We start from the raw sequence: 57,671 nt of genomic DNA on the forward strand, positions 1-57,671 counted from the left end.
CCCACGGCGGTGGAGCGCACGGGGTTCATCGGTTTCGATGGTACGGAGGCGTTGTTGTTACGCCAGTCGCTGGGTGCGAAGCCGCAGGGCGTTGAGGATGACGCTGACCGACGACAGGGCCATCGCGGCGGCGGCGACCATGGGTGAGAGCAGCCACCCGAACGCGGGGTAGAGCACGCCCGCGGCGATGGGAATGCCAGCGGCGTTGTAGATGAAGGCGAGCCACAGCCCGCGCCTCGTGTTCTTCATGACGGCGTGGGAGAGCTGGCGGGCGTGGGCGATGCCGTTGAGGTCGCCACGCAACAGGGTGACGCCGGCGGACTCGATGGCAACATCCGTGCCGGTGCCCATCGCGAGGCCGACGTCGGCGGCGGCGAGGGCGGGGGCGTCGTTGACGCCGTCGCCGGCGAACGCAACTACGCGGCCCTCGGTGCGGAGCTTGTTGACGACGTCGGCCTTGTGGTCGGGCAGCACCTCGGCCTCGACCCGGTCGATGCCCAGGTCGGCGGCGACCGCGGCTGCGGTGACCTGGTTGTCGCCGGTGAGCATGATGACCTCGATGCCCTCCTTCCGCAGCGCCGCGAGGGCGGCCGGGGTGGTGTCCTTGACCTGGTCGGCGATGCCGATGACGCCGGCGGGGATGCCGTCCACGGCGACGAGGACGGCGGTCGCGCCGGTGCGACGTAGCCGGTCGGCCTTCTCGGCCAGCACGTCGGCGTTGACGTCCTGGGAGGTGAGGAACCCGGTGGTCCCGATGAGGACCCGTCTGCACTCGACGGTGCCGAGGACGCCCTTGCCGGCCGGGGCGTCGAAGTCAGCCACCTCAGGCAGCCTCTGGGCATCGGTCAGGTCGGCGTGGGCCTTGTCGACGATGGCGCGCGCCAGCGGGTGCTCGGAGCTGTTCTCCACCGCGGCCGCGAGCCGCAGCAGCTCCCCCTCGGTGAGGTCGCGGTAGTTGTCGGCGAGCTCGACGGCGACGACGGCCGGCTTGCCCTCGGTGAGGGTGCCGGTCTTGTCGACCACGACGGTGTCGACCTTCTCCATCCGCTCGAGCGCTTCGGCGTTCTTGATGAGGACACCCATCTGCGCACCACGGCCGACTCCGACCATGATCGACATCGGGGTGGCCAGGCCGAGGGCACACGGGCAGGCAATGATGAGGACACTGACGGCGACGACGAGCGCGTGCGCCAGCTTCGGGTCAGGGCCGACGAGGGCCCAGACGAGGAACGCGAGCACGGCAATGCCGATGACCGTGGGCACGAACACCGCGGAGACCCGGTCGACGGTGCGCTGAATGGGTGCTCTGGACCGTTGGGCTTCGGCGACCATGTTGACGATGCGGGCCAGCATCGTGTCGCGGCCCACCGCGCCTGCGCGCATCAGGAGCATGCCGGTGGTGTTGAGGGTGCCGCCGATGGCGTTGTCGCCGGGGTTCTTGGTGACGGGCATCGACTCCCCGGTGATGAGCGACTCGTCGACGGCGGACTTGCCGTCCTCGACGAGCCCGTCGACGGGGACCTTCTCGCCGGGGCGCACCCGGAGCAGGTCGCCGATCTGGACCTGGTCGAGGGTGACTTCCTCATCCGTACCGTCGTCGCGTACGCGCCGCGCAATCTTGGGTGAGAGGTCCAAAAGTGCCTTGATGGCACCGGAGGTCGCCTCGCGGGCACGGAGCTCGAGGACCTGGCCGAGGAGGACGAGGGTGGTGATGACGGCGGCCGCCTCGAAGTACACCTCGACGGCGCCGTCCTCACGGAACGCTTCGGGGAAGATGCCAGGGGCCAGGGTGGCGACGACGGAGAAAAGCCAGGCGACGCCGGTGCCCATCGCGATGAGCGTGAACATGTTCAGGTTCCGCGTCCGCACCGACGCCCAGCCGCGGACGAAGAACGGCCAACCGGCCCACAGCACCACGGGGGTGGCGAGCACGAGCTGGACCCACGCGGACGTCGTGGCGGGGATGTTGTCGTGCAGCCACGGGATGAGGTCGCGGCCCATGCCGAGGATGAGGACGGGCACGGACAAGGCAACGCCGAACCAGAACCGGCGGGTCATGTCGCGCAGCTCCTGGGACGGGCCGGTGTCGGCCGTGACGATGACGGGTTCGAGAGCCATGCCGCAGATGGGACATGCACCGGGTCCGTTCTGCCGGATCTCAGGGTGCATCGGGCACGTGTACTCCACCGCCTCACCCGAGTCCGGAGTCGGAGCCGTCAGCTGACCGCCGCCTGCGCCGTGATGCCCGTGATGCGCCCGCTGGGTGTCACGCCCGGCGTGGTCCTGCTCGTCGGGCTGGTGGGTGTAGGCGTCGGGGGCGGCAAGGAACCTGTCCTTGCAGCCGGCCGAGCAGAAGTAGAACTGCTCGCCGTCGTGGACGGCGGCATGTTCGGTCGTGGCTGGGTCAACCACCATCCCGCACACCGGGTCGGTGACCTGGCGAGCAGTGGTCGGAGCCGGTTCGTGCTGGTGACTGGTCATGTCTTCTACAATACCCCCAGGGGGTATCCCGTCAACCCTCAACGGTCCCCGGCAAGAGGGGGACGTTGGCCCTAGTGCCCCCGAAGCGGGAGGGCAAGCCTCAAGGGCCAGACACACACCCAGCACCCGTCAAGGAGCCCCGCCATGACCACCTCACTGCCCAAGATCCTCAGCTTCATGTTCCTCACAGTCGGGTTGTCCCTGATGACGACGCCATCAGCGTCCGCTAGCTGTTCTGTCCGGGCACGTTGGGCACGAGGTCGATAGGTGACTTGTCCTTGAGTGAGGTGTGTCCGCGATGGTGATTGTAGAAGTGGAGCCAGGCTGGGTAGCTGGCCAGTCGTTCAGCTTCGGAGCGGTACTCGACGGCGTAGGCCCATTCCTCGAGCAAGGTGCGGTTGAAGCGTTCGACCTTGCCGTTGGTCTGGGGCCGGTAAGGACGGGTCCGGCGGTGCTTGATCTGCTGCCCGGCCAACGTCTTGGCCCACAGTTTCGAGCGATAGCAGGAACCGTTGTCGGTCAGCACGGCGCGCACCTTGATGCCGTGGCGGGCGAACCAGGCGCGGGCGCGTCGCCAGAATCCCACGGCGGTTTCCTTCCGTTCATCGGTGAGGACCTACGAGTAGGCCAGGCGGGTGTGGTCGTCGACGGCGTGGTGAAGGTAGGCGTAGCCACGCGATGGCGAGGCGCCCGCGCGGGCCGCGGTGGTGCGTGCGACGTGAACCCTTCGGTCCTGCTCTGAGCCGCGGCCGTGGATGCGCCAGCCGCCGCCGTCGGGGATCTTCCCGAGCTTCTTGATGTCGATGTGGACGAGGTCGCCGGGCGCATCGTGCAGGTAGTGGTTCGCCTTGGCCCTGGCCCACTTGATCCGTGCCCCGGTGGCTGGGTCGGTCCACTTCAGCCGCGGGCACCGGTGCCGCTGGAGGACCTTGTGGACCGTCGAGGGGTTCAAGCCGAGGTGGTAGGCGATCCGGGCCGGTCCCCACCTGCGGCTGACGCGCAGCCCGAGGATCCGTCGTTCGGTCCGCTTGGTCAGCTGATGCGGACAGCGGTGCGGGCGCGATGAGCGGTCGAGCATGCCGGCGGCCCCGAGGAGCCGATAGCGGTCGGCCCAGCGGCGTGCGGTGGTGACACTGACCGAGAACCGTTCGGCAGCACGAGCCAACGTCCAGCCCTTGTCGACCACCAGCCGAGCCAGCTTCAGCCGCCCGGCTGGTGTGAGAGTCGCGTTCGGATGGGTAGCGTGCGTCATCGAAGACCTCCGAGTCTTGAGGAGTGGTTGCGTGGTAGCTCCACACCTCACTCGGAGGTCTTCGTCATCGCCAAGCAGAAACGCCGTACCTAACGTCCGTCATCAGAACAGCTAGCGCAGGCTCCGAGTTTGGTCATCACGTGCAGTCCTGTGCTCAGGCGATGGGGTTCGACGGCGCTCACAACCCCGGCATGCACACGGGCTTCACGGGGTGGGACCCCATCCACGTCTGCTGAGTCGGCTGCGATGCAGAGCGACTTCTAAACGACTCAAGAGCTGGTCCGGCCGACTCTCGTACGGCCGTCGTATGAGTAACGGCTTAACCAGAGCGGTACCAACGCGGCCGCACCGGCGGCGGGACCGGCAGCTTTGCTGGTTCCACCGCCGCGATTCGGTTGCCACTGGCCCAGTCGGCGTAGGGAGGCGCGCGCCATCCCGCAAGCCGCAAGCCGAACCTCCTGCGACGTCCAACGACATGGCGGCCGCCGCTGACTCCGATCACCGCAAGTGGATCGGCATGCGGGACGCGCCCTCACTGTTGCGCGCCTAGGTCAATCGCTGGGTCAAACGTCCACGCTGTGGCTTCGCGCCATCGCGAAGCTACCTCCAGCCCAGAGCTGCAAAGGTGTTCCGCGCAAAGTCACCGATCAGGGGGCCATCGAGCTCATCGGGTCTGAACCACCGAACCCGATCAACCTCAACCCCGTCGGGTGACAACTCCGCCCCGGGGGCAAGCCGGGCGCCATAGACGATGCTCACGTACGCGCATTGATCACCGTTGGGATAAGTGAGCCGGAACTGGGGTCCACCTATGGCACCGACTAGACCCGTCAACTCAACCTCGACGCCGATTTCTTCTCGGGCGTCGCGGCGGGCCGCGTCAACGGGAGCCTCATCTTCATCGATGGCCCCACCGACCGTGCCGTACGAGCCGAAGTCGGTCTGTCGAACAAGGAGCACCCGACCCTCGTCATCCGTGGGGAGCACGGCGACGGACGGAAGCAGCAGGAGGTCATTGCCAACTTGGGCGCGCAGACGCGCGATGTGGGGTGCTGTAGGCATGGGCCGAAACCTACTGGTCTGAAGATCGCCGCGGTGCGAGCGGGGTGCAGGCCGGTCCGGGCTTCACATGTGTGGGCGCACCGGCCGTCCGCAGTTGACCGACCAACGATCCCGTACCGGGTCCGCGAGCCCACCCCGTACCGAGCGTCCCGGCTCGAGCCATGAGTCCAGAGGCTGGTGCGCGGACCTAGCAGTTGGGCAGATCGTCGAGATTGTTCCTCTGAGTGTTGTCCCGATCTGTCCGCAGGTACTTGCCCCCGCTGACAGTGCGGTCGACGACGACCCGGACTTCAGTCCGTCCGCTGGTCCAGGGAACGTGGTACGTATGCGTACCTGTCTCAATGTCGCGGATGGCTTGTGCCTTTGACACTGGACTCCACGACGAGCCGTCGTTACACAGCGAGGTGATGTCGCCGTCGCTGTTCTTGCCAGTCTTACGAACGGGCCGGTCGGCCATATCGCACCTCCACTTTCCCGCATCAACGAGGTGCGGAGGGGAGGGTTACGCACACCAGCGCGAGTTGACACGCTTCCGCGCGATGCGCGCGCCGTGCGCCGATCGGCCTGGGGGACGGTCGTGGCGCCATGGAGCGCGAGACTCAGCGCCGCGGCGTACCGCCGCGCGGCCGCTGCTGCGGGGTGGTGTCCTGCCGTCCCCGGTCCGCACCTCTCGTCGGGTTGGTCGGGCGCGTCGGGGCGGCTGTGCTCTCGTCGGTGTCGACGGGCAGTTCGAGGCGCGCGACGAGGCGGTAGCGCAGGTCGCGAGCGGGGCTGTCGCTCAGCGGCCTCTCGGCGAGGAGCGCGCGGGTGGCAGCGCTGACGTCGTGGCCCTGGTCTTGGGCTTGCTGCAGCCTCGCCGCGGTGGCCGGCCAGTCGCTCTGCTCCAGCAGGCGCGGGTCGAGCTCGTGCGCCAACGACGCCCACCGCTCGGCCGGCGTCTGCGTCTTCGCGGTCGTGGGCGTCTCGGCAGTGGCAGGTGTCTCTGCGGAGGCAGCGGCGGCGGCTGCGGTGGCCGCCAGCCGGGCGCGGACGTCGCTGCTCTTGTGCAGCTCGGCCGCGGCCGCCTCGCGCGGGTCGGAGTCCCAGGTCTTGACCGCGTTGCGCAGCTCGCGGCGAGCCTCCGTCTCGGAGAGCTGGAGCCGGTCGGCGACTCTCGCGGCGCGCGGCGTCCACAACTTGCTCGGTCGCGCTGAGACGACCCGCATCGCAGCGGCCCGAGCCTGATCGGGGTCCAGGTTGTCGAGCCGCTCGGTGAGCAGCTGGTCGCCGAGCGACTGGAAGGCCGGCTGACCGCTGGCCAGCGCCGTGGTGAGGGCAGCAGCGCCCCGCTGGGCCAGCAGGTCTGCGGGGTCCAGCCCGTCGGGCAGCTGTGCGTACCCGGGGTCGATGCCGTGCGGAGTGAGGAGCCAGAAGTCACGTTCGGCGGCGACCTGCCCTGCGAGATCGGGGTCGGTGGCCACGATCGGGTCGCGTCCGGTGGCGCGGTGAATGGCGGCCAGCTGGGCGGCCTGCTCCTCGGTCAGCGACGTGCCGAGGGGTGCCACGCCGACGTACAAGCCGGCGGTGCTCAGCGTGACGGCGACCGCGTCCATCGGACCCTCGACGATCACCGGTGTCGCGCCCTCGTCGATCGACTCGGGCACCAGGCCGAAGAGCTGCGCGCCCTTGTGGAACAAGGCGGTGTCGGCCGTGTTCAGGTACTTCGGCCCCGCCTTGTCGTCGTCGGTGAGGTCCGGGCGCCGGCGGCCGACGAACCCCAGGATCTCGGGGTGCCCGCCGGTGTTTGGGTTGTGGTGGATCACGGGGAACATGACTCGGTCTCGGAAGCGGTCGATCAGCCGGCCAGTGCGCGCGACGGTCGCGACGCCGACTGCCACCATCTCGTCGTCGCTGACGCCGTGGCGGCGGAGTTGGTCGACCAGCTTCGTCCAGCCTGCGGGGGCCTGGCCGGGACGGAACCGCTGATCGCCGGCGAGGTCGTCGCCTAACCGGCCGGCCAGGTAGTCGCGCCCCCACGAGTCAGTGAACTGCCCCTCGAAGAACGCCAGCGCGAGCTCGTTGACCTCGAGCAAGCGCTCCCGCGAGACGGGGGAGTCGTACCACTCCTCGGCTCGGGATTGCATGAGCCGGAGATCGGCCTCGGTGGGCTCCAACGGGGTGCCGCCGAGGTCGCGGATGTGCGCCGCGATCGTGAGGTCGCCCTCGACGAACCGCTCCTCGGCGACGTCGGCCTGGTCCTCGTCGAACTGGTCGACCTGGTGCTCGTCGACCAGGTGCTCGTCGACGGGGTCGGGCTCTTCGGCCAGGGGCCAGTCGGCCCAGTAGGCTTCGGAGGGGTGGTCGACGAGCGTCGCGGGGTCGACCTCGACGCCGGACCAGAGGTCGTCCGGGGGCTCGTCGTAGTCGTACTCGTGGCCGTACGCGGTGCTCTCGTCGGGAGCCGATTCCAGCGCGATCGAGGTGCGCCAGACAAACGCCTGGCACTCGTCGACGCCGTCCCAGCCGTCGCTGGGCAGCGCGCGCCCGGCACCCAGCAGTGCCTCGAGCTGCCAGCCGCGCTGCAGTCCGTGGTCGACGTTGGAGACCAGGGCCGGCCACCAGCTGCTGGCCTGGATGCTCGCGGCCCGCTCGGGACCGAACAGGTCGGCGAGCCGGTCGGCCCACTCGGTAGTGACGCCCTCGCCATGGGAGCCGTCGCCGATCTGAGCGGCGACCGCCGGTGTCAGCTGGCGTGCCATGCGCCACCACAGCGCGGCCGCGGCGTGCTCGTCGGGCAGCGCCCCGGCCGGGTGGTCGGGGTCGGCGGCGGTACGCAGCAGCTGGTGCGCGGTGACGCCCGCACGTGACATCGCGGCCAGCCGCTCGGCCAGGAGCGGGGTGAACTCGTCGTCGCGGACCTGCGGGGCCAAGGAGTGGAGCAGGTGGCGCCACTCCTTGAGCGCGGGCGTGTGGTCTCCGGTGACAGCGCGGTTGAGGCGTCGCTGCCAGGTCGCGGAGGCCTTCTGCAGTTGCGGGGCACCGGTCGGGCGGCGGTCGTCGGCGGGGACCTGCATGGCCGCGCGCCAGACCTCGACGTCGGCCACCGTGGTGTCGTCCGGGCGTAGGCCGTTCTGCGCCCAGGCCGGGAGCCCGCCCCGGTCCGCCTGGTCGGTGGCGCGGCCGCGGACCTCGCCGGCGATCTCCTCGACCAGCTGTGCGCGCTGGGTCAGGTAGCCGCCCCAGTGCAGGTCGTCGGCCAACCGAGCCGGGATGCCGGGCATCCAGGGCAGCGGGCCGGCGCCGGTGTTACGCAGCCCGGAAGCGTCCAGACGCCAGTCGAGAACGGCGGCGCGGTCGCGGGCGGTGTCGAGCTCGCGGTCGCCGGCGGCGGCCCGGAGCGCTTCGACGGGGTTCTCGCCCGCGGCGCCGAGCAGGAGCAGATGGGCGCGCAGCGTGGGCCACGCCGCCTCGTCTGAGAGACCGGGGGCGAGCTTGTCGACGGCGAGGTCCAGCGCATCGACGAGGTTCGTCTCGGTGCCGTCGACGGAGCGTGTGGTGTCGTGGCGCAGCAGGTTCTCGGCGGCGACGTAGAGGCTGTCGAGGTAGCGCTGGGCTGCCTCGCCGAGCCGGGTGGCGGGATCGGCCTGCTCCCGGATGAGGCTGGTCGCGGACCGTGGGGCGTCGTCGCGAGCCAGGATCGACTCGAGGATGTCGGTCGAGGTGAGCGGTCGGACCAGCGTCGGGTGGATGACCGAGTGGGGGTCGCCGTCGCCGACGACCTCGAGGTAGACGTGGTTGGCCAGGGCACCCCGGGTCATCATCGTGTAGAGCTGCTGGCGCGACTCGGTGCCGGTGGCCAGGCCGTGCATGCTGTCGGCCGTGACGCCCTGGGCGGTGTGGACGGTGCACGCGTAGCCCAGCTCGGTGGCCTGCGCGACGTAGTCGCTGGGCAACCTCACCGTGCGGCCGTGACGGGTGTGCTGGACGGTCAGGTCGCCGTCGTCGTGGATCTCCAGGACGTTCCAGCGGTCGCCGTTCTTGACCCAGTCGGTCGCCGAGGTGCGCAGCCGGCGGTCGTTCTCGCGGGTAATGATGAGCTCGCCGAGCGAGGCCTCGTTGCCGTCGGAGAGGCGGCGCACCCGGCCCGGATCGCTGCCGCTGTCGGCGTCCTGTTGGGCGAGGCGGTGGGCACGAGCCTGTTGGTTCAGCTCGCTGACCAGGTCGCGGGTCGGGGCGAGCATGATCGAGTCCAGCCCGGCGGCACGGTCGGCCTGCCAGGCACCGAAGACGTCTTCGGTCATGGTGGCCAGGTCGCCGACGTGGACGCGGCCGCGGTCGAGGTAGAAGCCGAGCGCCTCGGGCTTGCCCTCGCGCAGCGCCAGTGACGCGCCCCCCTCGGCGGGATCCTTGAACCGCACCAGCTCGCTGAGCTGCAGCGCGCCGTGGGTGGCCTGGATGTCGCGCAGCACGCCGCCGGCGCCGATGGCGGAGAGCTGCTGGTCGTCGCCGACCAGGCGGACGCTGCCGCCACGCTCAAGGATGTAGGAGACGGCAGCGTCCAGCGAGAGGGTGTCGGCCATGCCGGCCTCGTCGATGACCACGAGGGTCGAGGAGTCGATGCCGGCGACCCAGCCCGGAACCGCCGTGCCGGACTCGCGCGCCTGCTGGAGCGAGTGGGTCAGCTTGGCCAGGGTGTCGGTGTGGGTGTCGATCTGGGACCGCAGCGCGTCGGCGGCCGCCGCCGAGGGGGCCAGGCCGACGATGGTGCCGCCGCCGTCTACCCATGCGGTGGCGAGCGCGCGCATCGCGGTGGTCTTGCCGGACCCGGCGGGGGCGATCGCCAGCTGGAGGCGCGCCCCGGATGTCGCCATCTCCCGGACCAGCGTGGCCTGACCGGCGTTGAGAGTGACGCCGTTGGCCGTCGACTCCAGCAACGCGAGGTCGACGGAGGATGCCTCGACGGCGTACCCGTCGTGCCGACCAGCGACGTCGACCAGCCGCTGCTCGGCGGCGAGAACCTTGCTCGAGGTGAACATCTCGGAGCCGGCCTGGGTGTAGACCGAAGCGCCATCGGCCCGACGCAGCTCGACCGGCTCGGTCGTGGTGTCCCACGGCCGAGCCATGCTCATCGAACGTCCGCCGAGGACCTCACCCACGAGCAGGTCGACCACTCGGGCGACCTGGTTGGTCGGGACCTCGGCGCCGCGGACCTGGCGTTGCGCCTCGGCGTAGACGTGCCAGTACTGCCAGGTGCTGCGGCTGCCCTCCATCGTGGCCACGATCCGGTCGGTGGCCTTCGCGAACCACGCCGAGTCGGCCAGCGACCGTGCCGCGCCCGTGGGGTTGAGGGCACCGTGGACCATCTGCTTGACGCGTTGCGGGGTGCCGAGCACCTCGACCGCCTCGCGGTGCCACGCCTCGCGCTGCTCGGCCAGCGACCGCGGCTCGTGCTTGGCCTCGCGGGTCTCCAGCGTCGCCTGCTGGGACAGCTGGATCGTCTCGACCGGGGTGGGCGGGCGGCCGTGGGTTGCCTGGAACGCGGCGGCGAGGACCTTGCGGCGGTCCTCGACGCTGATCCGGCGCTTGGAGAACCTGCGGTTCAGGTCGAGGTCGACGCCGACGATCTCGCGCACCGGGCGCTTGCGGGCGTCTTGGTTGGGGCGCTCGGCGAACCGCACGCCGAGGGCGTCGACCAGGTGCCGCTCCAGGGCGGTGTTGTAGGTCTCGGAGGCCGAGACGACCGCCTTGTGCAGCGGCCTGCCGTCGATGGCCAGCCACTTGCCGTCGAGCGTCTTGACCTTGTTCGAGATGGCCAGGTGCGTGTGCAGGTCCGGGTCGCCGGCGCGAGAGTCGCGGTGGGTGAACGCGGTGCCGAGCAGGCCTTCGACGTCGACCTGGCGTAAGCCGTTGGTGCCTCGGCGGGTGAACAGTGCCTTGGACTCGATGAAGGCGACGGCGTCCTTGATCGCTGCCTGGTGGGCCCGCTCGATCGCCGCGGCGGTCTTCGGGTCGGTGATCGCCCAGAGCACCGAGACGCTCTTGACCGGGGAGAATGTCAGGTCGTAGCCGGCCACGGCGTTGGTCCTCGGGCGGGAGTGCTTGGCAATCGTGGCGGCCAGCTCGCGGGCGTCGGCGGGCTCGCGGCCGTGCTCGGCCCGGAAGAACTCGCGCGCGACGTCGGTGCGGACCTTGGCCCGCTCCGGTGCCGGCACCGGCCAGTCACCGGGCAGCCCGGCCGCCTCGTTCACCGCGGCGATCCGCTTGGCGACCTCGATCCGGAACGGGGAGACGTCGTTCTCGTAGACCTTGTACGGCGTTCCCAGGCGGGCCGCTGCCCTGTAGTCGGCCGCGGTGGGCGAGGGCTGGTCGGGACGACCGATCTGGAGATCGAGCGCCTTGGTGCGCTCGGTGGCCAGCGGGTGGTGCCCGGCGCCGAACAGGTTCTGCATGTGGTCGGCGGTGACCAGGTCGCCGGCGTCCAGGCCCTCCAGGCCGGCCATCCCGGAGCCGATCCACACTCCGGGGGTCTCGCCCTTCTCGGTGTAGTAGCTCGCCAGTCCCGTGTGGCCCTTGTCGGTGGCGTCCAACGCGGCGACCTGACGGGTCAGGTAGTCGTACCCCGAGCCCGCGGTGAGCTTGTGGATGCTCATGGTCACGGGCACCTAGGTCCGATGTGCCGGCGGGGACGATCACCGCGGCGCGGATTTCTTGGCTATTCAATCTATTCACGACACCGAGAATGCAAGAGGTGTGTGGCACTTCGTCTTTCGCGTCGATGTGGGGGGACGCATCGGGCTGAAGTCGGGACTTCGGGGTGTCGGTCAGAGATCGGTCGTTCGGTCAGTCGTGAGTGGTCCTGGGTGCGGCTCTGAGGTCAGGTCGGACCGGTGCATGGGTGGCGTCGTGGGTTGGATTCGCGAGGCCAATCTGACGGGTTGTGGTGGCCGGGGTGATCGCTCCGACGGGCCGGACTGTCCTAGGAGACCAGCAGAGTGCCGACCGGTTAGGGCGAGAAGGAGTGAGGGATCAACCAATGAGCCAGCAGACGATCAAGCAGCAGGCGCGGCGTACGGCACGTGAGGCGGCCGAGCGGCGGCGTCTGGCGCGCGTGGAGAAGGAGCGCCGGATGACGGACTTGGCCGAGCAGGTGATGGTGGCCATCGGCGAGCGCGACCAGGCGGTGATCGACGCCGAGACGCGGGCCGGGGTGGCGCTGCGGGAGTGGACCGAGGTCGAGAGCCAGACGCTGGCCGAGATGGTCGAGTGGTGCGACGGCCTCCTCACGCCGCGTGAGGCGGCGCGGCTGCGGCGGCTCGCTGACGACGGCGACGGCCCCGACGAGAGCGACGACAGCGGCGACGAGGGCCAGGCCGGCGCACGCGCGGCCGAGGCCGGCGACCAGCCCGACCAGCCCGACGGCAAGGCCGGTGCGGCTCTGAAGGGTGACCTGAGCGGGGGAGCAGGTGGCGGCTCGACGGCTGGATGAGGCGGGCCAGGCGGCGCTGGGGTCGGCGTTAGGCGACCCAGTGGTGCTGGCGCGGGATCGCGCCATTATCACCACGGCGCCCGGCAGCGAGTGCCTGTGGTGCACCGGAGGGGTATCGGGCAGGTCCACTCGTAGGCGGCGACGCGAGTGAGTAGCGACGCCGGCGCGGCTAGCGGCCGCCACACGTCCCCGGGGTTCGGCGCTGAAACCGAGCGGATCGGCATCTACTGGAAGCCGTCCCTGTGGGCGTTGGCTCGGTCGGCGTACGTCGCGGACCTCGACCACGACCCGGGTTCGCCAGACGCGTTCGTGTCCTGGCTGGGGCGCGCCCTCGAGCAGCACGCCGAACGGACGCCGGCACAACGCGTCGCGCTCGCTGGGGACCTGCAGCTGCAGAACGTGACGGGATCAGGGTTCACCCGATCCCACCCGCTCCCGGTCCGCACGATCGAGCTCATCGAGGAGGCGGTGATCGCCGACCGGCGCGAGCTCGGCCGAGTGGTCTCGAGGTCGGCGTTCACGGCCGAGGCGGTCGTCGCTGCGGCACAAGCCGCCCGCGAGCGGCTCGGGCGGCCCCTTCCTCCGCCGCCGGCGCGGTTGAGCAACCGGCCACCCCGGCGACCAACGCGCCCTGTTTCGTGACGGAGATCTGGTCGCCCGGTCGGGTAGGGGCCGGGCTGGTGTCGATCTCAGGCCCCGCCCTTGGCCGTTCCCCCGAAGCCACGGCGGGGCTTTCTGCATGTCGTCGCGCCGTTGGTGATCGCTCCCGGCACGCGCACGCACCTAGGGGACCGCAGGCGCACCGTGCGCGTTGCGAAGATCCAGTGCTGATCGAGGAGGAGCGATGTCCACCACCGTCACGTTCGCGGGAACCTGGCCGAGGACCCCGAGCTGCTGCACACCCGCGACGAGAAGCCGTTCGTCAGCTGCCGGGTCATGGTGACCAACCGGACCCGTAATGCCGACGGGGAGTGGGTCGACGGGGAGTGGGTCGACGGGGAGTGGGTCGACGGCGAGCCGACCGCGCACAACGTCAGGGTCTACGGCACTGCGGCGAGCAACCTCTACGACTCCGCCGGCCGGGGCGGCCGGGTGATCGTGCACGGGCTGATGAAGATCGAGACCTGGACCGACCGGGACACCCAGCACAAGCGCACCAAGCAGGTCGTCGAGGTCAGCAACCGGTTCGGCGAGGTGGGCGGGTCGTTCAGGTTCGACGCGGCGCGCGTCGAACGACAGCGTCCGACCCCATCATCGGCGTCGTCATCGATCATGCCCTCGTCGGCGGATGAGAAGCCGGCGGCCGTCGAGCCCGCGGCCGGCTGAGGGGGCCGGTCATGGACCCCGACATCAAGCTGGTCGTCCAGTCACCCGACGAGCTGATCGCCGCGGTGCCCCACGTGCTGGGCTTCAAGCCCGAGGAGTCGATCGTGCTGATGCCCATCACCACGGGGTTGCCGTGTGCGCGCGTCGACCTGCCGAAGACCGCGAGCGACCGCGACGGGGTTAACCGCGCGCTCCGCGGCCCCTACGGCCAGCACGCACGACCGGGCGCGATGGTGGCGCTGGTGTGCGTCACCGAGGACCGCCGATCAGCAGAGCTGGCCAGCCAGCACATCGCCGCCGGCCTGGCCGAGGTCGGGGTAGAAACCAAGCTGCGGCTGTGGGCCGACGGTCACCGTTGGGTCGAGCTCGACACTGGCGCCTGCGGCTATCAGTCCCAGCAGGCAGCCGACCGGATTGCGGCCACCACGGTGCTCGCCGGAGCAGTCCAGCCCGCGGCCAACCGCGACTCGTTGGCAGCCTCCCTCGCCGGCGACCACGAGCCCCTGGCGGCCGTGCTCCCGTCTGCACTCGACGCCGCCGAGAACAGCACCCCTGGTCGCGAGCGTGACTGGGCGCTGGACCGCCTCGAGCAATTCCACACCAACGGGCTACGCCTCAGCGACCCTGAGGCCGCCCGCCTGCTCGTCGCGGTGAAGACCACCGCAACCCGAGACGCCCTATGGGAGGACATGAGCCGCGAGAACACCAGCTCGCACATCGCGCTATGGACCGACCTGACCCGCCGCGCACCCGACGAGATCCGTGCCGCGCCGGCCGCCCTGCTCGGCTTCTCCAGCTGGCTCAAGGGCGACGGGGCGCGCGCCTGGTGCGCGTTGGACCGGGTGCCCGCCGACCAGCCCTACCGGCTGGCCGCGATCGTCGCCTCAGCGCTTCAGAACGGCCTGCATCCCCGAGAGTGGGAGCGCGCCAACGCCACAATGCGCGAGATCGCCGGCGAGCTCGACGAGTCCTACGTGCCCGATCGCCGCTCCGGACGACCAGACCGACGCCTCGACGACCCCGGGATGCGCGGCGGGCTGCGATTGGGCGACGGCCCCAACCGCGCGGCCCCCGGCCGCTGACCTCGACAAGGACCCTCCATGGACCGCACCACGCCTCCCAACCCGCCCGCCAGCGCCGGCGAGCGAAGGCTCGCACGGCTCGTGGTCCCGGCACCCTCCGCCTACCAGCCACACCAACGGATCGACTGGATCCACGACCCCCTACCGCCAGCTGACGCCGACAAGGCCCTCGACGAGACAGACGGCAGAACCCGGAGGCCTCGCTACCCAGACGCGTGAGCCCGGACTGCTCCTTGGAGCGGACGGGACGGCTGCACTGGATGAACCGCGGGCCCGCCACCTGCCGTGGAGACGACGTGACTCGTGAGTCCGAGCCAACGAGGACACGTGACGACGGGCAAACGGAGACCAGCGCGCATATGGCGAGGTGCCAAGCCTCCCTTCGCGGGCCTGCTGCGCCCCGCAAGGATGGACTGGGTACACGCCTGTCAGCTTCGCCGGCTTGTCGAGTAAGACTCGTCAACTGGCGCGCGAGCTCGGCATCACTGGCTGCTACCCAAACGCTTTCGCTTGAAGGGGCCGGTCACTTGTTCGGTTCGCCGATCCCTGGCCCGATCTGGCGTTGCTCACGGGCGTCTGTCGGAGACCCGGAAGTTGCTCGGCGGTGGGCAGGTGGGGGTCGGTCGTGCTAGTTCACAAGAAGGCCGATCAAGCAGGTCCGCCACCTTCGCGTCGATATGCTCGCGAAGCGGCGGAATCGCCGGGGCGCCCAGCCCTGTGGTTTGGGTAGATCCCAGGTTCCGTACACGACGACCCTCGACCTGCGGGATGTCGAGAGACGGCTTCATGGCGACGACGACCGTCGAGGAGGCGACCACCTGCTCGGTCAGCTTCGAGGGGACGTGCGCAGTGTCATCGATCCTGACCTCGGCGAGACTTGCAACCGAGCCTGCGCTCGGTGTCGGCAGGGTTCAGTCCTGCGGACAGTATGGCGGGACGGTCGCCCGCTCGGCGACGTGCCAGCGCTCCGACAAGAGCCGCGACGTCGATAGTTTCGAGCTCGATCTCTACACCAGCAACTAGAGCTGCCGCCGGGTGTGCTCCCGCTGCCTGGTGACCGAGGTGCCAAGAGCCGAACTTCGTCAGGCCTTCCGGACAGTCCCGTCGAGACCTTCGTAGAGGTCGAAGTTCCTCTCGCCGATCATCGCCACGAGTGTGTTGAAGGCGTCGTCGAGCTGGACTTCCTGGGTCAGGTCGTTCGCCTCGTAGGCCCGGATCGATGGCGCGGTGTCGTTGAGGTCGGCCAGAAGGACGTAGAACTTCTCGTACTGCTCGTCGCGGCCGGCTGGGTCTTGTCGTCCGGTGAAGAGTCGGAGCCGGGGCCCGGCGTTGAGGAACGTCGACTTTCTTCGGTCGGTGCCGTCGTGTTCGGCGCCGACGTCAAAGATGAGCAGTGCGGCCAGCACGGCGTAGGGGAACCGGCGGTGCAGTGTGACCGCTTCGTTGAGTAGGTCGGCGCGTCGGTTGGTGAGGTTCTTCTGGAAGTTCTGGGTGCGGGCGTCCTTGAACAGGATGGTCTTGACGCTGACCGCGAGGATTAGGCCGGATTCCTCGGTCGCCCAGGTGACGTCGACCTTCTTGGCGCCGATCCCGCCAGCGAGCCGGCGCTCGGCGCCGCTGCCGCCGGCCTCGCCAGGTCCGGTCGGTCGTGCCCCGTCCATCCCGCGCGCGCGGAGCTCGGCGGAGACGGCGAGTGCGACCGCGGCTGACAGCTTCTCGTTGTAGTTCTTCTTGGTTGCCTGAGCTGCCTCGTTGCCTGGTTTGGACCCACATGCTCGGATCGCGGCGATCAGGCGGTCGTCAATTGCTGCCACGACGGCTCCGAGCTTCGCGGCGCCCAGCGAGCGCGTTACGTGCTGCACGGATCTCGGCGACCTCGGGACGTCGCATCCCGAGTGCCCGGACGAGCAGGACGTCGTCAACGAGCTTGGCGGCTTCGAGGACCTTGCCGGTGCGGAGCTTGCCGGCGACCTGGGGTCGGATGGCCAGGAGGGCGTCGCGTGCCTCGAGCACGGCCGACGGTGAAGGCAGGGCCCATAGATCGGCCTCACCGGGCTCCATCTTCAACATGCCGCCGCCGTAGGCCCGCCCAGTGAACTCGGCGCCGAGCATGGTGACGGAGTTCAGCGCGGCCACGGGGAGGATCTCGCGGGCCAAGGCGCGGTGCGCCGGGCTGAGATATACGCCGTGTACGGAGTTGAGGTGCAGCGCCCCGGCGGTGTTGGTGGTGAGCCGGGGGGTGTCGGCGTTCATGTAGGTCAGCAGCAGGTCGGCCCTGGAGACCAGCGGTACCCGCCACCAGTCTTTGCGGACCCGGCACTTGTAGGCGGTATCGACGCCGTCGGCCTCCCCGAGGGCAATATAGGCGCGAGCCGCATCAGATGGCTCCCCGGGTGGCCGGAACAGCATCGTCCGCTTACCGGTGCGGCCGAGCTCGGTAAGGGCTCGCCCGGAGAGCTCCAGACCGCGCAGGTGGCTGGACCCAGGCGGGGAAACCTTCAGCACCTCGTTCTTGGGCAGGCCGAGCTCCGCGACCCGGCCGGGGCTCAAAGCGAAGTACTTATTGTTGCCCGTGACCATCCCCAGGGTGGTCTTGCCCCAGTCCTTAAGGGCTGAGAACGACCCGTCGAGGATCAACTTGGCGTAGAGGCCGGCGGCTTCGGGGCTGACTGTCGAGCCTGACCACTTCGCGGCTGGGTCCGCCGGCGCCCAGGTCGCCGCTGAGGGCATCTCTAGCGACAGGGCGGCGGCTGTGGGGACCTGGCGGATGCGGGCGTGGTCGGTGCTGCCGCCGTACCCATCGGCCAGGAGAAGGACGGCCTCGGTCTCGGCTTCGTCGAAGACCCGTTCCTCGAACAGCACCAGGTCGACCTGGGCGAAGTTGGCGAAGAGGAACCGCCGCACGGGGGAGGCGTAGTTGGCGTGCAGCAGCTCGGCTGGAAGTACGAAGCCCAGGCGTCCGCCAGGGCAAAGGTTCAGGGCGCCGTGTACCGTGAATGCCGCCCACGAGGAGGCCAGACCTGAAAGTGCGACCCCGCCGCGCAGGGCCGCAGACCGGGCCTTTGCTCGCGCGTCGCCTGCGAAATCCTGGAACCGAATGAAGGGCGGGTTGCCCACGACCGCGGAGTACCGCGGGGCCAGGCCGGTATCGAAGAAGTCGGCCACCGTCATCTCGACCGTGCCGCCGGCCTCGGCTACTCGCTGAGCGCCGATCTGGGCGCTAAAGTCGTGCAGCTCCACCCCGTGCACGTGTGGAGCAGACACGCCAAGGTCCTGGAGCCTGGCTACGGCATGCACGAGAAACTCCGCGTCGCCGGCCGAAGGCTCAAGGATCTCCTCATCCGGAGAGCGGACGGCCCAGTTGACGACGAACGAGGCGATCGCGGGAGGTGTGAAGAACGCGCCACGCGACTTGCGAAGCGTTGCGCTGTCCAGAGGATCACGCGCGCCAGGCTTCACAGACACATCCTGCCCTAACACAGTTGGCCGTCGATGGAGGCCCGCCGCCTGACACCGAAGCGGTCGCCGCTCTCGCGGTCGCGCGAGGGGCTCTCTGCGAGAGGGGTGTCCGCGGAACACCCCTCTCTCCCACGAGACCCTGCACGCGCATGGGCGCAGCTTCTTGATCTGCCCGACGTCGAGGTCGGAGGAGCGCGTCGAGTCTCAGAGGCGCTGTCCTGGCTTGCGAAAGAACGGTTCACTGAACTGCAGCTCTCGACCAGCAGCCTGCGCGCCGGCCGACCGGCCGAGCCCTGCAGCAAACCGGGCACTGGGTGCGGCTACCACCCATCGCGGGCGGAACCTGACAGTGCAGCACTCGTGGTCGCCGAGGGCACGGTCTTCCGCCCACGCGCGCGAAGGCCTGGGCTCGCGACCCGGTCTCGCGGTACGAGGAGTTGGCTGAATTAGACCTCGTGCACGCAGCCACAAATCAGGGCGGCGCCCGCCTAGGTGGTGTTGGATCGACATATGAACCCCGCGACTCGTGCCCTCCTCTCGGAGGCCTTCAGACCCCATCAGATCGGCAGTCGCACCCCGAGCGCTGCGATGCTCGCCTGGTTCATGCTGAACGTTGAACGTCTCGAGGCCGAAGCGGTCGTGGACGCTCTTTGTGACGGCGGCGGAGACAAGGGCATCGATGCCCTCGTGGTCGACGACGACCTCAGTGAGATCACCCTTTACCAGGGCAAGCGCATGGACAGCCCCACCAAGACACAGGGCGACAACGACCTGAAGAATCTGCTGGGCGCCGCACGTTACTTCACAACCGCCGAAACGGTGCGTGGCCTGCTGGAGAGCAAGCCCAACGTCGCGCTACGCAGCCTGCTCCTACGCAACGACGTCGAAGCGAAGATCGCTGCGGGGTACAAAGTCAAGAGACTTGTCTACGTCACCAACGCCCTGCTCGACGCCGCCGGCGCGAGCCTCGTAGCCGCCATGACCGGACAAGACCCGCCGCTCGACGTCTGGCACGGAGACCGCCTTTCAGCCGTCGCTCATCGAGTCCAACGAGCCGACATGCGCGCTGAGACCGTCACGCTTGAGGCGTCTTCGGTTCCGATCGAGGACGACCTTGGTGAAGCTCGACTCGCCATCGCGCTCGTGCCGGCAACACAACTAGTCGACCTGCCAGGAATCGACGACCTGACCCTCTTCAGCCGCAACGTGCGACTTTCCGCAGGCAATACCCGAATTAACAAAGAGCTCGCAGCAGCAGTGTCCAAGCCCGAAGAGCATCGCCTTTTTCCTGCCAGCCACAACGGGATCACTGTCCTCACTCTGGGCCTAACCACCGACGGGCCCACCCTGTCCCTCGAGGCGGTCAGCGTTGTCAACGGTTGCCAGTCCTTGCTTGCCCTCTACAAGGGCCGCGCTGCACTTACCCCTGACCTGAAACTGCTAGTCAAGGTCATCGAGCTCCCCACCGCTGATAGCCAGTTGAGCGACAAGATTACCTACACCGCAAACAACCAGAACGCCGTAAACATCCGTGACCAGCGTTCAACCGACGGCATCCAACTCGATCTTCAGCGCGGGGTAACCGAGAAGTACGGCTCCAAGTTCGGCTACACCATCAAGGTCGGCCAGAAGTCGACAACCGACCGCACACTCGACAACACCCTCGCAGCACAACTCATCACCGCCGCCTACCGGCAGCGACCCTGGGCCGCAGTTCGCAAGGTCCGACTCTTCGACCAGGACTACCACCACGTTTTCGCAGCCGACCTCGACGCCGACAAGCTCTACCTCCTGGAACTGATCAACGAAGCCGTCAACGCTGCACGCGACGACCTTCACGGCGAACTCCGATCCGCGTTCGCCTCGGTGCGATTCACCGTTGTCGCACTCCTCGCCGACGTGCTCCGATTGAACCCCACCGGCACCCAGCTAATGGACGATCCGGGAGGGTGGCTTCCTCATCAGACCGACGAGGTCCTCGGCTTCCTCAGCGACCGAGCCCGCGACGTCGCGCTCAATATCAACGGCTACGTATCCGATGCAGCCACTGCCGCCGCCGAGGACAACACCGACTTCGATGCTAAGACCGTCTTCAAGAGTGCCTCCGGTGTAGCCCCCCTGCGCCGCGAGATCACTACGCTCTCGCGCAGACTCAACACTCGAGACCCTGGCTATCTGTTCGAGCTGGAACCAACGGTCCGCTAGGCCCGCTTCACACCCGCCCGTCCCATCGGCGCGTAGCCCGCTGGGGGAGTCACATCCAGTGGTTGGAGGGCCGACGCGCGTAACGCATGAATGGACAAGTGCCGATTGCAGCCGCGACGATCGGACCATGGCGAAGAAGACGGTTACTCACATCACGGACGATCTCGACGGCTCGAAGGACGCAACTGAGGTCGCGTTCTCCTTCGATGGGGTCGACTACACAATCGACTTGTCGAAGAAGAACACTGCTGCGATGGCGAAGGCTCTGAAGCCCTACCTCGATGCCGCCACCAAGGTCAGCGGTCGCGGCACACGCTCGCGACGCACGAGGAGTACTCGGGCAGTTGGTCCCCGCCGGGACCTCGCCGCCATCCGTAAATGGGCGCGCGACCAAAGCATCGACGTATCCGACCGAGGCCGGATTCCTGCCGCGGTCATCGAGCAATACGACGCAGTCCACTAGCCACTCGAGGTGAACACCGGTCCTGGCGGACCTTTGGTGGAAGAATGTCGGAACGCACGGCGCGTGTCGACCTGCCCTAGGAGAGGCCGAGGTGTGCTGTGGTGGTTCGGCGTTGTCGGGGGGTCGGCTTCACGATTCTCTAGGGCGCGCATCTAGTCGGCAGCGCGGGGGAATCCATGGCTGAGGTCGGAGACATCAGGCTCGGGGACACGATGGTCCACGAGATACCACGAGGCAGCAAGACAACCAACCCAGATCTCCCGGTGATCCTCTCCAACGACCTCACACCGCTGGACGCGGATACTGACCGGTTCATCCGTGACCAAATGCTTGCACCCTTCATCCCCACGGGGCGCGACATCATCGCTTTGCCGGACGGGGGAGACGACAGCGGCCTTGAGTTCGAGCTCGTGCCGCGACTGGTGAAGGAGCTGCTGGGCGACACCGCGCTCCTGCCGGGGCACAGTCGAGTCATCGCGGAGCACATGTTTGACAGTCAGCGAGGTGCTGCATCCGCCGGTATCTTTGTCGCCTCAGTTGGCACGTGCAGCGGAGGTCCATGCGTCATCGTCATGAAGGCGGAGCATCAAGAAGGTGTCCGGATGAGGCACCACGGCCAGCCGGGCCAAGTGTCGTTCGACGTCGAGCACATCTCAGAGCTGATTGTCGGGAAGAACTCGAGGGTCTACAAAATCGCGATGCTGTGGGTTCGCGGATTCGACGGTGCGGTGATTGGCAAGATGGTGGACAAGCAGAATGGCGTGGGGTACGCCGACTACTTCCTGCACCGCTTCTTGGGGATGCAGTTGATGTTCGACGCGGAAAAATTGACGAAGGACCTCCTCGAATCGGCGACGCGGCACATCAACGCGCACGTCGACCCCGAGAAGAAGACGCGATACACCCGCGCTCTCGTGGCCTTGATGGAGAGCCCGGAAGACAAGTTGAGCGGGATGCAGTTCATCACCAGGTTCATCGACGCCGAGGACCGAGACGACTTCGAGGCCGCTCTCCCCGCAGAGACTCTTCGGGAGTTCAGCAAGGACGTCACATTGGTCAAGAGCCGTATCGGCGGTCTCGTCTTCGACCTTCAGGACGGCGCAGTTCAAGTCAAGGCAACGAGTGAAGCGGTGGCGAACGGTGATGTCGAGGTCGACGCGACCCACAAGCGCGTCGTGATCAAGGGCGTGCCGGACAACATCTCGCCGTCCGGTCCGCCGAAGAGATGAGGCACGTCGCCTGGTCGGTGGGTCCCACTACATTCAAGTCATCTGATGACTGATCCCACACCTCGCCTCACAGCCCCGGCCGGTCCGACCGCCCCTGCTCCCTCTGACCCCGGAGCGATCTATCGAGCCGCCAAGCCCTACCTCGATGATGCGTTGGACCACTACAAGGGAGCGGTGGAGGAGGCTCTGCGCGGGCGGGTACCCGAGCACTACGTGATCGGCCGCGTGAAGACTGCTCGCAGTCTTATCCGAAAACTGCGCGAGCGTCCGAATGATCCGAGGTCATGGGAGTCGATCACGGATAAGGTCGGTGTCCGGGTCATCTGCACCACGAAAGCCGACTGCAACAATGCTACAGACCTCTTGTGTAGCGGCCCCTGGGCGGTCCGGAAGAAGGAACGGAAGAAGCCTCAGCGACACGATCACTTGTTCTATCCGGGGATCCACCTCGATCTAGAGGCTCCCGAGGTTTTCGACCACACCGGAGCTCCAGTCTTCTGCGAGGTACAGATCCGGACCCGAGCGCAGGACGCCTGGGCGGTCGCGTCACACAAGCTCACGTACAAGGGAGCGATCACTCCGCCTAAGAAGATGCAGCGGCTGGTGGTGCGGCTCACGATCTTCGTCGAAGTGTTTGACGAGGAGATTCATCGGCTCTTCAAGAAGCGCGCGAAACTACCGATGTACGCCGAAGCGCTCGTTCTCGAGCACCTTGAGAGCCGTTACGAGGAGGTGTCAGGGGATCCGGCAGAGGGCGCAAAGGATCTCTCGATCATTGCCATCCTTATGAATGCGTACGACGACGACGAGAAGCCGCGGGTGAGCGAGTTGATCGATGCCTTCTGCTCCTCTCAGGAAGGACTATTAGAATTAGTTCGCGAGCACAGTTTGAACGCAGAGGGCTACCGTGACAGGAGTGACTGGTTGTTTACCCAACCCGAAGTCTTGGTGGTCCTCGAACGAGCACAGGCGAAGAGGCATCGCCTCCTCAGCGCCGTCATGCACACCGACCTCGAAGACATCGTGCGAAGCACGTGCATATCCGCCGGACGGCCCTTGCCCGAGACGTAACGCAGGCGGAGTCTGCTGCACGATCCCGCCCGCCGTATGGCGACGTCGGGGCACCCTAGGGCGATTGCTGAAACTCGGCGGGATCATGGCGTGGCGTGCTGAGGCGGCGGATGCTTTCAACGAGCGTGGCCAGACGCGCCTCTGTGCTCTCACCGCTGTTCGTAATGAGGAGAAATGGGTCGGGCTCGTTGAAGTGGAGGCCCCAGGAGTGGGTTTGGGTGAGTTCTTCCGAGTCGTCGGAGAGGGTGCGCACGTGGAGTGTGACGTTCTCGAGCGTAACGGCGCGGAGTTCGTGCCAAGGCATCCACCTCGCGTGAACCGTTGCCCCCTTGGGCTTCTCCGGGTGGTACCGCCTCCATTCCCAGTGCGTGTCTGCTGACGCGGTCACGGCAGTGAATCCGCGTGCGTTGAAGGCCGCAAGCTCCCACACGTTCTTGCCCTTGTGGCCCGGCTCGTCCCATCGGGCTGAGCACACGATCTCGTCGTCGGGATTCGACCCAGCGAGTGCGACCAGAGCGGCGACGGCCTCGCGCGGCGCCAGGAAGGAGTCGAAGGTCAACGACGTCTCGGGGATGTTGAGGTTCTTTCGTGTCAGTTGCATGCCGCCACTTCAGCACCATGGCGGCCGTTGTGTCGCGGTTTCGCGCGGATGCTGTGTCCCTGAGTCAGCGGAGGGACTGCAGGTCTTGAAGCATCTCGATCGCAAGGTCTGCTCCGATATCGCCGAAGCCGTTCGGCAGAGCATCACGAGGCACAACGAATTCGCCGCCTACACGGATGGTGGCGCCGGGGGAGCGCATGAAGCCCGAGTTCCTGTTGCCAAGGCGCCGTGGATCGCCTTCCCACACCCGGTCGGCATGTACGAGTCCTGCGGCTACGGCTGCGCTGTTGCCGGCGAGATGTGGGAAAGAGTTGGAGAACAGAACAGCGAGGTGGCCTTGCAGTCCTTGCCGATCGATGAGGCAGCCCATGTCGTCGGTCGGCAGCGAGATGAAGGCAGTGGTCGCACCCGGGCGGACCAGGAATCCTCTGAACTTCTCGCTGTGCGGCTCACCGTGGTGTCCCCGTTGAAACGACGGAGGACGGATGACCCATCCCACACCGTTGGACGCACCGACTAACAACGGTTCATCTGCGGCCACGAACCGTGCTTGGCGGGCTTGAGATCCCAGCGCGTCCGCACTTCGCTGCAGGTCGCTCACTCCCTTGTAGGGCACGTCGCCATCCGCGACGAGGTGGAGTTCAAGTACCGGGTTAGATACCTGCACCGGGATCCAGCTCTGCTGGCCAGGAGCTGACCAGCCGGCAGTGGTGCCTGCGGCGTACGGGTTCGCATCGGCAGGCTCGGACAGCCAGGGCACGGATATCGGCCCCGAAGGACGGGTTCGCCGAGCGGACTCGCCGGTGATGCTCAACACTCGGAGCGCCTCGCCGACCGCTTGATTGCACTCGAGCGGGTTGCCGAACGATCGCCAAAACTTCCCATTCACGAAGTCACCGACCTCGGACTTGAACTTTGCCTGTGCAGGCTCGTCAGGCTCGTCCAAGATCTTGTTGAAGACCAAGACGGGGATCCCTCGGTGCCTCGCTCGCGTAAATTCCTCGTGGGTAGGCGATATACCCGAATCGTCGAGCGAGTCGCCGTACTTCGAGCCAAGCAGCAAGATGTACACGTCTGCTTCGTTGACTCCGGCGATGCATGCCTCCCGGCTCGACCTGTTCTGTGCGACGAACTGCTCGAAGAGGAGAGCTTCGTGGTCGAACAGGGACAGGAACGCAGGCAGGGCCGCGCGCTCATCCTTCAACATGTGTGTGACTGACGAGATGAACACCTTCATCGCGGACTGTGGTTCCCTTCGCTCGATCGCTCCTGAATGAGCCTAGGCGCCGGCGCCGACATCGGAGACGGCTGCCTGGTGCGAGGTGCCAGATGACCGAGCAGCAGACCCAGTCGGTCCGACGTCGACGGTGATTGACGGACCGCGGACTAAGGGGTTGGAACGAGCGAAGCAAGCCTCAGGTGTCAGTGGTTGGGGTCTTGCGGCGCGACCAGCTGCTCGGCACGGGCAAGTTGCCGTTGATGACGAGGGTGACGACCACACTGGGGGAGTGGGGCTCAGTCATGCCGTGCTGTTTCGGGGTGAGCATGAACAGGTAGTTCTCGGGGGTGCCGATGGGCAGGACCTTCAGGCTCATGTCCAGGACGACGAGGATGGCGAGGCGGACGCCGTCGGCGGCCGCGTACTGGGCGGGCTGGCCGATGTACTTGGTGGCGGATTCGCGGGTGACAGGCTGGTCGCGGGCGACCTTGAGCTCGGCTGTGATGCCGTCGTGCCGGGTGTCGAGGTACCCGTGGCCGAGCGCCGTGCCACGTTCCACGCGTCCTTCGAGAGTGGGGTCGGCCAGTAGCGCAGCGTGGAGATCGTCGTGGAACTGGCGCTCCTTCACGTACTGGCCCCGGCGGTACTTCTTGTTCCAGGTCATGGCGAGTCCCGCCCGGGAGATCGCGTTGAGGAGCCGTGCGAACGGCTGGAGGTGGTTGTGCGAGTAGCCCGCGGCGGCGAGCTTCTCGTAAATGCCGAGCAGGTGCTCGTCGAAGACCTCGTGCTGGGTGGTGGCGTCGCGGGCCGGGTTGTAGGGGCGGACGCGGAACTCGCGGTGGCCGGCGACGTCGAGCGACTGGCTCTTGGGGTCGCCGTTCTCGTCGGTGCCGCGCCACGTCAGGCGCACCAGTACCGGCGGTGCGGGCTGGGTGGTAGGGACGGCGTACCGGACGTGGAGGCTGCCGGTTCCTTCGAAGGTTTGCGGCTCACCGGTGTGCTGGTGGCGCTGCCAGGTGAGCGCGGGCCGCTGGAGCTCGTTGTCGTTGAGCGCGCTGATGAGCTCGGCATCGAGCCGTTGGACCCACTCCGGCCACGGGTCGGTCTGCACCTGCAGGCTCAGGGTGTGAGTGAGTGCCGGGTCGACGATGGCGGGGCCCGTCAGGAGCGTGTCGTCGATCGAGACGAGGGCGACGGCGACCGTCGCGCTGTCCGGTTCGGGTTCGGCCGGTGGCATCCACGGTTCGGATCCCCGGTGGCGTCGAGGTGGACGGATGAACAGCAACGGTGCCGGGAGACCCGCCGCGGCGAGGCACGCCGTACCCACGTCGAGAGGCGTGGACGCGCTCGGGCCTGAGGCGATGACGGCTTTCAGAGCTCGGGCACGAGGGAACAGTGGGTCGTCGACCCGATGGGCGTCCAAGTCGATCGAGTCGGCGCGGCGACGTGCCGCGGCCCTGTGCGCTGATGCTTGGGTCACGTCAGCATCGAGCAGGAAACCGTCAGCGTCGAGGAGGTGGGAGACAGCGTCGAGAAGCTGACCTGTGATCGCGACACCGTCTCGAGTAGCCGTTCCGGCTCGACCATCCGTTCCTGTCGGTGCGACCTCGCGCTGAAGCAGGGCAGAAAGGACACGCAGGCGCTGGGCACGCGCCCTGAGCCTCATCGCCGGGTCGGGCGGGTCGGACTCAGTGAGTGGGTCGTCGGTCGTAACGGAGGCGATCCTCATGTTGATCGCCGACGAGATGTTGGGCGGGATCGGCGTGTCCAGAAGCGTGCACACGATCGATGCCCGAACCGCCGCGGCCCAGGCGAACGGTTGGAGCCAGCGCAGGTCGTCGTCGGCATGACTCACACAGACGCCGATCGCTGCGGCTACGTCGTCGACGGCCTCAAGGACCGGCGAGTGGGCCGCCCGATCTGGGGCGAGGCTCACGTGGAGGCGCGCGACAGCGGCGGCAAGCGACACCAGCGCGCGTTGTGAGCTGCGCGCCGGCTCATCCGGAATCCGCGCCAACGCACCTTCGAGCAGCGCGACGGCGTCGTTGCGGCGTTCGGCACGAGCGAGGACCTCTGCGTACTCCATCGACCCGTAGTGGGACTCCGGGGAGTGCCTCGCCCCGACCTCAATGACGGCGCCCGCGGGCAGGCCGAGCAGGCCGACGCCGCAGTCGAGGAGCCCTTGCAATGCATCCTCGGCCTCGTCGCGCTGTCGAAGCCCGAAAGTGCTGCGAGGCGCCAACTCCAGCCAGAGGGTCGCCAGTTCAGGTGTGACACGCGCGTCTGGTTGCCATGGCTGCCCGGTCACGTCGTCGGCTTGGTGCCACTCCAGCGTGGGCACCCTGGCAAGTGCCCTCTTCTCCAGCTCCGCTAGAGAGTCGAGATCTGCCACGTGGTGACGCAGGGCCGCGATCGAGGTCAGGAACGTGTCGAGGTGATCCGAGACGTCGATGGCCTCCATCACTGCCGCAGCGTGGAAGACGAGCTGCGGTCGCGATCTCGGGTCCGGCCACGGGAGTTGGCATGCGGCAGTGAGTACGGCGTCAATCATCACGAGGTGTGCGTCTGATACGAGAGCCGGGAGGAGGTCTGCAACGACTGATGGGAGTGCGTGTGTGGCGCCGATGGTGGTCCATGCCTCCAGCGCCGCGGAGCCGAGGAGGGGGTCGACGTCAACGAGGTAGGTCTGGAGGGTGGTAAGGATGGCTTGGAGGACCTTCGGCTGGTGCCCGTGTCGACGTCCGACGTTGCCAAGGGTGTCCAGGAGGGGACGTACCAGATCGGCTCCAAGGTCACCATCACGTTCGCTCGTGATGAGGGTCGTGATGGTGCGACACACCTCCAGCGGGTCGATGGACGATGCGGACTCGACCGCGCTCAGCAGGCGTCGAGCGGACTGGGACAGGCTGCTCGCGCGTCCCCACGCCTCCAGGCCTGCGAGGAAGTCCGGGGGCGCGGTCGAAGTGAGCACGCTCTGGGGTTCGGAGAGCCGGTGGCGTGTCAACGTCACGAACGCACCCAAGGTCGCGTCCAGGTGCCCGGCGAGGGCGCCGCGGTGGTGTCGTCCCATGCGCTCGATGGTCTCGGCGGCCGTGAACGTGACCTTGTGGCCCCACGACTCATCGGTGCGGGCAAGGAGAAACGCGAATGCTGCATCGGTGAGCCCACCGATCTCCTCCGGTGTGGTCACCGGGTCATCCGGACGACGGTGGATGTAGTCGGTGTCGACCAGGTCCAGGGCGTACCGGACCGCACCGACGAGGCCGTCGCGAATCTCTTCGGCCGCGTGCCGGCCTGCATCCTCCAGCAGTACGGAAATGCGGGCTGGTGCGGCAACGAACATCCGCGCCAGCGCCCTCTCGGCCACCGAGACGGTGCCCGGGTCGTAGCTGTCCTCGGGCGGGACACCGAGCGAGACCGCCAGGTTGGGCAACAGGGCGACGGCCAGCTCGAGGTGGGTGGACGCCAGATGCTCGATCGCTCCAGCTGCAGCCCGTCGGTCGAAGTCGGAGACCTCTCGCGGCCGGTACGCCGGGTTCACGATGATGCCCACCACTGCGGGCCGCGGCAGCATCACGCCCAGGTGCGCGACGAGCTTGTCGGGAGCGAGGGTCGCAACGACGCGCAATGGGCCCGGGTCGTTCGCTTCCACGACGGGCGTTGGGCCGGAGTAGTGGTAGTCCTCCGGTGTCTTCGACCCGGCCAGGACCACCACTGCCCAGATGACCGCATCGTCGATCTCGGCGACGCCGACCTGGTCCGGATGGTCGGTCAGGCACCGCCCGGCCTCAAGTGAGGGGAAGCTCCGCAACGAGGCCATGGCAGTCGCGACCAACCGTTCAGTGAGCTCCGGTCGTCGCGACGTGAGGTGACGCAGGGGCTCAAGGAGTTCCGAGATCCCGACGTTCGTCACCGTGTCGAACAGCTCGTCAATGACTGGCTCATCGAACCTGTGCGCCGCACGTCCGGCAACGGTCATCAGCCGTCGCCTCGCCGCTGTAGTCGCACCGACATCGATTTCGACCGCCGGATCCGGGTCGAGCACATCGACATCGTCCAAGATGCTCGCGACCGCTGGGTCTGCCGTGGCTCGCAAACTCTGCCGTCGGTCCACACGGTCGGCTCGCGCCACGCGGCGTTCCCGCAGCTCCGTGTCGTGTGCGGTCTGGTCAGCGTCGGCCTTCTCCCGCCGTGCCAAGGCCTCGGTTTCGAGGTTCGGCAGATGCCCCGTCGGGTTCCTCATGTCGCATCCGACGCAGTGCGCGCCATAGAACTCGAACGTGACATGGTCCAGCCGCATCCCGGTCATGCCGCCGATGGCGATCGGGCACTCCACTCGTCGCGGGTTCAACGGCAGTCCAGTCTCGACCTCCAGCAACCCCCCGCCGCCCCACTCCACGAACCGCATGTGTCGGCAATGATGCAAAGCGAGATCCATGATCCGGGCGTTCTCGCGACCTATCGCCACGTCCTTGGCGAACTCTGCCTCGTCCAACCGTCCTGCTCCGCTCTTGGGTCACCCACTGATGACATCCAGTCTGAAGCACACGACCGACAGCCAGCCCGACACACGGTGGTGTGCCTCTGACTCGGCGGACGGGCACGCCTCGGCCGCGGTCTGAACGGCAACACCGCCGGAGGGTGATGGGTTCCATCTCGAGCATCGCGGCCACATGTATCGACTCGGGTCGCGTCGAAAGTGCCTGAACGTCGCCAACGAGGTGAACGCCTCCATCATCGTCTTGGGCGTGCACCACGCAATCTCAACGCACGTTTGGCCCAGCGGATGTCCGGAGCAATCTCGCCAGTTTGCTCGTCTCCATTGCAGAGCCACGACGCATTCACTTCACCTGGTTCGGGCGCCTCGGGTGTCACACGGGTCGTGCATGGCTCACAGCCTGTCCGACACTCCCGCGAGGAACGTCTGAATCTCAGCATCCTGGGCATCGGAGCCGGGGTTACCGAAGAGAGGAAGGCTGACTGAGCCACCATCGCTAAACACGATCCGCGCGGAGCTGGACCAGGTCCATGCCCGGCCGGACTCGCTGACCCGGCTGATGCGCCGGCACTCTGCCTGCGATATCTCGACTCTGCCCACCTGCTTGATCGAGCGCACCCACCCCTTCGTCTCGTCGGGTTCGTCATCACCAGCAGCGTCGGAGTATGCGGTCCACCCCTCTTTGCCCTTCACCACTGAACCATGAGCGAGAGCGTTCTCTGTCAGCCAGAGGGCTCGCCACTCAGTTGAGCCGTCGTGGGTGTCGCACTGGACGGTCGTGGCCACGGGCTCCGCGCCGCCCGTCAACGAGGACATACACGCCCACAGGGCGACAGGCGCATAGGCTCCAGCCGCGCGGTCGGCCATCCGATCCTGCGCCAACTCGCCAAGCCAACCTTCGGGAATCTCCATGACGGCAGGCTAGCGATGAGGTACGACAGTTCCAGTTCGCCACCGCGTTCCGGCGGACGACCGGCTCGCCGACGCCCGCACCACCCCGGCCGGCCCAAAGACGAACTGACTTGCTTGGAGCGCTGCCCAGGAATTGCCAGCGACCGAACGTGCCGTTTGGCCAGTGCGGAGAGGTATCGGCAGCGGCGTGTTCGCCGTTGGCGACGATCGACGAACTCGCCAACGACAGAGGGCTCCAGGTCGTTGTCTCAGAACACATCGCGTCCTCTCGCCAGAGGATCCGCACTAGCTGCCGTGTCCGGGCATGGTAGAGGGATTCGAACCCTCGGGAGCCGAAGCCCCACCCGCTTATCAGGCGAGCACCATAGGCCGCTCGGTCATACCTCCTCGGTCAGGCGACGTACGAGACGCAACCTCACCTCAAGCGGAACCATGTGCGTCGCGGAGCGGGCCACGCGACGGTGTCGAAGTTATAGCACGGTGGCGCCGACGGCGTGCGACGATCCCGCCTAAGGAAGCCACTGCTCTCGTTGTTCCGGCGGTTCGGGGCGACACACGACGCGTACGGGCGTCAGAACAGGCGTTCGGAGAATGTCTGCAGCACTTGGCTGGGCAAGACGCCGGCGTCGGCGAGTTCCTTGAGGACCGCGGGTCGGAGTTCGTCAGCGTCCGCGCCGCTGAGCAGGCGGCCCTGTAGGGACATCCACACGGCCTCGACCCTCTCGGCGATCTGCTGCACGTCGTCGATCGGGGTGAATGAGAGTTCCTCGACGGCCAGGGCGCGGGCGGCTTCGTGCACCGTGCTCTTGCCGCTGACCAGGAAGATGTGACTTCCCGGCGGAACCTCCTCGTCGAGGTCCTTCGATGCGGCGCGTAGGTGGGTGTTGGCCTGGCGGATGTCGTCGGCGGAGATATCGTTCTCGTCCTTGGCCTCGGACTTCGCCTCCCAGGCCACCCACATCTCGTTGCTCCATCGCCATACCGCGTCGGCGCGGGCTTCGTCGGTTGGCTTGTGCGAGTCAGCGCCGAGGAGCCGACCGAGGGTGACCAGCCCCTGCTCGTACCTGCCCGCCTCGCGCTGGGAGAGGTTGTCCTTCATCTCGGTAACGGCGCGGGTGAGCGCGCGTGGCTTGCCGACGGACTTGGCGTGCGCAATGACGCCGTCGACGGCGAGCTTGTCGAGGCGGGATGCCTCGGCCTCTGCGGTGGCGGCGGTGCCGTCGGCAAGCTGCCGGTTCGGCATCCAGGTGGTGCGCGATGCTGCTGCGTTGGCTGCGCGCATGAGGGCGTCGGCCTGCACTGCGTAGGTCGGGTCGGCGGTTGCCGCGAGCCGTGCCCAGTGCGCGGCGAGGTAGTTCCACAGGGCCTGGTACGGGCGGAGTTCCGCGCCCCCGGCGAGCGCCTGGATGGCGCGCTCGGCCTGTCGCACCGCTTCGCCGAAGTTGCCACGCCACGCGGCGTCGAGAGCTTGGATCTCGTAGGCCGCTGCCGCGTTGAGAGCCTTGGTGTCTTCGGCGTCGTCGGCGTCTGCGTACCGTTCGCGCAGAGTGCGTATCTCGGGCTCGATGTGGGTGTTCCAGGACGGGTCCTGGTCGAGGAACTGGCGGATGGCCGTGCCAACCTCGGCGGCAGGGCGGCGGCTGCTGTTGCGGATGCCGATCTCGAGTTCGGCGCGGATCTCGGGGTGGGTGCCTTGCTGGACCTCCCGGTCACCGGCGAATGCGATGAGGGGTTGGCCGAGGACGACGACCACCGCCCGGTCGTTGGTGTTGCGGGTCGCGCGGCCGGCGCCCTGAGCGAACCGGGTGCGGGTGCGTTCCTGGAGGACCCGCTTCGCGCCGAGGAGCGTTGTGTAGAACTTCTCCTGTGGGTCGGCGCCCACCGGGAGTCCGGCGAACACAATGAGACGGCACTGGTCGTCGGGCAGGTCGATGCCGTCGTAACGGTTCGCGAGGCCGAGGACGGCGCGGGACTCGCTGGTGAAGGGCGCGAGCGTCGTCTCGACGTCGGTCGCGGTGAGGCTCTTGAACCCGGCAGGCACGAGCAGTTGCTTGACCTGGTCCAGGGTGTAGTTCGACGGGGCGAGCAGCAGAGATCGGCCGGCCTCGCGCATCAGGTCGGAGACGAACTGGGCGCGTGCCGCACCTGCCGTCGTGTCACCGCCGGCGCGTGCGAACTCGTTGGTGAGTTCGGGGAACACAAAGAACCGACGCCCGGTGCCGCGCTCGTCCCACCCGGCGGGCACGGCCATGCGAGTGATGCGACGTCGACCGAACGCCCGCTCGAGCTCGCCCCCGGCGCCGATGGTCGCGGAGAGGTACAGCCGCTGCTTGGGTGAGGTGTATGGGTCGTGGGTGCTTGTCGGTGGGAGGAGGGGCCGGATGATCACCTCGTCGGCGCTCGCGAACACGCTGCAGGCGTCAACAGAGTCGCGCACCATCCGCCACGAGTACCTTGCGTTCGTCTGCTGCGCCTGGGTGTCGACGACCTGCGTCAGGGTTGGCAGGTTCGCGGTGACGACCTGAGGGTCGATCAGGTAGCCCTCCGCGCGCGTAGCGGAATCGTGGGTCGCGGCGAGGAGTCGGACGGCGGCGGTGCCGGGAAGGCCGGCCGTGAGCAGCTCCACGATCTGGGTGTACGCGGTGGTGCCGTGGTCGAAGCGGACCGTCCAGGTGTCGGCAATCGCTCCGGCCGCGGCGTGAGCGTCGTCGAAGATCAGGAGGTCTGCGTCGTCGAGCTGGGAGTTGGAGTTGAAGACGGCCTTGTAGTGCGCGACCGCGATCGCCTGCCCCTGGGTGTAGGCGAGCCGGTCGTTGTTGTCCCAGCTCCAGTTCGACCCGGTCAGGTCGACCACGCTGATGCCGGCTGCACGAGCATCAGTGACCGCCTGGCGTGCCAGCTGAAGGGTGGGGCACAGATACACCACGCGCTCGTTGAGGGTCCGGCGACGCCACTCGCCGATCAGCATGCCCACGAGGGTCTTGCCGGCGCCGGTGGGCAGCTCGATCGCCAGGTCCGGATCCGACTGATGATTCAGGTAGTCCCGCAGGATGTCGGCCTGGTGTGCCCACAGGTGCTTCGGGCCGTGCGGCAGACGCGGGAGGTCTCGGAACAGCGCCTCGGGGTTGGCGGCGGGAGTCGGAGTCGTACCGCTCGTGATGAAGGACATGCCTGCTTCCTCGCTCGTGCGGCCCCGGCGGAGGGGTCCCGGGTTGGCCCATGCTTCCGGAAGTGCTCGAGCTATCCAAACCGGTTTCGAGGTGCCCCTCCGCGGCCGGACCTCGCCGCCCCGCTAGGCGCCAGCGAGTTGGCCACCCTTCGCCATCTCGATGACGTGTCCGTCGGGTGTTGGGGTCTGCTGTACGACCTCGTGACAAAATTGATCACGACCGGCGGCAGCACGTGACCGGGGTTGTGGACGGACGAGCGATGAAGGTCGGCCTGCAGTGGTTTTCTTCACTGCGGTCAACATCAGGAAGTTCGTGCTGCGAGCGGCGCGGCTCTCCGACCTGGTCGAGCTCGGCAGCCTGACGCCCCGGGCTGCGGCGTTCCTCGAGGCCTCGGTGCGAGCCGGCCTCAACGTGATGGTTGCGGGCGGCACGCAGACCGGCAAGACGACCATGCTCAACTGCCTCGCTGCCGCGATCCCTGGCGGCGACCGGGTGGTGTCGGCCGAGGAGGTCTTCGAGCTGCGCTTCCCGCACCCCGACTGGGTGCCGCTCCAGACCCGGCAGGCCGGGCTCGAGGGCACGGGGGAGATCCGCTTGCGGGACCTCGTCAAGGAGAGCCTGCGCATGCGGCCCTCCAGGATCATCGTCGGGGAGGTCCGTTCCGAGGAGTGTCTCGACCTGCTGCTGGCGCTCAACGCCGGGCTTCCCGGCATGGGCACGCTCCACGCCAACAGTGCGCGGGAGGCGCTCGTCAAGATGTGCACCCTGCCGCTGCTGGCGGGGGAGAACATCTCGGCCCGCTTCGTCGTCCCCACGGTCGCGAGCTCGGTCGACCTCGTCGTGCACCTCGGCATCGACCGCCACGGGATCCGCCAGGTCGACGAGGTCGTCGGGGTGCCGGGACGCGTGGAGAACGACGTGATCGAGACCGAGACGATCTTCGAGCGGCGCGGGGGAGACCTCGAGCGCGCCAACGGCATGCCACCGCGGCCCGAGCTCTACGAGCGGGCCGGGATCGACGTCCACCGGATCCTGGGGGAGGGGCACTGATGGGGGCGCTCGTCGGGCTCGGGGTGGGGACCGGGCTGCTGCTCGTCTGGTCCGCGTTCTTCGTGCCGCGCCGGGCTGCCCGGCCCGCACGCGGTGTGAGCCTGAGCGCGCAGCTGTTGGCCCGGGCCGGGCTCGGTGACGTCTCCCCGACCGGCTTCGCGCTTCTCTGCCTGGTCTCCGGGACGGTCTGCGCTGTCGTGCTCCAGGCCGTCTCCGGCACCGTTCCGGTGGCGTTGGCATTCGGGGCCATGGGCGCCTACCTCCCGGTCGCGATCGTCGCCGGCCGAGCTCGACGTCGTCAGCGGGAGTTCGCCGAGGTCTGGCCGGAGGCGGTCGACAACCTCGCCTCCGCCGTGCGCGCCGGGCTCTCGCTCCCCGACGCCCTCGCGGGCCTCGCCGTGCGGGGCCCCGAGCCGTTGCGCGATGCCTTCGATGCCTTCGCCCTGGACTACCAGGTGACAGGACGCTTCGGCGACTGCCTCGACCGGCTCAAGGCCCGGCTCGCCGACCCGGTCGGCGACCGCGTCGTCGAGGGGCTGCGCATCGCGCGCGAGGTGGGTGGTGGCGAGCTGGGACGTCTGCTGCGCAACCTCTCGGGCTACCTGCGCGACGAGGCACGCACCCGCTCCGAGCTCGAGGCCCGCCAGGCCTGGACGGTCAACGGCGCCAGGCTCGCGGTGGCCGCGCCGTGGCTGGTGCTGCTGCTGATGTCGCTGCAGTCGGAGGTGATCCGCCGCTACGCCTCACCCGCGGGCGTCGTCGTGCTCGTGGTCGGAGCCTCGCTCTGCCTGGTGGCCTATCGCCTGATGATGCGCATCGGCCGCCTCCCCGTCGAGAGGCGGATCCTGTCGTGACGCTGCTTCTCTGGGGTGCCGTGCTCGGCGCCCTCGCCGGCGCCGGTCTGGTGCTCGTCGTCGCGCGGGTGCGTGTCATCGGCCGCCCACAGCTGGCGACCCGGGTCCTGCCCTACGTCCGCGACCTGCCGCAGGTGGGGCGCTCACCGGCGCTGCGGGTCGCCTCGACCTCGCCGGCGTCGGCAGCCGCCGGGGTCTTCGGCCCGGTCCTGCGCGCGTCGGCGGACGGGGTGGAGCGGGTGCTCGGTGGCTCGGCCTCGGTGCGTCGCCGGCTCCAGCGGGCCGCCATCGACAAGTCCGTGCACGACTTCCGGGTCGAGCAGGTGCTGTGGGGGTTGGCCGGCTTCGTGCTGGTCGCCGCCTACGGCGTGCTCGAGACGATGGCCAACCCCGGTGGTGAGCTCACGCTGGTCGTGCTCTGCGCGATCGGGTTCGCCGGGGGCGTCATCGGGCGCGACAACCACCTCTCGGGCCAGGTCAAGGCACGCGAGCGTCGCATCCTGGCGGAGTTCCCCACGATCGCGGAGATGCTCGCGCTGGCGGTCGCTGCAGGCGAGAGCCCGGTGGCGGCCCTGGACCGCGTCGTACGACGCAGCGGCGGCGAGCTCTCCACCGACCTGGCGCGCGTGCTGGCGGCCGTCCGCACCGGGGAGCCGGTCTCCTCCGCCTTCGACGACCTCGCCGCGGCCAGCGGGCTGAGCCTGGTCTCCCGCTTCGCGCAGGGCATCGCGGTCGCGGTCGAGCGCGGCACCCCGTTGGCCGAGGTGCTGCACGCACAGGCCGCCGACGTGCGCGAAGCAGGGCGACGCGAGCTCATCGAGGTCGCTGCCCGCCGCGAGATCCTGATGATGGTGCCGGTGGTCTTCCTGGTGCTCCCCGTGACCATCCTCTTCGCCTTCTGGCCCGGCGTCGTGGGCCTCGACCTGACCACTCCGTGATGTCTCGAGGAAAGGACCTCATCATGGGCAACACCGCACTGCAGCTGTTCACCCGCCTCCATCTGGCGCTCGTCGCGCCACGCCAGCGCGACGAGCGGGGGGACGTGCCGGGCTGGGTGCTCGTCACCGTCATGTCGGCCGGCATCGTGATGGCGATCTGGGGCGTCGCGCGCCAGGAGCTGACCGCGATGCTGAGGTCGGCGCTCAACTCGGTGCAGTAGTGCTCCACCGGCTGCGCGCCCGCTCCCACCGAGGCGCGGCGGTCGTCGACGTCGTGCTGGTGATCGTCGTCCTCGTGCCGGTCGTGCTCGGGATCGTCCAGGTCGCGTTGGTGATGCTCGTCCGCAACACCCTGGCCGCCGCGGCCTCCGAGGGGGCACGGCTCGCGGCGACGGCCGACCGCGGACCGGCCGAGGGCGTCGCCCTGACGCGCGAGCAGGTCGATCAGGCGGTCTCGGGTCGCTACGCCCAGGACGTGTCCGTGCGCCGGGTGCTCATCGACGGCGCCCCTGCCGTCGAGGTCACCATCCACGCCCGCGTCCCCGCCCTGGGTCTGGGCGGGCCCGCCATCGAGCTCGACGTCACCGGCCACGCGATCGAGGAGCTGCCGTGAGGTGGCACCGGGAGCGCAGCGGCCGTGAGCGTGGCGGCTGTGAGCGTGGCAGTGCCGTCGTCGAGCTGACCTGGCTGGGCATCCTCCTGCTCATCCCGACGCTGTGGATCGTGCTGTCCGTCTTCGAGGTGCAGAAGGGCGCCTTCGGCACGAGCGCGGCCGCGCGGGCGGCGGGACGCGCCTACGCACTGGCACCCACCGATGCCGAGGGCCGGCATCGCGCGGAGCAGGCCGCCCGGCAGGCGCTGGCCGACCAGGGGCTCGAGGACGCACCCCTGACGGTCACGGTCAGCTGCGACTCCCCGGGCACGAGCTGCCACAGCGGGGGAGCGGTCATCACGGTGCACATCTCGTCGCGCGTCGACCTGCCGCTGATGCCGGAGGTCCTCGGCGGGGACAAGCCCAGCTTCGCCCTCGACGCCACCCACGTGGTCCCGATCGGGCAGTACCAGGAGGTCCGGTGACGGCCGCGCCCACCCGTCGTACGCCGAGGGACGAGCGGGGCTCGTCGGTCGTCTTGATCTGCGGTTTCGCGGTCTTCTTGCTGATGACGATCGCGATGGTGATCGACGCGTCCGCGGCCTACCTGCAACGCCAGGGCCTCGACACGCTCGCCGACGGCGCGGCGCTGCGCGGCGCCGACCTCGGCGCGACCGGGACCGACGTCTACGAGGGCGGCGTCGGCCAGGACCGGCTCGAGCTCACCGAGGCGCAGGCCCGCGAGGCGGTGCGCAGCTACCTCGTCGAGGTCGGCGCCCATCGGCGCTTCCCCGGACTCTCCTACGACGTCCGCGTCGAGACCACCCGGGTCGTCGTCGACCTGCGCGCGCCGCTCGACCTGCCGCTGACGGTGCCGGGCTCGCCCGAGCGGCCGGTCGTCGGCGCCACCGGGTCGGCCGTCGTCGCGCCCGGATGACCAACTTCACCCGAAGGGGTGCCTGAGAGGTCTCTTCCTCGCTACGGTCGGGACATGCTCCCTCGGATCCTGGCTGCCCTGACGATGGCGCTGGCCCTCGCAGCGGTGCTCCTGGTCTCCAGCCCCGCCGAGGCGAGGACCCCGGAGCAGGGCTACCAGTCCTCCGCCTTCACCGCGACCAACAAGGCCCGCGTCTCGCACGACCGGGCCAAGGTGAAGGTCAACGGCTGCGTGCAGCGCTTCGCCGTGCGCCAGGCCAAGCGGATGGCGGCCCAGCAGGAGATGTTCCACCAGGACCTCCAACCGATCCTCACGGCTTGCGGGCTGAGCAAGGTCGGGGAGAACGTCGCCTACGGCTACTCCTCGGGCAGGGGTGCGGTCACGAAGGGCTGGATGAGGTCGAAGGGCCACCGGGCCAACATCCTCGACGGCGACTTCGCCCTGCTCGGCATCGGAGCCCGGCGGGGCGCCGACGGCACGTGGTACGCCGCGCAGGTGTTCGGCCGGCGCTGAGCGCCCGTCCCGACGGACCAGGGGCGTCGTCCGATCGGACGATGCGTCGGTCCCACCGGATCACTAGCGTCAGCGCCATGCTCTCTCGGATCGTGGCGGCAGCCGTCCTCCTGCTCGCGGTGCTGGTCGCCAGCCCCACTGCTCCCGCGCAGGCGCGCACGCCCGAGTCGACGTACCAGACCGCCATCACGGTGACCACCAACCAGGCGCGCGTGCTGCGCGACCGGGTCAGGCTGCGCGGCAACAGGTGCGTCCAGGGCTTCGCCGTGCGCCAGGCCAAGCGGATGGCCGCCCAGGAGCGGATGTTCCACCAGGACCTCGGCCCGATCCTCGAGAAGTGCGGGCTGCGCAAGGTGGGGGAGAACGTCGCCTACGGCTACCTCACCGGCGTCCAGCTGGTGCTCCAGGGATGGATGCAGTCGGAGGGCCACCGGGCCAACATCCTCGACCGTCAGTTCCGTCTGCTCGGCAGCGGTGCCCGCCGCAGCGAGGACGGCACCTGGTACGCCGCGCAGGTCTTCGGCCGCAAGGCCTGAGCCCGGATCGACGCGCCAACCTCTGACCCGTAACCTTGCCCCTTGTGGCAGGACCGGATTACGAAACCCAGATCAAGACGCTCCAGGCGACGATGCACACCATCGAGCAGGTGCTCGACATCACCGCGATGCGCACGGAGATCGCCGACCTGGCCGACCAGGTCGCCGCACCCGACCTCTGGGACGACCAGGCCAACGCCACCCGCGTCACCGGCCGCCTCTCCGCGATCCAGGGCGAGGTCGACCGCTTCGAGTCGCTGACCAGCCGCATCGAGGACCTCGAGATCATGCTCGAGCTGAGCGCCGAGGAGGGCGACGAGTCGGCACTGGCCGAGGCCGAGATCGAGCTCAACCGCATCAAGAAGTCCGTCGAGGGCCTCGAGGTGCGCACCCTCCTCAACGGTGAGTACGACGCCCGCGAGGCGCTGGTCTCCATCCGCGCCGGCGCCGGTGGCGTCGACGCCGCCGACTTCGCCGAGACGCTCATGCGGATGTACGTCCGCTGGGCCGAGCAGCACGGCTACGCCGTCGAGGTCTACGAGACCTCCTACGCCGAGGAGGCCGGCCTCAAGTCGGCCACCTTCGCCATCCACGCGCCGTACGCCTATGGCACGTTGAGCGTCGAGGCCGGCACCCACCGCCTCGTGCGGATCAGCCCCTTCGACAACCAGGGTCGCCGCCAGACCAGCTTCGCCGCCGTCGAGGTCGTGCCGGTGCTCGAGCAGACCGACGAGATCGACGTGCCCGACGAGGAGATCCGCGTCGACGTCTACCGCTCCGGTGGTCCGGGCGGCCAGTCGGTCAACACCACCGACTCCGCGGTGCGTCTCACGCACATCCCCACCGGCACGGTCGTGTCCTGCCAGAACGAGAAGTCCCAGCTGCAGAACAAGGCGAGCGCCATGGTCGTGCTCAAGGCCAAGCTGCTCGCGCTCAAGAAGGCCGAGGAGAAGGCCCACCTCGACGGGCTGCGCGGCGACGTGCAGGCCAGCTGGGGCGACCAGATGCGCAACTACGTCCTCAACCCCTACCAGGTCGTCAAGGACCTGCGCACCGGCTACGAGGTCGGCAACCCCAGCTCGGTGTTCGACGGCGACCTCGACGGCTTCCTCGAGGCCGGCATCCGCTGGCGTCGCGGCACCGACAAGGCCGAGGCCAACTAGCGCGCCCTGACTCGGCGGTCAGGGGCGATCAGCGAGCGGCGACGGCGTTGGACCTCATGCCGAGCGGACCGAAGCCCGCGGCGTTGCGGGCGCGCACGGCGAAGCGGTAGCGGCCCGACGGCAGGGCGAGTGACCTGGACCGGAGGCTGGTGCCGACGACCTGGCTGATGAGCGTCCGCACGACCGCGCCAGCGCTGGTGAGCTTGTAGGCGACGATCTGGTAGCCGGTGACAGCCGAGCCACCGGTGCTGGTCGGGGGCTGCCACCGCGCGAGCGCGGTGACGGCTCCGCCACGGGCGCCGGGGCTCGCCTGCCCGATCACCGGCGCACCGGGCGTCGTGACCACGGCAGCCACACCGACACTCGCGGCCGGGCCGGGGCCGACGGTGCTCAAGGCGCGCACCTCGAGGGTGTGGGCGGCCGACGAGACGGCGCCGAAGACGTGGGTGAGCGAGCCGGAGGCCGGTGACCACGCGCCGGCGTCGAGGCGCACCTCGTAGCCGCTGACCGGTCCACCGGTGGTGGGTGCCGTCCAGGTGAGTGCGAGCGTCTGCGCGGCGACGTCGCGGGTCGCGGTCGGGGATCCGGGAGCCCCAGGCGGCACCGGCTCAGGGTCGGGCACGACCACGCCGCCGCAGCCCGTGACCGCGAGCCGATAGGCGCCGAGGCTGCCGTAGTCGTCGTAGCCGCTCGACGGCGAGCCGTTGCCGACGCCGTCGACCACGGCGAAGTAGCTGCCGCTCAGCACGCTCTGCGTCAGGGTGGCGCCGAGACCCGAGACGACGTCGAAGTCGACCGTTGCCGAGGCTGGGTTGGCGGTGGCCAGCACTGTGCCGACGTCGTCGACGAGCTGCACCTGGAGGTCGAGGTCGGGGCTGACCGAGGCGACCGTGCCGATCAGCGTGACGGCGCCCGCGCAGGCGCCGAGCGCGTAGTAGTCGAGGTCGCTCCGCTTCGAGATGTACGCCGGCGCGCCGGTCGGCAGCGCGCTGCTGGCCGTGGCGCGCGTGCCACCGTCCTCGTCCACGCGGTAGGGCGCACCGTTGGCGGCGATGATCGCCACGTCGTCCTCGCCGGAGCGTGTGGCGCCGGTGTAGTCGCCCTTGCTCCACTGGGTGATCGGTCGGCCGTAGCCGGCACCCATGATCGGTGCCCAGGAGCCGTGGCCCGCGTAGTAGTCGGCTCCGCCCTGCCCGTCGTGGTCGAGGCCGAAGTTGTGGCCGACCTCGTGGCTCACGGCCTCGGCGACCGCCTTGGGGTCGTGCATCAGCGCCTGCGGGAAGATCCACGCGGGTTGGAACCGGCTGTGTGCGTCGGGCTCGTCGAAGACGTCCACGAACGCCACGCCGCCGCAGCCGCCGCCGCAGATCGCGTCGATGGCGGCGTCGCTCGGGGTGATCAGCGCGCGGGTGCCGAAGACCTGGTCGCCGGCGCCGGCGCGGGTGATCGCCGCAGCCCCCGGGTCTGCCGTGGTCACGTCGACGTCGAAGGGCGCGTAGTCCTCCGCGACCCGCGCCCACACGTCCTGCACCGTGGCCAGCTCGGCGGCCGAGAAGGACGGGCCGTTGCCGGCGGGGTCCCAGGCCGGGTGGGTGCCGCCGGGGAGCCCGGTGTCGGTGTTCCACTGGGTGGCGCTGACGTCGGCCCCGTCGAAGTCCAGGAAGATCGTGCGCTGGGATCCGGGCTTGCTGTGCAGGGTGAAGCTGCGCCGCAGTGCCTGACGTGATGCGACGCGTGCGTCGGGGGCAGCCGTCGGTGGCTCGATGCCGACCGGTGCCGGGTCGACCACGTAGACCTTGCCGGACGCGCTCGCTCGGTGGGTCGCATCCGGTGCCGGCGCCGAAGCGAGCGACGCGGGGACGGCGAGAGTCGCCAGGCCCGCGGCCACGGAGGTCAGGACGACGACGGTGGCGAGGATCCGCCGGGAGGGATGCTGAGGCACGCGGACACGCTAGGTCCCGGCCGACGCGCGCCGCAGGAGAAGCGGCCGCACATCAGCCGATCGATCAGTCCAGCGGCGCAGCGGACTGGACCACGGCCGCGCACCACCGGCTGGTGCGCTCGGTCAGCTCGGCGACCGGCACTGCGACCGGCGCGGTCAGCTGGCAGGTCAGCCAGGCGTCGCCGAAGAGCCCGCGGAAGGACTGACGGCGACTCCCGCCCTCGGTGCACTCGAGCGCCACGGAGGGCACGCCGTACGACGGCGCGCCGGCGAGCGGCGAGCAGCCGGCGTCGCGGCGGGCCGCCCCGGCGAGCGCCGCGGCCCGCTCGTTGGTCACCGGGGGAGCGAAGACCCACGCCCGGGCGACCGTGCCGTCGGCCGCGCTCCAGGCGCAGCTGAACTCGTGGGCGACGTCGCGCAGCGAGCCCACGATCCGGGCCCGTCGGCCGTTGCCGTAGGCGACCACCTCGTCGACCGGACCGGCCACGGCATCGCTCACGGCGTCCTCGGGGACGGTCGTGCAGAAGTCGGTGCGGGCGACCAGCAGCTCGGTCGTGTCGAGCGACGACAGGCTCACCGGGGCGGGCGGGACGGCGGGCGCGACGGGGGGCGGCTCGTCGCCGCCGACGACCAGGACACCCACCGTGACGGCCACGACCGTCGCCACGAGGGCGATCAGGAGGGTCCGGAGTGCGCGCACCCGCACACGATACGGAGAGAGTGGTGCTAGAAATGCACGGGTGAGCACTCCCGACGCCGTCCGCACCGCCGCGGTCGCCCGCCTCGACACCCTGGGTGACGCCGCCCAGGAGGCCTTCCTGCTGCGGCTGGACCGGTGGTGGCCCGACCTGGACCGGGCGGTGCGCGAGGTCTACCGCGCCACCCCCGACCTGGTCCTGCGTCTCGTGGAGACCGCCGCGGACGCCTACGTCGCGCGCTCGCCCGACCTCCACCGTCTCGACCAGCAGCGGCTGCTGCGCCCCGACTGGATCCAGCAGCCCGACCGGTTCGGCTACGCCTGCTACACCGACCGCTTCGCCGGTGACCTGCCCGGCTTGGGCAAGCGCCTGGACTACCTCGACGAGCTCGGCGTGACCTACCTGCACCTCATGCCGCTGCTCCAGCCGCGCGAGGGTGACAACGACGGCGGATACGCCGTCCAGGACTACGGCGCCGTCCGGGCCGACCTCGGCACGATGGACGACCTGGCCGAGCTCGCCACGCGGCTGCGTGAGCGCGGCATCAGCCTGGTCGTCGACCTGGTGCTCAACCACGTGGCCCGCGAGCACGCCTGGGCCGCGGCGGCACGCGCGGGGGACGAGACCCACCGCGACTACTTCCTGATCCACCCCGACCGCACGCTGCCCGACGCCTACGAGGCGACGCTGCCCGAGGTGTTCCCCGACTTCGCCCCCGGGAGCTTCACCTGGGACGACGAGGCGGTCGGCTGGGTGTGGACCACGTTCAACACCTGGCAGTGGGACCTCAACTGGGCCAACCCCGAGGTGCTGGTGGAGTTCGCCCGCATCGTCCTCGACCTGGCCAACGTCGGCGTCGAGGTGCTGCGTCTCGACGCGATCGCGTTTCTGTGGAAGCGGATGGGCACCACCTGCCAGAACCAGCCGGAGGTCCACTGGATCACCCAGGCTCTGCGCACGGTGGCCAAGATCGCGGCGCCGGCCGTGCTGTTCAAGGCCGAGGCGATCGTCGGTCCGCGTGACCTCGTGCAATACCTCGGCACCGGCCCGCACACCGGGCTGGTCAGCGACCTGGCCTACCACAACAGCCTCATGGTGCAGGTCTGGTCGATGCTCGCCACCCGCAACACCGTGCTCGCCCGGCACGCCCTCGCCGCGCTGCCGCCGACGCCGCCGAGCGGCACGTGGATCACCTACGTCCGCTGCCACGACGACATCGGGTGGGCCATCGACGACCGCGACGCCGCTGCGGTCGGGCTCACCGGGCCCGGGCACCGACATTTCCTCAGCGACTTCTACGCCGGGGAGTTCCCCGGCTCCTGGTCCGAGGGCCTGGTCTTCCAGGCCAACCCGGACACCGGTGACCGGCGCATCAGCGGCACGGCCGCCTCGCTCACCGGTCTCGGCGAGCACGAGCTGGACGCCGACGGCGCGTTGGCCCGGATCTTCCTGGCCCATGCCGTCGTCGCGGGATGGGGCGGGGTCCCGGTGGTGTGGAGCGGCGACGAGCTGGCCCAGCCCAACGACCCCGCGTGGGCCGACGAGCCCGGCCACGAGGATGACAACCGGTGGGCCCACCGCCCCCGCATCGACGAGACCCGGATGGCCCAGCGCGGTCGAGCCGACACCCCGGCCGGTCAGGTGTTCGTCGGCATCGCCCACCTGGCCCGCGTCCGCGCAGCCCTCCCGCAGCTGCACGCGTCCGCCCCTGTGGAGACGCTCACGGACACCGACGACGGCATCCTCGCCGTCGTACGACGTCACGCGAGCGGGCCCTTCGTCGGGCTCTACAACGTGACCGACGAGCACCGGCCCTTCCCGCTCCGGCGCCTGCACGAGGCGGGCCTGGCCACGCCCTACGACGCGATCGGCGGGCACCTGGTCGCCGCCGGCCACGACGGCAACGTCTGGCTGCCGCCCTACGGGGCATGGTGGGTGGTCGAGGCCACAGCCTGACGGGGGTGCGGCCGGGGCGGGGTCCCCAGAAGGGTGCGCCTCTCGGCTAACGTCGTTTCACGTGATTCGCTTCGAGAAGGTCTCCAAGACCTACCCCGGCCCGGGCAAGCCTGCCCTCGACAACGTGTCGATCGACATCGAGAAGGGCGAGTTCGTCTTCCTCGTCGGCACGTCCGGCTCCGGCAAGTCCACCGCGCTGCGCCTGGTGCTGCGCGAGAGCCGCCCCACGTCCGGTCGTGTCTACGTCGCGGGCAAGGAGGTCAACCGGCTGGCCGGGTGGAAGGTCCCGCGGTTGCGCCGCCAGATCGGCACCGTGTTCCAGGACTTCCGTCTCCTGCCCAACAAGACCGTCTCGGAGAACGTCGCCTTCGCGCTCCAGGTGATCGGCAAGTCCCGCAGCGAGATCGACGGCGTCGTCCCCGGCACGCTCGAGCTGGTCGGCCTCGAGGGCAAGGGTGACCGCCTGCCCGACGAGCTGTCCGGCGGTGAGCAGCAGCGCGTCGCCATCGCGCGCGCCTTCGTCAACCGCCCGATGATCCTGATCGCCGACGAGCCCACGGGCAACCTCGACCCCACCACCTCGGCCGGCATCATGAAGCTGCTCGGCCGCATCAACGAGACCGGGACCACCGTGCTGATGGCCACCCACGACGAGTACGTCGTCGACCAGATGCAGAAGCGCGTCATCGAGCTCGACCACGGACGGGTCACCCGCGACGAAGCGCGCGGCGGCTACGGATCGCAGGTGCTCTGATGCAGCTGCGCCACTCGTTCACCGAGCTCCGCCAGGGGCTGCGCCGCAACGTCTCCATGCACATCGCGGTCGTGCTCACCCTCTTCGTCTCGCTGACCCTCGTCGGCCTCGGCGCCATGCTCAACCAGCAGGCCGTCAAGGCGGCCGACCAGTGGGGCAGCGAGCTCCAGATCACCGTCTACCTCTGCCGCGACGGCGATGACAACCCGGCGTGCCTCTCCGAGGTCACCGACCCGCAGAAGCAGCAGATCGCCAGCGTCGTCGAGGACAGCCCCGAGGTCGCCGACTGGTACACCGAGACCAAGGCGCAGGCCTTCGAGAAGGTCAAGGAGCTCTTCGGGCCCGAGCGCTTCGAGGGCCCGGACGCCGCCCTGACGGCCGACGACATGGCCGAGTCGGTCTGGATCACCCTGGAGGACCCCGACGAGTTCGAGGGCATCACCAGCGCGCTGCGGGGCCTGCCCGGCGTGGCCCGGATCCAGGACCTGCGAGACGTGGTCGGCCCGATCCTCAGCTCGATCGACGCGCTCAAGTACGGCGCCATCGGCACGGCCGCGTTCCTCGTGCTCGCCGCCCTGCTCCTCGTGGCCAACACCATCCGCCTCGCGGCACTGGCCAGGCGCAAGGAGATCGGCATCATGCGGCTGGTGGGCGCCTCGACGCTCTACATCGCGCTGCCCTTCCTCATGGAGGCGCTCGTCACCGCCTTCCTCGGCGTGGCGCTGGCCGCCGGCGCCCTCGCGGCGTTCCTGAAGTTCGGGATCATCGACCGCGCGGCGCAGGGCCTGACGTTCATGCCGTGGATCGGCTGGGAGGACTACTACGTGACGCTGATCGGCATCGGGATCGTCGGGCCGGTGCTGACGCTGCTCCCGACACTCCTGCTGACCCGCAAATACATCAAAGTCTGACCTCCAGCCACTACCGTCGAGGCGTTCACTTCCCCGAACGCCGAAGGCTTACCTGTGCGCTACTTCCCCAGCGCAGCACGTCAGCGTGTCGTCGTGGCATCCCTTGCCGCCGCGGCCACGCTGGGCGGGCTCGCGATCCCTCTCGCCAATGCCGACGACGGCCTCAAGGACAAGCAGAAGCGCGTCGAGCAACAGATCGAGAGCGCGCACGACGACCTCGGTGAGGCCAGCAAGCGCGTGCAGCGCACCACGGCCGCGCTCGAGGCGGCGCGCTCGCAGCTGCTGAGCGCCAAGGCCCGCCTCGACGACGTACGCACGAGGCTCGCGGCCGCCCAGGCGCGGGACCGTGAGATGCAGGCCAAGCTGGTGCTGGCCGAGGAGGCCCTCGAGCAGGCACGCGCCGACGTGATCGCTGGTCAGGCCGCGCTCGCGGCCCAGCGGGTGACGGTCGTCAACACGGTCAACGACGTCTACGAGAACGGCGACCCGCAGCTGCTGGCCTTCGCCTCGCTGATGGATGCCGACAGCCCCGAGGACCTGATGCGTCGGATGGAGGCCACCGACGCGGTCGTGGGCAGCCAGGACCGGGCCTACGCGGGGCTGCACGAGGCGGAGATCCTCCTGCGGGTCCGCGAGGGCGAGGTCAGGACCGCCAAGCAGACGATGGAGACGCGTCGCGCCGACGCTGCCGCCAACCTGGCCATGGTGCGCGACCTGCTCGAGGAGGCGCGCGTCGCTAGGGGCAACGTCATCGCACTGCTCCAGACCAACCGCGACGCCCGCGAGAAGGCGCTCGCCGCGCGGGCCAAGGACAAGGACATCCTGGCCGCGCTCAAGCGCCGCGAGGACCGCATCAAGGCGCGGATCCTGGCTGCGGCCGAGGCTGCCGCACGTCGCGGCGGCGGTTACCAGGGCGACACGGGCGGCTTCCTGAGCAACCCGGTCAACGGCTACGTGACCTCGCCCTTCGGATACCGCACCCATCCGATCTACGGCTACTACGGCCTCCACGACGGCACCGACTTCGGCGTCAGCTGCGGGCAGTCGATGTTCGCCGTCGCGGGCGGCACGGTCACCGACATCTACTACTCGTCGGTCTACGGCAACCGGCTCTACCTCAGCCTGGGCCAGGTCAACGGCAAGAACATGACGGTCGTCTACAACCACGCCAGCGGTTACCGCGTCAGCGAGGGGGAGCAGGTCGCGCGTGGCGAGGTCGTCGGCTTCGCCGGCAGCACCGGCTGGTCCACGGGGTGCCACCTGCACTTCACGGTCCTGGTCAACGGTGAGCCCGTCGACCCGATGAACTTCCTCTGACCCGCCACGACCCGGCTGGCGCCAACCCGATTGACCGGCCCTGAGAGACTGGTGGGATGCCAAAGGAACAGGGGCGCAAGATCGTCGCGCAGAACAAGAAGGCGCGACACGACTACGCCATCGAGGACACCTACGAGGCCGGCATGGTCCTGCAGGGCACCGAGGTGAAGTCTCTGCGCATGGGACGCGCGTCGCTGGTCGACGGCTTCGTGGACATCGACGGCCACGAGGCGTGGCTGCACGGCGTCCACATCCCTGAATACACCCAGGGCACCTGGACCAATCACGCCGCCCGCCGCAAGCGCAAGCTGCTGCTCAACCGGGTCGAGATCGACAAGATCGAGCGTCGCGTCAACGAGAAGGGCCTCACGGTCATCCCGCTGTCGCTCTACTTCGTCGACGGTCGCGCGAAGGTCGAGATCGGTCTGGCCAAGGGCAAGAAGTCGTGGGACAAGCGGCACTCCCTCGCCGAGCGCCAGGCCTCCCGCGAGATCGAGCAGGCCGTCGGCCGTCGCCTGAAGGGCATGAGTGACTGAGGACGCACGCTCGGACGGGGCCGCCGTCCGCGCGTTCTGGCAGGGCCTCGGGCTGCCGGGGCTCGTCGACGTGCACGTGCACTTCCTGCCCGAGTCGATCCAGCGCGCGGTCTACGCCGTCTTCGACGCCGCCGGTCCCAAGATCGGGCGCGACTGGCCCATCCGCTACCGCTTCGACCACGAGGAGCGCGTCGAGCTGCTGCGCGACTTCGGCGTACGCCGCTTCTCGACGCTGCCCTACGCCCACAAACCGGGCGTGGCCACCTTCCTCAACGACTGGTCGCGCGACTTCGCGGCCGGGATCCCCGAGGTGCTGTGGTCGGGGACGTTCTTCCCCGAGCCCGACGCCGCGTCGTACGTCGAGGGGCTGGTGGAGGCGGGCGTCGACATCTTCAAGGTCCACGTGCAGGTGGGGGAGTTCCACCTCGACGACCCGCTGCTCGACCCGGTGTGGGGGATCCTCGAGGACGCCGGCACACCGATCGTGATCCACGCGGGCTCCGGCCCGGTCGGCAACGCGTTCACCGGTCCGACCTCGATGCGGCGGGTGCTCGAGCGCTTCCCCCGGCTCTTCGTCGTCGTCGCGCACATGGGGGCGCCGGAGTGCGAGGAGTTCCTGGTGCTCGCCGAGACCTACGAGCGGGTCCACCTCGACACCACGATGGTGTTCACCGACTTCTTCGGTGTGGACTATCCCTCTGCTCTGCTGCCGCGCCTTGCCGAGCTGCAGGACAAGGTGCTGCTCGGCAGTGACTTCCCGACCATCCCCTACCCCTACGTCGAGCAGCTCGACGGGCTGGCCGCGACCGGGTTGGGTGACGACTGGCTGCGAGCGGTCTGCTGGCACAACGGGGTGCGCATCTTCGGGCTCTGAGGCGACACTGTCCCCATGGACATCGCCGCAGCGCTCGCCGACGAACGCCGCGCGATTGCCGACCGCCTCGAGACGCTGACACCCGAGCAGTGGCGGGTGCAGACGCTCTGTCCTGCCTGGGACGTGCACGGCCTGGTCGCCCACCTCGTCGTGCCCTGCGACTTCTCGACCGTCGAGCTGGTGACCACCATGGTCCGTGCGCGCGGTAACCCCGACCGGCTCTCGGTCCTGATGGCCGCCCGTCGTGCCGAGAGGTCCTCGGCAGAGCTGGTGGCCCTGCTGCGGGAGAAGGCCGACTCGCGACTGGCGCCACCGATCATCGGCATCGTCGGGCCCTACACCGACGCCCTGGTGCACCAGCAGGACATCCTGATCCCGCTCGGTCTCACCGACGAGCGTCCGCCGGCGCGCTGGCGGCCCTCGCTCGACTTCCTCGTCTCGGCGAAGGCCCGCATCGGCTTCCTCCCGGGCCGCATCCCGGCGCTGCGCTACGTCGCGACCGACCTCGACTGGTCCCACGACGCGGGCTCCGGCCCGCAGGCCCGCGACGCGGTGCATGCTCCGGCGGCCGCGCTGGCGCTCGCGCTGCTGCGTCGCGAGCCGCGCCTCGACGAGCTGGCCGGCCCCGGCGCCGAGACGTTGCGGGAGTGGGCGCGGGCATAACCGGTAGGGCCTGTCGGTTGTGGCGAGTAGAGTGTCCACATAACTCAAGAGGGGCTGATCGGTTTCGACTTGGGACGTTAGTCCCAGGGGAAGCGGGTCGAGGAGCCAACGTCATCTCGTAAACGATCGTTGGAAACCTATAACTGCCAACGCTAAGCGCAGTTCCTTCGCTCTCGCTGCCTGAGCAGTGATCGAAGCGTCAGACCGGGCATCCGTCTCCGTCCCGGACCCTGGCGTCATCTAGGAGACTTGCTGTTCAACTGACGTCGTGCAGGTTGAACGGGACTTTTGCACGACTGAGCCTGTCGGGGACGTGTCTGTGCGAGCCCCGGGGCCGAGAAAAGCGACATCACTGACTGCACCCGGAGAAGACCTGGTTCGACGCTCGAGGACGCGGGTTCGATTCCCGCCAGCTCCACTGCACCGCCGGTCCCGGTGGGTCACACCACCGAGAGCCAGCCCTCTTGAACAGCAGCCGCCCCGACATCCGTCGGGGCGGCTGCTGTGCGTGCGTCCAGGACCGGCCGTGCGCCGGCTGACGTGGATGGGGCAGCATCGGCGACATGACCGATCTGGCGCTGCTCCGGACGAGCGAGGGAACGGTGAGCCTGCGTCGAGCCGTCATCGAGGACCTGCCGAGCATCGTGGAGCTGCTGACCGACGACCCGCTGGGCGCTGCACGCGACGGGACCGATGGTGCCGACGGACTGCAGGCCTATGTCCGTGCCTTCGAGGCGCTCGACGCAGATCCCGCGCACCTCCTGCTGGTTGCCGAGACCGGCGGCGAGGTCGTGGCGACGACGCAGCTGAGCTTCATCCCGGGACTGTCTCGTCGCGGCGCGCTCCGCGCACAGGTCGAAGGGGTGCGGGTCCGCGCCGACCTGCGCGGCAGCGGCCTGGGCAGAGCCCTCCTCCTGTGGACGAAGGGAGAGGCCGAACGCCGCGGCTGTGCCCTGATCCAGCTCACGAGCGACAAGCAGCGATCCGAGGCGCACCGCTTCTATGCGGGCCTCGGGTTCACCGCTTCGCACGAGGGCTTCAAGCGCGAGCTCTAGCGCAGGACGCGGTGGGATCGATCACCCCGTGAGCGTCGGGCGCCCGGCCCCGATGTGCCTCTCGCGGGCATCTTCCCTAGTCTCCTCTGATGCCTATTCGACCTCACGTCCCACGAGCAGCAATGCTCGCCGCGACCATCGTCACGGGCGCAGCAGTCGGAGCAGGGGGCCTGCAGGCCGCCCCAGGAGCGGCCGTGGAGGCCGCCTCCGAGACCTCCACGCGGGCGCGGCCACCGCAGCCCGGCGAGGCGTTCTCCTTCCGCATCGGCACCCTCAACATCCTCGGCAGCCAGCACCGCGGCCGCGGCGTCAAGCGCGCCACCGCGCTGGCGCACGCCATCCGTGACCGCGGCGTCGACGTCGTCGGCCTCCAGGAGGTCCAGGACGACCAGCTCGCCGCCATCAAGGACAAGCGCCCCGGCTACCGGATCTGGCCCGGCCAGTCCCTGGGCAACCAGGGCGTCCGTCTGCAGATCGCCTGGCGCAAGTCCATGTTCTCCCTCGTCGACACCGGCTCCATCACCACGACGTTCGACCACCAACAGCGCCCCATCCCGTGGGTCCGGCTGGAGAACCGCGCCTCGGGTGGGCAGTTCTACGTCATCGACGTGCACAACTCCCCGCGCGACCAGGAGGGCGCCCGCGACCGCGCCACCCGCGAGCAGATCGAGCTGATCAAGAAGCTCCGCGGGAACGGCAAGCCCGTCTTCATCCTGGGCGACACCAACGAGCACACCGAGTTCGTCTGCCGCGTCGCCGCCAGGACCGGGCTGGTCGCCTCCAACGGGGCCTCGCACGCGGAGTCGCGTCCCGGCGCACCTCGCTCCGGAGGCTGCGACACCGGCTCGGGCCCGATCAAGCTCGACTGGGTGATGGGCACGCCCCGCACGGTCGACTTCTCCCGGCACCGCGTCGACTACGGCGACCCGGTGCGCTCCGCGACGGACCATCCCTTCGTGCACGCTCGGGTCAAGGTCGCCGGGAAGACGAGCCGGGGCTGATGCCCAGCGGCTCGCCCCAGGAGCGCTGGCGCTCGAGCGTGGGCGAGGGTGACGCCGAGCTGGACCAGCGGCTCTCCGCCGAGCTCGACCGCGTCAACGCGGAGGCAACGCGCGGCACCGATGCAGCTCGTGAGCTCACCGTCCAGGTCCTCGACCAGGACGGTGAGCTCGCCGCCGGCATGAGTGGCTGGACCTGGGGCATCGCAGCGGGCATCGCGATGACCTGGGTCCGCGCGACCGCCCGGGGCGAGGGGCTGGGTGCCCGGCTGCTCGCCGACTTCGAGGACGAGGCCCGCAGCCGCGGCTGCACCCATGTCTTCGTCACGTCCTTCACCTTCCAGGCGCCAGGCTTCTACGAGCGCCACGGCTACCGCGAGATCTTGCGGTGGGAGGACGTCCCCGTCGTCGGCGCCGCCGACGTCCACTTCCGCAAGGACCTCTGAGCGAGGCCTAGGGTCAGCACATGGCCGACGTGCACCAGCTCAGCCGGGCGGACGCGCGCCGCATCGCGGTCCGCGCGCAGCTGCTGGACGCCGGGCGACCCGTGGACCTCGTCGAGACGGTGCGCCACCTGACCCTGGTGCAGCTCGACCCGACCAACGCGGTCGCGCCGAGCGCAGACCTGGTGCTGTGGAGCAGGCTCGGGTCGGCGTACGACCCACAGGACCTGGTCGACGCGCTCGACGAGCAGCGGCTCGTGGACTTCGGCGGTGCGGCCCGGGCGGCGGGCGACATGCGCCTCTTCCGCGCCGAGATGGCGCAGTGGCCGGGCGCCGGGGAACAGAAGGACTGGCAGCGGCGGCTGGTCGGCTGGGTCGAGGCCAACGAGGAGTGTCGCCGCGACATCCTGGAGCGCCTGCGCGGCGACGGGCCGCTGCCGGCCAGCGAGCTGCCTGACGCGTGCGTGGTGCCGTGGCCCTCGTCGGGGTGGAACAACAACCGCAACGTGCGGATGATGCTCGAGCAGTTGGTGCAGCGCGGGGAGGTGGCGGTCGCCGGTCGCGACGGCCGCGAGCGGTTGTGGGACCTCGCGGAGCGGATCTACCCGGACGATCCCGTGGTGCCCGCCGACGAGGCGCTGCAGCTGCGCGACGAGGCACGCCTGCGGGGCCTGGGCCTCGCGCGCGCCCGGTCGGCGAAGGTGCCCGGCGAGCCCCACAGCGTCGGCGAGGCGGGCGAGCCGGCCGTGGTCGAGGGCGTCAAGGGGCAGTGGCGCGTCGACCCGGCCCAGCTCGGCCAGCCCTTCGAGGGCAGGACGGCGCTGCTGTCGCCGTTCGACCGGCTCGTCTACGACCGCAGGCGGATGGACGAGGTCTTCGAGTTCGACTACGTGCTGGAGATGTTCAAGCCGGCGTCGCAGCGGATCTGGGGCTACTACGCGCTGCCGGTGCTCCACGACGACCGCCTGGTCGGCAAGCTCGACGCGCGCGCCGACCGCGACGCCGGCGTTTTCGAGGTCGTGGCGCTCCACGAGGATGTGCCCTTCACGAAGGCCATGACGGCCGCGGTGGACCGCGAGGTCGCCGACCTGGCCGGGTGGCTCGGTCTGGACCGCTGATCCTGACCGTCACCCCGGCCGCGTGCGCTCGTTGATCTCCCTGACCGCACCTGAGGGGGTGCGGCGCCGAGGGAGAGGGACCGTCATGCTGCTGGCCGCGTTCGCCCTGGTCGTGCTCGCTGCGGCCTGCGGGATCCTGGTCCGCGCCGGCGCTCCGCGCCCCACGGCGTACGACGAGCCCTCCGCCGGCGCGCTGGCCGAGGTCTGGCGCGAGGCAGCCCTGGCCGAGCGCTCCGAGGTGCGCGATCTCCAGCGGGCGATCGCCGACGCGCTCGAGACCCGCAGCGACCTCTACGCCCACACCGTGCTGCGCTCCGCTCTCGACCGCTCCCACGGCTACGAGCCGGTCCGGGTCAGCCTGTGAGGCGCGCTGCCGTCCTGGTGGCAGCCTCGTTGGCCCTGGCGGTGGGCCTGACCGGCTGCGGCGAGGACGAGGCGGACCTCGCGACGCCCGAGCCGGGGGTGGGAGCGACGGCGTCCGGCATCGACCCCGAGCTGGCCTCGGCCGCCGAAGACGTCGAGCGGCTCGCGGTGCGTCTCGAGGGCTTCCTGCGCGGCGGCACCTACCCCCGGGACCTGGCCGGTGCCGTGGCCTCCCTGGAGGAGGCCGGGCTGGAGCCGAGCGAGGGCAACGAGGTGGCGACCTATGTCTACGACGAGGACGCCGTGGAGTTCCGGCTGTGCGTGGAGGCTCCCGGAGGCGCCTGGGCGACCTACGACACCGCGCCGATGTCGGTGCGCGAGACCGGTGAGGGCGGCTGCCCCGCGGTCTAGGACAGGCGCTCGCGCAGGGCGGCGTCGGCTGCGAGCGACTCCAGCATCGCCGGCAGCCGGTTGACGTCGGACTTGTTCATGACGATCACCCGGAGGCGGGCGATCTCGTCGCGGTCGAGCTCGCTGCTCCACCCGGTCCACAGGACGAAGGGGGTCTCGTCGCCGGCGTCGCGGCGCAGGCCCGCGACCTCGAGGCCCGACAACGGCGGCATGGTCTGGTCGAGCACCGCGGCGTCGTAGTCCTCGGCGGCGAGGAGGTCGAGCGCCTCCTGGCCGCTGGTCGCGGTGTGGACCACCCACCCGCGGAACTCCAGCAGCGTCGACATCATGAAGCGGACGTCCTCGTTGTCGTCCGCGACCAGCACCTTCATGAGGACGAGGCTATGCCCGCCAGCGGGATCGTGAGGACGAAGTCGGAACCTCGTGGCCCGGTGTGGTCCAGCACCAGGTCGCCACCCTGGGCGCGGGCGGCCTGCCGGGACACGTGCAGCCCCAGTCCGTTGCCCCGCGGGTGGGAGCTCGGACCGAAGGCCTCGAAGAGGTGGGGGAGCACGCGGGCCTCGACCCCGACGCCGTCGTCGAGCACGTGCACCGCCGCGTGCCGACCGACCCGCTCGACCCGGAGGACGACCTCGGTCCGGGCTTCGCGCAGCGCGTTGTCCACGAGGTTGTGCAGGATCTGCTCCGTGCGACCCGGGTCGCAGGTGACGACCAGGTCGTCCGCGACGTGCAGGACGACCCGGTCGTGCTGCTGGGCCACGTGCTGGGTCAGGAGCCGCAGGTCGGTGGGCTCCGCGCGAGGCTCGAGGGCGACCCCGGCGGTGAGCCTGGACCAGTCGAGGAACTCGGTGACCAGCCGGCTCAGCCGCTGGGCCCCCGCGCGGGCGCGCTCGGCCATGCGCTCGCGCTGCTCGGGGGTCAGCTCGTCGTGGTCCAGCATCTCCAGGGCCCCGCTGATCACGGCGAGGGGTGTCTGCATGTCGTGGCTGACCCCGGCCAGCACCGTGGCCCGCGCCGCGGTGGCGGAGACCTCGGCGCGCAGGGTCGCCATCTCGAGGCTGGACCGGCACCGGGCGAGCAGCTCCTCGGAGGTGAAGGGCTTGACGACGTAGTCGTCGGCGAGGGCCTCCAGCGCCCCCGTCGCGGCCTCCGCGCCGGCGCGAGCGGAGAGGATGACGACCGGGACGTGGGTGAGGTCGGGATCCGACCGGATCGCGCCCAGCAACCCGATGCCACCCATGCGGGGCATCATCACGTCGGTGACGACGAGGTCCACCGGCTCGCTCGTGAGGACCTCCCAGGCGGCGGCGCCGTCGGGCGCGAGCCGGATCGAGCCCAGGGGGGCCAGCACCCGGGCCACGCGGTCCCGCATCGCCGCGTTGTCCTCGACGACCAGCACGCGCGGGCCCGGGCCGCGGTCGCGCGCTCCGTCGTACGACGGGTGGAGGGCGTCGGCGTCAGGCACCAGGTCGAGCGCGAGGGCGCGGGCCGCGTCGAGCCGTGCCGCGGGGAGCAGGTGCGGCGCGCCGGTGCTGCGACGCAGCGGGATCGTCACGAGGAAGGTCGATCCGGTGCCGACCTCGCTCTCGAGCTCGACCCGGCCGCCGAGGGCGGCGGCCGCGTCGGTCACCAGCGCCAGCCCCAGACCGGTGCCCTCGGCATAGCCGGCGTCCGGGGTCCGGACCCGGTGGAAGCGGTCGAAGACCAGCTCGCGCTCCTCCTCCGGGATCCCGATGCCCGTGTCGGTGACGGTCAGCACGAGCTCCGCCTCGGAGCCGGTGAGCGAGCCGGTGAGGGAGACGGTGACGGAGCCCTCGGGGGTGTACTTGAGGGCGTTGGCCACCAGGTTGAGCAGGATCCTCTCCCAGAGCTCCGGGTCCAGGTCGACGACCCCGATGTCGGGGTCGACGTCGAGGTCGAGCCGCAGTCCCGCGCGGCTCGCGGCGGCCCGGAAAGGTCCGACCAGGTCGGCACTGAGCGCGACCACGTCCGTGGGCTCCCAGGCGGCGACCAGGCTGTCACTCTCGACCCGGGCCACGTCGAGCAGGCCGCCGACCAGGCGCAGCAGCCGGTGCGCGCTGGCGTGCATGACCTCCAGGTCGTCACGCTCCAGCGTCGCGACCCGCCCGGCGAGGACGTCCTCGAGGGGCCCCAGGATGAGCGTCAGGGGCGTGCGGAGCTCGTGGCTCACGCTGGAGAGGAACGACGACTTGGCAGCGTCGATGGCCGCCAGGGCCTCGACACGGGCGCGCTCCTCGGCACGGGCGGAGCCCAGGCCCAGCGCCTGGCCGACCTGGTCGGCGACGAGTCCCAGGAAGCGTCGCTGCTCGTCGTCGGCAGGACGCAGCGGGTGGGGGGAGACCACGAGCACGGCGGTGACGTCGTCGCGTCCGCGGACGGGCAGCGAGAGACGCAGTCGCGGGCGGCCGTCGCCGGGGCTGCTGTCGAGCTCCTCGACCAGCACGTCGTGGTCGCGCCAGGCCCGCACGATCGGGCTGTCGGTGTCCTCGGCGAGGTCCGGGAGCGTGCCGGGAGGGGGGTCGCCGAAGGTGCCGGCCCGGACCAGTCGCTGCGCCGGGTCGGGTCCGCCCGGCAGGTAGATCGCCCCGTGGTGCAGCTCGGCGCCGGCCGTGTCGAGGGTCTCGACGCAGGTCGCGACGGCAGCGGGCACGTCGGCGATGTCGGTGCGCCCCGCGAGCCGGTTGAGCAGGTCGAGGCGACGCGCGGCCACGACCTTCTCGGTGGTGAAGGCGACCACGGTCAGCACGCCGCCGGCCTCGGCGCCGTCCTCGCAGGGGACGTGGGAGTAGGAGAAGGTGAAGAACGCCTCCTCCGGCCCGTTGCCGCGCTCGACGACGAGCGCCAGGTCCTCGTCCCACACCGCTGCCCCGCCCCCGAGGATCGCGGTCTGCATCGGGCCCACCAGGTCCCACACCTCGGCGTACTGCTCCCGCAGGGGGCGACCGAGCGACGCCGGGTGCTTGGCGCCGAGCGTGGGGACGAAGTCGTCGTTGTAGAGCATGACCAGGTCGGGACCCCACGTCAGCAGCATGGGGTAGCGGCTGCGCAGGAGGATGGCCGTCGCCGTCCACAGCGACGACGACCAGCTCGAGATCGGACCGAGCTGCGTCGAGCCCCAGTCGTGCTCGGCGATCAGGCGCGCCATCTCCCCACCGCCGTCGAAGAGCGGGTCCACCGAGCTCCGAGGCAAGGACATGACTCAGGAGATCACGGATCCCGGTGGCGTGCGCGGAGATCGGGAGGATCGGCCGGCAGCGGGGACCGGGTGGCTCGGGGTGGGTCAGACCACCCGGGGTCATGCCTGGTTCACCCGGCGATCTCCGCACCGTCACCTCGCCGCGATCGGATGGGTCCATGACATCTCGGAAGCCCCTGTCCCGACCTGCCCTGCTGCTCGCTGCCCTTGCTGCAGCTCCCGTCCTGGTGGCCGGTCCGGTCGCCGCCGCCCCTGCTCCGGCGCCCGCCCCTGCTCCGGCGCCCGCCTCACACCGCGCCACGACCCAGCTCGCCGAGCCGCTCGTCTTCGGCCACCG

At 69.5% G+C, this 57,671-nt stretch carries 47 protein-coding genes, 1 other RNA gene and 1 pseudogene (1 of these 49 running past the window's edge); 34 read left to right on the forward strand and 15 right to left on the reverse strand.

Annotated features, from left to right (window positions below):
- Positions 1-57: 57 nt before the first annotated feature.
- The 4 genes and pseudogenes from AAG827_RS07360 to mobF all read right to left on the reverse strand — a co-directional run bounded on the left by AAG827_RS07360 (position 58) and on the right by mobF (position 11,424).
- Positions 58-2,481, reverse strand: coding sequence for a heavy metal translocating P-type ATPase (locus AAG827_RS07360; RefSeq protein ID WP_341925241.1), 2,424 nt, complete (start codon positions 2,479-2,481; stop codon positions 58-60).
- Between the two features lie 226 nt (positions 2,482-2,707).
- Positions 2,708-3,733: pseudogene (locus AAG827_RS07365) on the reverse strand (IS481 family transposase).
- Between the two features lie 600 nt (positions 3,734-4,333).
- Complete coding sequence (locus AAG827_RS07370) at positions 4,334-4,795, reverse strand: NUDIX domain-containing protein (RefSeq protein WP_341925242.1); 462 nt, start codon at positions 4,793-4,795, stop codon at positions 4,334-4,336.
- Positions 4,796-5,394: 599 nt separating this feature from the next.
- The gene (gene mobF / locus AAG827_RS07375; RefSeq protein ID WP_341925243.1) at positions 5,395-11,424 is read right to left on the reverse strand and encodes a MobF family relaxase; all 6,030 of its coding nucleotides are present in this window, start codon (positions 11,422-11,424) and stop codon (positions 5,395-5,397) included.
- Positions 11,425-11,807: 383 nt separating this feature from the next.
- Between mobF and AAG827_RS07380 the strand changes: the two genes are divergently transcribed.
- The 5 genes from AAG827_RS07380 to AAG827_RS07400 all read left to right on the forward strand — a co-directional run bounded on the left by AAG827_RS07380 (position 11,808) and on the right by AAG827_RS07400 (position 15,691).
- A complete protein-coding gene (locus AAG827_RS07380) occupies positions 11,808-12,260 on the forward strand; it encodes a hypothetical protein (RefSeq protein ID WP_341925244.1) in 453 nt (150 codons plus the stop codon).
- A 147-nt stretch (positions 12,261-12,407) separates the two neighbouring features.
- A complete protein-coding gene (locus tag AAG827_RS07385; protein WP_341925245.1) occupies positions 12,408-12,902 on the forward strand; it encodes a hypothetical protein in 495 nt (164 codons plus the stop codon).
- A 231-nt stretch (positions 12,903-13,133) separates the two neighbouring features.
- Complete coding sequence (locus tag AAG827_RS07390) at positions 13,134-13,586, forward strand: single-stranded DNA-binding protein (RefSeq protein WP_341925293.1); 453 nt, start codon at positions 13,134-13,136, stop codon at positions 13,584-13,586.
- An 11-nt stretch (positions 13,587-13,597) separates the two neighbouring features.
- On the forward strand, positions 13,598-14,668 hold the full coding sequence (locus AAG827_RS07395) for a DUF4192 domain-containing protein (protein ID WP_341925246.1): 1,071 nt from the start codon (positions 13,598-13,600) through the stop codon (positions 14,666-14,668).
- A gap of 786 nt (positions 14,669-15,454) precedes the next feature.
- Positions 15,455-15,691, forward strand: a complete 237-nt coding sequence (locus AAG827_RS07400; RefSeq protein ID WP_341925247.1) for a hypothetical protein — start codon at positions 15,455-15,457, stop codon at positions 15,689-15,691.
- Positions 15,692-15,750: 59 nt separating this feature from the next.
- Here the strand turns inward: AAG827_RS07400 and AAG827_RS07405 are convergent, their stop codons facing one another.
- Together AAG827_RS07405 and AAG827_RS07410 are read right to left on the reverse strand one after the other, a co-directional pair.
- Positions 15,751-16,482, reverse strand: a complete 732-nt coding sequence (locus AAG827_RS07405) for a hypothetical protein (protein WP_341925248.1) — start codon at positions 16,480-16,482, stop codon at positions 15,751-15,753.
- Positions 16,469-18,127 (reverse strand): N-6 DNA methylase, encoded by a 1,659-nt coding sequence (locus AAG827_RS07410; RefSeq protein WP_341925249.1) that lies wholly within the window; start codon positions 18,125-18,127, stop codon positions 16,469-16,471. The genes AAG827_RS07405 and AAG827_RS07410 overlap by 14 nt, the downstream gene beginning before the upstream one ends.
- Before the next feature lie 510 nt (positions 18,128-18,637).
- Between AAG827_RS07410 and AAG827_RS07415 the strand changes: the two genes are divergently transcribed.
- From AAG827_RS07415 to AAG827_RS07430, 4 genes are all read left to right on the forward strand, one after another.
- Positions 18,638-20,332 (forward strand): AIPR family protein, encoded by a 1,695-nt coding sequence (locus tag AAG827_RS07415; protein WP_341925250.1) that lies wholly within the window; start codon positions 18,638-18,640, stop codon positions 20,330-20,332.
- 127 nt (positions 20,333-20,459) lie between these two features.
- Positions 20,460-20,795, forward strand: coding sequence for an Lsr2 family protein (locus tag AAG827_RS07420; protein WP_341925251.1), 336 nt, complete (start codon positions 20,460-20,462; stop codon positions 20,793-20,795).
- A gap of 176 nt (positions 20,796-20,971) precedes the next feature.
- A complete protein-coding gene (locus tag AAG827_RS07425) occupies positions 20,972-22,024 on the forward strand; it encodes a nucleoid-associated protein (protein WP_341925252.1) in 1,053 nt (350 codons plus the stop codon).
- 45 nt (positions 22,025-22,069) lie between these two features.
- Complete coding sequence (locus tag AAG827_RS07430) at positions 22,070-23,095, forward strand: RelA/SpoT domain-containing protein (protein ID WP_341925253.1); 1,026 nt, start codon at positions 22,070-22,072, stop codon at positions 23,093-23,095.
- Positions 23,096-23,150: 55 nt separating this feature from the next.
- Here the strand turns inward: AAG827_RS07430 and AAG827_RS07435 are convergent, their stop codons facing one another.
- The 5 genes from AAG827_RS07435 to AAG827_RS07455 form a co-directional block, all read right to left on the reverse strand.
- Positions 23,151-23,696 (reverse strand): hypothetical protein, encoded by a 546-nt coding sequence (locus AAG827_RS07435; RefSeq protein ID WP_341925254.1) that lies wholly within the window; start codon positions 23,694-23,696, stop codon positions 23,151-23,153.
- A gap of 64 nt (positions 23,697-23,760) precedes the next feature.
- Entirely contained in the window at positions 23,761-24,933 is a 1,173-nt protein-coding gene (locus AAG827_RS07440; protein WP_341925255.1) for a DUF4062 domain-containing protein, read from the reverse strand.
- A gap of 178 nt (positions 24,934-25,111) precedes the next feature.
- On the reverse strand, positions 25,112-29,410 hold the full coding sequence (locus tag AAG827_RS07445; protein WP_341925256.1) for a hypothetical protein: 4,299 nt from the start codon (positions 29,408-29,410) through the stop codon (positions 25,112-25,114).
- Positions 29,411-29,806: 396 nt separating this feature from the next.
- Entirely contained in the window at positions 29,807-30,325 is a 519-nt protein-coding gene (locus AAG827_RS07450; protein ID WP_341925257.1) for a hypothetical protein, read from the reverse strand.
- Positions 30,326-30,896: 571 nt separating this feature from the next.
- Positions 30,897-33,494, reverse strand: a complete 2,598-nt coding sequence (locus AAG827_RS07455; RefSeq protein WP_341925258.1) for a DEAD/DEAH box helicase family protein — start codon at positions 33,492-33,494, stop codon at positions 30,897-30,899.
- Between the two features lie 277 nt (positions 33,495-33,771).
- On the opposite strand from AAG827_RS07455, the gene AAG827_RS07460 reads away from it, so the two are divergent.
- From AAG827_RS07460 to prfB, 10 genes are all read left to right on the forward strand, one after another.
- A complete protein-coding gene (locus AAG827_RS07460; protein WP_341925259.1) occupies positions 33,772-34,545 on the forward strand; it encodes a CpaF/VirB11 family protein in 774 nt (257 codons plus the stop codon).
- Complete coding sequence (locus AAG827_RS07465) at positions 34,545-35,399, forward strand: type II secretion system F family protein (protein WP_341925260.1); 855 nt, start codon at positions 34,545-34,547, stop codon at positions 35,397-35,399. The genes AAG827_RS07460 and AAG827_RS07465 overlap by 1 nt, the downstream gene beginning before the upstream one ends.
- Entirely contained in the window at positions 35,396-36,337 is a 942-nt protein-coding gene (locus AAG827_RS07470; protein ID WP_341925261.1) for a type II secretion system F family protein, read from the forward strand. The genes AAG827_RS07465 and AAG827_RS07470 overlap by 4 nt, the downstream gene beginning before the upstream one ends.
- 23 nt (positions 36,338-36,360) lie before the next feature.
- Positions 36,361-36,558 carry a hypothetical protein gene (locus AAG827_RS07475; RefSeq protein ID WP_341925262.1) on the forward strand — a complete coding sequence of 66 codons (198 nt, stop codon included), beginning with the start codon at positions 36,361-36,363 and terminating at the stop codon, positions 36,556-36,558.
- On the forward strand, positions 36,558-36,950 hold the full coding sequence (locus AAG827_RS07480) for a TadE/TadG family type IV pilus assembly protein (protein WP_341925263.1): 393 nt from the start codon (positions 36,558-36,560) through the stop codon (positions 36,948-36,950). Before AAG827_RS07475 ends, AAG827_RS07480 begins: the two co-directional genes overlap by 1 nt.
- Complete coding sequence (locus AAG827_RS07485; protein ID WP_341925264.1) at positions 36,947-37,414, forward strand: hypothetical protein; 468 nt, start codon at positions 36,947-36,949, stop codon at positions 37,412-37,414. Before AAG827_RS07480 ends, AAG827_RS07485 begins: the two co-directional genes overlap by 4 nt.
- Positions 37,411-37,866 (forward strand): Tad domain-containing protein, encoded by a 456-nt coding sequence (locus AAG827_RS07490; RefSeq protein ID WP_341925265.1) that lies wholly within the window; start codon positions 37,411-37,413, stop codon positions 37,864-37,866. Before AAG827_RS07485 ends, AAG827_RS07490 begins: the two co-directional genes overlap by 4 nt.
- A 54-nt stretch (positions 37,867-37,920) precedes the next feature.
- Positions 37,921-38,379, forward strand: coding sequence for a CAP domain-containing protein (locus AAG827_RS07495; RefSeq protein WP_341925266.1), 459 nt, complete (start codon positions 37,921-37,923; stop codon positions 38,377-38,379).
- Between the two features lie 77 nt (positions 38,380-38,456).
- A complete protein-coding gene (locus tag AAG827_RS07500) occupies positions 38,457-38,915 on the forward strand; it encodes a CAP domain-containing protein (RefSeq protein WP_341925267.1) in 459 nt (152 codons plus the stop codon).
- A 44-nt stretch (positions 38,916-38,959) separates the two neighbouring features.
- On the forward strand, positions 38,960-40,078 hold the full coding sequence (gene prfB, locus AAG827_RS07505) for a peptide chain release factor 2 (protein ID WP_341925268.1): 1,119 nt from the start codon (positions 38,960-38,962) through the stop codon (positions 40,076-40,078).
- A gap of 28 nt (positions 40,079-40,106) precedes the next feature.
- Here prfB and AAG827_RS07510 read toward each other — a convergent pair whose 3' ends face one another.
- Both AAG827_RS07510 and AAG827_RS07515 read right to left on the reverse strand, forming a co-directional pair.
- Positions 40,107-42,020: a zinc-dependent metalloprotease family protein gene (locus AAG827_RS07510; protein WP_341925269.1), complete on the reverse strand. Its 1,914-nt coding sequence runs from the start codon at positions 42,018-42,020 to the stop codon at positions 40,107-40,109.
- A gap of 64 nt (positions 42,021-42,084) precedes the next feature.
- Positions 42,085-42,720, reverse strand: a complete 636-nt coding sequence (locus tag AAG827_RS07515) for a hypothetical protein (protein WP_341925270.1) — start codon at positions 42,718-42,720, stop codon at positions 42,085-42,087.
- A 40-nt stretch (positions 42,721-42,760) separates the two neighbouring features.
- Between AAG827_RS07515 and AAG827_RS07520 the strand changes: the two genes are divergently transcribed.
- The 14 genes from AAG827_RS07520 (at position 42,761) to AAG827_RS07585 (ending at position 54,117) form a co-directional block, all read left to right on the forward strand.
- Positions 42,761-44,674, forward strand: a complete 1,914-nt coding sequence (locus AAG827_RS07520) for an alpha-amylase family protein (RefSeq protein WP_341925271.1) — start codon at positions 42,761-42,763, stop codon at positions 44,672-44,674.
- Between the two features lie 61 nt (positions 44,675-44,735).
- Complete coding sequence (gene ftsE / locus AAG827_RS07525; RefSeq protein WP_341925272.1) at positions 44,736-45,428, forward strand: cell division ATP-binding protein FtsE; 693 nt, start codon at positions 44,736-44,738, stop codon at positions 45,426-45,428.
- On the forward strand, positions 45,428-46,339 hold the full coding sequence (gene ftsX / locus AAG827_RS07530; protein WP_341925273.1) for a permease-like cell division protein FtsX: 912 nt from the start codon (positions 45,428-45,430) through the stop codon (positions 46,337-46,339). The genes ftsE and ftsX overlap by 1 nt, the downstream gene beginning before the upstream one ends.
- A gap of 93 nt (positions 46,340-46,432) precedes the next feature.
- The gene (locus AAG827_RS07535) at positions 46,433-47,656 is read left to right on the forward strand and encodes a peptidoglycan DD-metalloendopeptidase family protein (RefSeq protein ID WP_341925274.1); all 1,224 of its coding nucleotides are present in this window, start codon (positions 46,433-46,435) and stop codon (positions 47,654-47,656) included.
- Positions 47,657-47,712: 56 nt separating this feature from the next.
- The gene (gene smpB / locus AAG827_RS07540) at positions 47,713-48,192 is read left to right on the forward strand and encodes an SsrA-binding protein SmpB (RefSeq protein ID WP_341925275.1); all 480 of its coding nucleotides are present in this window, start codon (positions 47,713-47,715) and stop codon (positions 48,190-48,192) included.
- Entirely contained in the window at positions 48,185-49,066 is an 882-nt protein-coding gene (locus tag AAG827_RS07545) for an amidohydrolase family protein (RefSeq protein WP_341925276.1), read from the forward strand. Before smpB ends, AAG827_RS07545 begins: the two co-directional genes overlap by 8 nt.
- A gap of 15 nt (positions 49,067-49,081) precedes the next feature.
- The gene (locus AAG827_RS07550; protein WP_341925277.1) at positions 49,082-49,729 is read left to right on the forward strand and encodes a maleylpyruvate isomerase family mycothiol-dependent enzyme; all 648 of its coding nucleotides are present in this window, start codon (positions 49,082-49,084) and stop codon (positions 49,727-49,729) included.
- A 50-nt stretch (positions 49,730-49,779) separates the two neighbouring features.
- Positions 49,780-50,150: a transfer-messenger RNA gene (gene ssrA / locus AAG827_RS07555) on the forward strand.
- A gap of 142 nt (positions 50,151-50,292) precedes the next feature.
- Positions 50,293-50,784, forward strand: a complete 492-nt coding sequence (locus AAG827_RS07560; protein WP_341925278.1) for a GNAT family N-acetyltransferase — start codon at positions 50,293-50,295, stop codon at positions 50,782-50,784.
- 122 nt (positions 50,785-50,906) lie between these two features.
- Positions 50,907-51,785, forward strand: coding sequence for an endonuclease/exonuclease/phosphatase family protein (locus AAG827_RS07565; RefSeq protein ID WP_341925279.1), 879 nt, complete (start codon positions 50,907-50,909; stop codon positions 51,783-51,785).
- Positions 51,785-52,228, forward strand: coding sequence for a GNAT family N-acetyltransferase (locus AAG827_RS07570; protein WP_341925280.1), 444 nt, complete (start codon positions 51,785-51,787; stop codon positions 52,226-52,228). The genes AAG827_RS07565 and AAG827_RS07570 overlap by 1 nt, the downstream gene beginning before the upstream one ends.
- Before the next feature lie 20 nt (positions 52,229-52,248).
- Positions 52,249-53,343: a crosslink repair DNA glycosylase YcaQ family protein gene (locus AAG827_RS07575; RefSeq protein ID WP_341925281.1), complete on the forward strand. Its 1,095-nt coding sequence runs from the start codon at positions 52,249-52,251 to the stop codon at positions 53,341-53,343.
- Between the two features lie 85 nt (positions 53,344-53,428).
- Positions 53,429-53,707 carry a hypothetical protein gene (locus tag AAG827_RS07580; protein ID WP_341925282.1) on the forward strand — a complete coding sequence of 93 codons (279 nt, stop codon included), beginning with the start codon at positions 53,429-53,431 and terminating at the stop codon, positions 53,705-53,707.
- Entirely contained in the window at positions 53,704-54,117 is a 414-nt protein-coding gene (locus AAG827_RS07585; protein WP_341925283.1) for a hypothetical protein, read from the forward strand. Before AAG827_RS07580 ends, AAG827_RS07585 begins: the two co-directional genes overlap by 4 nt.
- Here the strand turns inward: AAG827_RS07585 and AAG827_RS07590 are convergent.
- Positions 54,114-54,488: a response regulator gene (locus tag AAG827_RS07590; RefSeq protein ID WP_341925284.1), complete on the reverse strand. Its 375-nt coding sequence runs from the start codon at positions 54,486-54,488 to the stop codon at positions 54,114-54,116. The two genes, AAG827_RS07585 and AAG827_RS07590, sit on opposite strands and share 4 nt — an antisense overlap.
- Complete coding sequence (locus AAG827_RS07595) at positions 54,485-57,328, reverse strand: ATP-binding protein (protein WP_341925285.1); 2,844 nt, start codon at positions 57,326-57,328, stop codon at positions 54,485-54,487. The genes AAG827_RS07590 and AAG827_RS07595 overlap by 4 nt, the downstream gene beginning before the upstream one ends.
- Positions 57,329-57,492: 164 nt before the next feature.
- Here AAG827_RS07595 and AAG827_RS07600 point away from each other — a divergent pair, with 164 nt between their 5' ends.
- Positions 57,493-57,671, forward strand: the 5' portion of a protein-coding gene (locus AAG827_RS07600) for a glycerophosphodiester phosphodiesterase (protein ID WP_341925286.1). It continues 976 nt past the right edge of the window; 179 of the gene's 1,155 nt are visible here — the first part of the coding sequence; the start codon lies at positions 57,493-57,495; its stop codon lies beyond the right edge, outside the window.

Origin of the sequence: Nocardioides psychrotolerans (assembly GCF_943371775.1) — a bacterium.
In the GTDB taxonomy this organism is placed as follows: Bacteria; Actinomycetota; Actinomycetes; order Propionibacteriales; family Nocardioidaceae; genus Nocardioides; species Nocardioides psychrotolerans_A.

Excerpts from the sequence above, each read along its gene's own strand:
- AAG827_RS07550 (WP_341925277.1), top strand. The coding sequence starts at position 49,082 with ATGGACATCGCCGCAGCGCTCGCCGACGAACGCCGCGCGATTGCCGAC.
- AAG827_RS07500 (WP_341925267.1), top strand. The coding sequence starts at position 38,457 with ATGCTCTCTCGGATCGTGGCGGCAGCCGTCCTCCTGCTCGCGGTGCTG.
- AAG827_RS07425 (WP_341925252.1), top strand. The coding sequence starts at position 20,972 with ATGGCTGAGGTCGGAGACATCAGGCTCGGGGACACGATGGTCCACGAG.
- ftsX (WP_341925273.1), top strand. The coding sequence starts at position 45,428 with ATGCAGCTGCGCCACTCGTTCACCGAGCTCCGCCAGGGGCTGCGCCGC.
- AAG827_RS07450 (WP_341925257.1), bottom strand. The coding sequence starts at position 30,325 with ATGGAGATTCCCGAAGGTTGGCTTGGCGAGTTGGCGCAGGATCGGATG.
- AAG827_RS07560 (WP_341925278.1), top strand. The coding sequence starts at position 50,293 with ATGACCGATCTGGCGCTGCTCCGGACGAGCGAGGGAACGGTGAGCCTG.
- AAG827_RS07415 (WP_341925250.1), top strand. The coding sequence starts at position 18,638 with ATGAACCCCGCGACTCGTGCCCTCCTCTCGGAGGCCTTCAGACCCCAT.
- AAG827_RS07590 (WP_341925284.1), bottom strand. The coding sequence starts at position 54,488 with ATGAAGGTGCTGGTCGCGGACGACAACGAGGACGTCCGCTTCATGATG.
- AAG827_RS07575 (WP_341925281.1), top strand. The coding sequence starts at position 52,249 with ATGGCCGACGTGCACCAGCTCAGCCGGGCGGACGCGCGCCGCATCGCG.
- AAG827_RS07380 (WP_341925244.1), top strand. The coding sequence starts at position 11,808 with ATGAGCCAGCAGACGATCAAGCAGCAGGCGCGGCGTACGGCACGTGAG.
- AAG827_RS07370 (WP_341925242.1), bottom strand. The coding sequence starts at position 4,795 with ATGCCTACAGCACCCCACATCGCGCGTCTGCGCGCCCAAGTTGGCAAT.
- AAG827_RS07565 (WP_341925279.1), top strand. The coding sequence starts at position 50,907 with ATGCTCGCCGCGACCATCGTCACGGGCGCAGCAGTCGGAGCAGGGGGC.
- AAG827_RS07400 (WP_341925247.1), top strand. The coding sequence starts at position 15,455 with ATGGCGACGACGACCGTCGAGGAGGCGACCACCTGCTCGGTCAGCTTC.
- AAG827_RS07465 (WP_341925260.1), top strand. The coding sequence starts at position 34,545 with ATGGGGGCGCTCGTCGGGCTCGGGGTGGGGACCGGGCTGCTGCTCGTC.
- AAG827_RS07495 (WP_341925266.1), top strand. The coding sequence starts at position 37,921 with ATGCTCCCTCGGATCCTGGCTGCCCTGACGATGGCGCTGGCCCTCGCA.
- AAG827_RS07360 (WP_341925241.1), bottom strand. The coding sequence starts at position 2,481 with ATGACCAGTCACCAGCACGAACCGGCTCCGACCACTGCTCGCCAGGTC.
- AAG827_RS07395 (WP_341925246.1), top strand. The coding sequence starts at position 13,598 with ATGGACCCCGACATCAAGCTGGTCGTCCAGTCACCCGACGAGCTGATC.
- mobF (WP_341925243.1), bottom strand. The coding sequence starts at position 11,424 with ATGAGCATCCACAAGCTCACCGCGGGCTCGGGGTACGACTACCTGACC.
- smpB (WP_341925275.1), top strand. The coding sequence starts at position 47,713 with ATGCCAAAGGAACAGGGGCGCAAGATCGTCGCGCAGAACAAGAAGGCG.
- AAG827_RS07580 (WP_341925282.1), top strand. The coding sequence starts at position 53,429 with ATGCTGCTGGCCGCGTTCGCCCTGGTCGTGCTCGCTGCGGCCTGCGGG.
- AAG827_RS07430 (WP_341925253.1), top strand. The coding sequence starts at position 22,070 with ATGACTGATCCCACACCTCGCCTCACAGCCCCGGCCGGTCCGACCGCC.
- AAG827_RS07440 (WP_341925255.1), bottom strand. The coding sequence starts at position 24,933 with ATGAAGGTGTTCATCTCGTCAGTCACACACATGTTGAAGGATGAGCGC.
- AAG827_RS07475 (WP_341925262.1), top strand. The coding sequence starts at position 36,361 with ATGGGCAACACCGCACTGCAGCTGTTCACCCGCCTCCATCTGGCGCTC.
- AAG827_RS07455 (WP_341925258.1), bottom strand. The coding sequence starts at position 33,494 with ATGTCCTTCATCACGAGCGGTACGACTCCGACTCCCGCCGCCAACCCC.
- AAG827_RS07420 (WP_341925251.1), top strand. The coding sequence starts at position 20,460 with ATGGCGAAGAAGACGGTTACTCACATCACGGACGATCTCGACGGCTCG.
- AAG827_RS07435 (WP_341925254.1), bottom strand. The coding sequence starts at position 23,696 with ATGCAACTGACACGAAAGAACCTCAACATCCCCGAGACGTCGTTGACC.
- AAG827_RS07570 (WP_341925280.1), top strand. The coding sequence starts at position 51,785 with ATGCCCAGCGGCTCGCCCCAGGAGCGCTGGCGCTCGAGCGTGGGCGAG.